This window comes from Pseudomonas sp. GCM10022186 (genome assembly GCF_042656385.1).
Classification (GTDB): domain Bacteria; phylum Pseudomonadota; class Gammaproteobacteria; order Pseudomonadales; family Pseudomonadaceae; genus Metapseudomonas.
In genome coordinates, this window is the sequence record NZ_JBHSOU010000001.1 from 110,552 (window position 1) to 164,573 (window position 54,022).

A 54,022-nucleotide genomic window follows, 5' to 3' on the forward strand; every position below is an offset into this window, starting at 1 on the left:
CGCATTGGCGGGCCTTGAGGGTGTTACAGGCTGGCGATGCGCCCGCGCTGTTCGGTCAGGTTGGCCAGGGCCTGTTCGGCTTCGGCCAGCTTGGCGTGCTCCTTGTCGATCACCTCGGCCGGGGCCTTGGCAACGAAGCCTTCGTTGGCGAGCTTGCCGCCGACGCGCTTCACCTCGCCGTCCAGGCGCTGGATTTCCTTGTCCAGACGGGCCAGTTCGGCGTCCTTGTCGATCAGGCCGGCCATGGGCACCAGCACCTGCATGTCACCCACCAGGGCGGTGGCGGACATCGGTGCTTCTTCGCCCGCGGCCAGGACGCGGATGGTTTCCAGCTTGGCCAGTTTCTTCAGCAGCGGCTCGTTGTCGGCCAGGCGGCGGCGGTCCTCGTCGCTGGCGTTGGCCAGCAGCAGGTCGATGCGCTTGGCCATGGAGATGTTCATCTCGCCGCGGATCTGCCGCACGCCGAGCATCAGCGCCTTGACCCACTCGATATCGCCTTCGGCGGCGGCATCGATGCGGGCTTCATTGGCCACCGGCCAGGGTTGCAGCATCAGGGTGTCGCCGGTCTTGCCGGCCTGGGCCTTGATGCGTTGCCAGATTTCCTCGGTGATGAACGGCATGAAGGGGTGCGCCAGGCGCAGGGCCACTTCCAGCACGCGGATCAGAGTGCGGCGGGTGCCGCGCTGGCGCTCGATCGGGGCGTTCTCGTCCCAGAGCACCGGCTTGACCAGTTCCAGGTACCAGGCGCAGTACTGGTCCCAGATGAACTCGTAGAGGGTCTGGGCGGCCAGGTCGAAGCGGAAGGCGTCGAGGTGACGGGTCACTTCGGCCTCGGTGCGCTGCAGCGCGGAGATGATCCAGCGGTCCACGGAGGACAGCTCCACCGGCTCGTCGTTGATGCCGGTATCCTGGCCATCGGTGTTCTCGATGACGAAGTTGGCAGCGTTCCACAGCTTGTTGCAGAAGTTGCGGTAGCCCTCGACGCGGCCCATGTCGAACTTCACGTCGCGGCCGGTGGAGGCCAGCGAGCAGAAGGTGAAGCGCAGGGCGTCGGTGCCGTAGCTGTTGATGCCTTCGGGGAATTCCGCCCTGGTCTGCTTGGCGATCTTCTCGGCCAGCTTGGGCTGCATCATGCCGCTGGTGCGTTTTTCCAGCAGGGTGTCCAGGTCGATGCCGTCGACGATGTCCAGCGGGTCCAGCACGTTGCCCTTGGACTTGGACATCTTGTGGCCCTGGGAGTCGCGCACCAGGCCGTGGACGTAGACGGTCTTGAACGGCACCTGCGGGGTGCCGTCCTCGTTCTTCACCAGGTGCATGGTCAGCATGATCATGCGGGCGACCCAGAAGAAGATGATGTCGAAGCCGGTGACCAGCACGTCGGTGGGGTGGAAGGTCTTGAGGAACTCGGTCTGTTCCGGCCAGCCCAGGGTGGAGAAGGTCCACAGGCCGGAGCTGAACCAGGTGTCCAGCACGTCCTCGTCCTGCTCCAGGGCGATATCGCCCAGGTTGTGCCTGGCGCGCACTTCGGCTTCATTGCGGCCGACGTAGACGTTGCCTTCTTCGTCGTACCAGGCCGGGATGCGGTGGCCCCACCAGAGCTGGCGGCTGATGCACCAGTCCTGGATGTCACGCATCCAGGAGAAGTACATGTTCTCGTACTGCTTGGGCACGAACTGGATACGGCCGTCTTCCACGGCGGCGATGGCCTGCTCGGCCAGGGGCTTGGTGGAAACGTACCACTGGTCGGTCAGCCAGGGCTCGATGACGGTGCCGGAACGATCGCCCCTGGGCACTTTCAGCGCGTGGTCCTCAATCTTCTCCAGCAGGCCCAGGGCGTCGAAGGCTTCGACAATGCGCTTGCGCGCGTCGAAACGGTCGAGGCCGGCGTATTCGGCCGGCAGGCTGGCGTCGACTTCGTGATTGACCTCGCCGTCCAGGTTGAACACGTGGGCGTGGGCCAGCACGGCGGCGTTCTTGTCGAAGATGTTGATCAGCGGCAGGTTGTGGCGCTTGCCGACTTCGTAGTCGTTGAAGTCGTGGGCCGGGGTGATCTTCACGCAGCCGGTGCCGAACTCGGGATCGCAGTACTCGTCGGCGATGATCGGGATGCGGCGGCCCACCAGGGGCAGCTCGACGAAGGTGCCGATCAGGTTCTTGTAGCGCTCGTCCTCGGGGTGCACGGCGACGGCGCTGTCACCCAGCATGGTTTCCGGGCGGGTGGTGGCGACTATCAGGTAGTCCTTGCCGTCGGCGGTCTTGTGGCCGTCGGCCAGGGGGTAGCGCAGGTTCCACAGGCTGCCCTTCTCGTCGTGGTTCTCCACTTCGAGGTCGGAGATGGCGGTGTGGAACTTGGTGTCCCAGTTGACCAGGCGCTTGCCGCGGTAGATCAGGCCATCTTCATGCAGGCGCACGAAGGCTTCCTTGACCGCTTCGGACAGGCCGTCGTCCATGGTGAAGCGCTCGCGGGTCCAGTCCACGGACGAACCCAGGCGGCGGATCTGGCGGGTGATGGTGCCGCCGGACTGCTCCTTCCACTCCCAGACCTTGTCGAGGAACTTCTCGCGGCCGAGGTCGTGGCGGCTGATGCCCTGGGCGGCCAGCTGGCGCTCCACCACCATCTGGGTGGCGATGCCGGCGTGGTCGGTGCCCGGCTGCCACAGGGTGTTGCGGCCCTGCATGCGGCGGAAGCGGATCAGCGCGTCCATGATGGCGTTGTTGAAGCCGTGGCCCATGTGCAGGCTGCCGGTCACGTTCGGCGGCGGGATCATGATGGTGTAGGGCTCGCCGGAACCTTGCGGGGCGAAGTAGTTGTTCTTCTCCCAGGTCTGGTACCAGGAAGTCTCGATGGCGTGGGGCTGGTAGGTCTTGTCCATGGTTCGGCGGGGACCCTAGAAGGCGACTGAACGGGAAAACGGGGGAGTATAACGGCAACCGGCCGGCGAAAGAATTGGCGCGCGCTACGCTGCGCCCAGCCGGCGCCGGGCGCGGTGCCTGGCACTATTGCCGGCGCGGCGGCAGCAGCCGGGTCAGGCGGGCTTCGAGGCGGCGCTTGAGTTCGGCCTCGATCTGCGGCACGAAGTCGTCGATCACGTCCTGCAGGATCAGTTGCGCGGCGGCGCGCAGTTCATTGTCCAGGTGCGCCAGATCGGGGCTCGCGCTGGAAGCCAGGCGCTGGCCGATGGCCTCGGCCATGGGTTGGCCGGGCGCCGGCGCGGGCGTGACCGGCTCGGTCAGGACCGGCGATTGCGCAGCCGGCAGCGGCTCGGCCGCGGGGGCCGCGACTATCTCCGAAAGCAGGGGGATGTCGTCAGCGTCCAGGCTGTCGGTGAGCAGCGGCGGTTCGTTGGCGCTGGGCTCGTCGTCGAGCAGGGCGCGGATGGATTCGAGGTCATCCAGCAGGTGAGCCGGCTTGGGGGGAAGCTTGGGGGTATCCATGGGGCAATACGGCTAGAGTTCGACTCGTTTCGGATCATAGCCCCGTTGCCGGTAGGTGCGGAAATTCTCCCGGCAGGCGGCAAGCAGGGCAGGCTCCTGGTTGACGATCTCGATGACCCGGCTGAAGCGGTCGACATGGGGGGAAATGCTCGAGGCGAGGTTGATCAGCAAGCCCTGTTGCATGGGCGGTGCCTCATCCAGAGCCAGCAGCACCGGTGCCTGGGCGTCATCCTCGATCAGGCTGTGGGGGATGAAGCTTTCGGCGCGGAAGCGCCATAGCAGTTGATCCAGTTCGTCGCGCTGGGCGGCGTCGCTGCAGCGCAACAGGACCGGCAGCCCGTGCCGCCAGCCCTTGGCGGCCAACTGGCAGGCCGCGCGCAGGCGGTCCGCCGGGTTGGCCGAGGAGAGCACGTAGAACTCTATCCTCACTTGGCGCGATCCAGCAGGAACTGGGTGAGCAGGGGCACCGGACGGCCGGTGGCGCCCTTGTCCTTGCCGCCGCTGACCCAGGCGGTGCCGGCGATGTCCAGGTGCGCCCAGTGGAACTTCTTGGCGAAGCGCGACAGGAAGCAGCCGGCGGTGATGGTGCCGGCCTTGGGCCCGCCGATGTTGGCGATGTCGGCGAAGGGGCTGTCCAGTTGTTCCTGGTATTCGTCGAACAGCGGCAGCTGCCAGGCACGGTCGTCGGCGTACTCGCCGGCCTTGAGGATCTGCTTCACCAGGGCCTCGTTGTTGCCCATCAGGCCCGAGGTGTTGCTGCCCAGGGCGACGATGCAGGCACCGGTGAGGGTGGCGATGTCGATCACCGCCTGGGGCTTGAAGCGTTCGGCGTAGGTCAGGGTGTCGCACAGCACCAGGCGGCCTTCGGCGTCGGTGTTGAGGATTTCCACGGTCTGGCCGCTCAGGGTGGTGACTATGTCACCCGGACGGGTGGCGCCACCGCTGGGCATGTTCTCGGCACAGGCCAGGAGGCCCACCAGGTTGATCGGCAGCTGCAGCTCCAGTACCGCGCGGAAGGTTCCCAGCACGCTGGCGGCGCCGCACATGTCGTATTTCATCTCGTCCATGCCGGCGGCCGGCTTGATGCTGATGCCACCGGTGTCGAAGGTGATGCCCTTGCCCACCAGGGCGAAGGGTTTGTCTTCCTTCTTGCCGCCCTGGTAGTTGAGCACGATCATCCGCGGGGGCTGATCGCTGCCCTGGGCCACGGCGAGGAACGCACCGGCGCCCAGTTCCTTGAGCTTCTTCTCGTCCAGCACCTCGACCTTGAGGTTCTTGTGCGCCTTGGCCAGGGCCTTGGCTTCTTCGGCGATGAAGCTGGGGTGGCAGAGGTTCGGCGGCAGGTTGCCGAGGTCGCGGGTGAAGGCCATGCCGGTGGCGATGGCCTGTGCGTGCAGGCTGCCACGCTCCACCTCGGCCAGGGTGGCCTTCTCGGTCAGCAGGGTGATCTTCTTCAGCGCGCGGGGATCGGCCTTCTCGCTCTTGAAACGGTCGAAGGCATAGGCGCCGTCGGCCAGGGTCTCCACCATCAGGCGGGCCTTGCCATAGGCGTCACGGCCCTTGACCTGCAGCTCGCCCAGGGCCAGGGTGGCGTCGCTGCCACCGAGGCCTCTCAGCACGCCGCTCACGGCGGCGATCATTTTGCGGAATTGACGGTCAGAGAGCTCGTGCGTCTTGCCGCTGCCCACCAGCAGCACGCGCTCGGCCTTGAGGTTGGGGAGGCTGTGCAGGAGCAGCGTCTGGCCCACCTTGCCGGCCAGGTCGCCGCGCTTGAGCAGGGCGCTGATGGCGCCGCCGGCGGCGGCGTCGATGGCCTTGGCGGCATCGCCGAGCTTGCGCCCTTCGCCGACTGCAACCACCAGCGTGGCGGTTTTCAGGGTTTCCAGGCGGGCGCTTTTGACGAGGAATTCCATGACATGTGTCCCCAAGACAAAGAGCCGGGATTGCAGGATAATGCCGGCTATTTTTTCAGTGGCCCGTCAGAACGGCGGGCCGGCCATAAAGCGGCTAGTTTGAGCGTAGCCGCCCGAGCCTGACAACCCTGGAGTGTCTGGTTTTGATTGTCTTCCGTTATCTCTCCCGCGAGGTCCTGATCACCCTCAGCGCGGTCAGTGCCGTGCTGCTGGTGATCATCATGAGCGGCCGATTCATCAAGTACCTGGCCCAGGCCGCGCAAGGCGCCCTGGACCCGGGCGTGCTGTTCATGATCATGGGCTTCCGGATCCCCGGCTTCCTCCAGCTGATCCTGCCCCTCGGGCTGTTCCTCGGTTTCCTGCTGGCCTATGGGCGGCTCTATCTCGAAAGCGAAATGACCGTGCTCACCGCCACCGGCATGAGCCAGCAGCGCCTGATGGCCTACAGCCTGGCTCCGGCCCTGCTGGTGGCCCTGCTGGTGGCCTGGCTGAGCCTCGGCCTGGCGCCCCAGGGCGTGGGCCAGGTGGCGCGCATCCTCAACGAGCAGGACGCCCTGACCGAGCTCGATACCCTGGTGCCCGGCCGCTTCCAGGCGCTCAAGGGCGGTGGCCGGGTGACCTACACCGAGACGCTGTCCGGTGATCGCGGGGAGCTGGGTGGCGTGTTCATCTCCGAGAAGCGGGTCTCGCGCCAGGATGGCAAGGACCGTGGCATCGGCGTGCTGGTGGCGGAGAAAGGCCGCCAGGAGATCCAGCCCGACGGCAGCCGTTACCTGATCCTGCAGAACGGCTACCGCTACGACGGCAACCCCGGCAAGGCCGACTATCGCATCATCCAGTACGAGACCTATGGCGTGTTGCTGCCCAAGCCGGAAATCGTGTCCGAAATCGGCGAGCGCGAGGCGGTGCCCACCTCCGCGCTGATCGGCAGCCCTGACCCGCGCTACCAGGCGGAGCTGCAGTGGCGCCTGTCCATCCCGCTGCTGGTGTTCGTGGTCACCCTGCTGGCGGTACCCCTGGCCAGGGTCAATCCGCGCCAGGGCCGCTTCCTCAAGCTGCTGCCGGCGATCCTGCTGTACATGGCCTACCTGGCCCTGCTGATCGCGGCCCGCGGCCAGCTGGACAAGGGACGGATTCCCATGTGGCTGGGCCTGTGGTGGGTACACGGCCTGTTCCTCGCGGTCGGCCTGCTGTTGTTGTACTGGGAGCCTCTGCGCCTGAAGTGGGCGGCTCGTCGTGATGCCCGTGAGGTGGCCCATGGTTAGGTTGGATCGTTATATCGGCACCAGTGTGTTCTTCGGCATCCTCGCGGTGCTGGGGATCATCGTCAGCCTGGCGGCGTTGTTCGCCTTCATCGATGAACTGGGCGACCTCGGCGGCGACTACGATGTTCTCGCTGCGGCCTGGTACGTCTTCCTCACCCTGCCGCGACGGGTCTACGACATGCTGCCCATGGCGGCGTTGATCGGTAGCCTGATCGGTCTCGGTACCCTGGCCAGCAGCAGCGAGTTGACGGTGATGCGCGCCGCCGGTGTTTCGGTCGGTCGCATCGTCTGGGCGGTGATGAAGCCCATGCTGGTGCTGATGGTGGTGGGCGTGCTGATTGGCGAATACGCAGCCCCCTGGAGCGAGAACCTCGCCCAGGCCAACCGTTCCCTGGCCCAGGGCGGCGGGGATGCGCAGAGTTCCAAGCGTGGCCTGTGGCACCGCCAGGGCGAGGAGTTCGTGCACATCAACTCCGTGCAACCCAATGGCGTGCTCTATGGCGTGACCCGCTACCGCTTCGATGGCGAGCGTCACATGCAGTCTTCCAGTTTCGCCAGGCGCGCACTGTACCAGGGCGATCACTGGCAGCTGGAGGACGTGGCCACCACCCACTTCCGTGGTGATCACACCGAAGTGGTGGGCAGCGCCAGCGAGCGCTGGGATGTCGAGCTCAATCCGCAGCTGCTGGGCACCGTGGTGATGGAGCCGGAGGCGCTCTCCATCACCGGTCTCTGGCGCTACACCCATTACCTGGCCGAGCAGGGCCTGAACAATGGCCGCTACTGGCTGGCGTTCTGGACCAAGGTGTTGCAGCCGCTGGTAACCGCGGCGCTGGTGCTGATGGCGATTTCCTTCATTTTCGGCCCACTGCGCTCGGTGACCCTCGGTCAGCGTGTATTCACCGGCGTGGTGATCGGCTTCGTGGTGCGCATCAGCCAGGACCTGCTCGGGCCGTCGAGCCTGGTGTTCGGCTTCTCGCCGCTGTTCGCCGTGCTGGTGCCGGCGGGCATCTGTGCCCTGGCCGGTCTCTGGTTGCTGAGGCGGGCGGGATAGGGCGGAAGAGCCGACAAGGGCGCTGAAGGCTGGAGGCTGAACGAAAAGCCCGGCGTGGCCATGGGATGGGGAGGGCGGCGTTCTGCGAGTTCGCGAAACCCATCAGCCATGGTCCGCATGGGTTTCGTACCTCAACCCATCCTACGAACTGGGCCGAGTGCGGGGCTGGACTCGTTCAGCCTTCAGCCTATTTCTTGTGCGCGCCCTTGGGCAGGTGCACTACCCGGCTCTCGGAATAGATGTCGTGCCAGGTGCGCTTCTCCTTGTCCCACAGGCACCAGAAGAAACCGAGGCCCAGGGTCAGCCAGGAGCCGACGGCGATCACGAAGCGCAGCAGCGCCTGCCACAGGCTGATGGCCGAGCCGTCCTTGTTCTGCACGCGGATGCCCCAGACCTGCATGCCGAGGGTCTGGCCGTTGTGGGTCCAGAACTTGGCGAAGAAGCCGAACAGGGCGAAGACAACAAGTGTGGCGAGCAGGGGGTCGCCAGAAAGCCCGCCAGCTTCGGCCAGTTGCCTCATCTGGGCTTCCCCGTGAATCAGGATGCGTATTGATTGGTAGGCAAAACCTACAACCAGGATCAGTGCTACGCAGAGCAGAAAGTCATAGAAGATCGCCGCGAAGCGGCGAATCAGCCCGGCGGTGGGAAAGTCGCCCTGGGGGCGCAGCTGGTGTTTCGGCATTGCGGGCTCTTGGTGTATTGAGGGCGCGCCATTCTAGCAGCCGATCAGCGGGCACAAAAAAGCCCCTGATGTCTCCATCAGGGGCTTTCGGCGAAGCTCAGGATCAGTTAACGACCTGAACCTTGTCAGCCTGCATGCCTTTCTGGCCTTGAACGGCTTCGAAGGTGACCTTCTGGCCTTCTTTCAGGCTACGGAAGCCGGAGCCTTCGATTGCGCGGAAGTGAACGAACAGATCCGGGCCGCTTTCCGGGGTGATGAAACCAAAACCTTTCTCGTCGTTGAACCATTTGACGGTGCCGGTTTGACGATTCGACATATCTTTAATCCTTGAAACTGAAGTTGATGACAGCCTGCTGTTCACTGATGCGCCAGAAGGGCTGGAACTGGTTGCAAAGAGGTAAGAGAAGTCGAGCGGGATGTAGCGGATCTGGTGATCTACCGCATCAGGTCACGATTCAACAGCGACCCATGCAAACACAGTTGGCCAACTCTACGCTAAGTCCTGCGGAAATGCCAAGCCCCGAAAGGCCAATCTTTACGAGCGGGTGAGGGGGGCGGACGGGCGGAAAATCAGGGGGTAGGCAAGCCCGGGGAAAGGCTTGTGGATATCGTGGTGCCCCGGGAGAGACTCGAACTCTCACTCTGTCGCCAGAAACGGATTTTGAATCCGCCGCGTCTACCATTCCGCCACCGAGGCACGATGGGCGCGCAGTATAGGGAGGCGCTCTGGGGCGGTCAATCCGTCTCCGTGGTCAGGATCGGGCATTTCCTGTACTATTTGCGCCCCTGCGACACGACCCCCCACCATGCGCGTAGCCGATTTTCATTTCGAGCTTCCAGAAGCTCTTATTGCCCGTCATCCCTTGGCCGAACGCCGCGCCAGCCGGCTCCTCGTGCTCGATGGTGAAAGCGGCGTCCTCAACCATCGGCACTTCGCCGACCTGCTGGAATACCTGCGTCCCGGCGACCTGATGGTGTTCAACAACACCCGGGTGATTCCTGCTCGCCTGTTCGGCCAGAAGGCATCCGGCGGCAAGCTGGAGATACTCGTCGAGCGCGTGCTGGACAGCCATCGCGTCCTGGCCCACGTGCGTTCCAGCAAATCGCCCAAGCCGGGCTCGCGGCTGCTGATCGATGGCGGTGCCGAGGCCGAGATGCTGACCCGCCACGATGCGCTTTTCGAGCTGAGGTTCGACGACGAGGTGCTGCCGCTGCTGGAGCGCGTCGGCCACATGCCGTTGCCGCCCTACATCGACCGGCCCGACGACGCGGCCGACCGCGAGCGCTACCAGACGGTCTACGCCCGCCACGCCGGCGCCGTCGCGGCGCCCACCGCGGGGTTGCACTTCGACCAGGCCCTGCTCGATGCCATCGCCGCCAAGGGCGTGGCAAGTGCTTTCGTCACCCTGCATGTGGGGGCCGGCACCTTCCAGCCGGTGCGGGTGGAGCGCATCGAGGAACACCACATGCACCGCGAATGGCTCGAAGTGGGCCAGGACGTGGTCGACGCCGTGGCCGCCTGCCGTGCCCGGGGTGGCCGGGTGATTGCCGTCGGCACCACCAGTGTGCGTTCCCTGGAGAGCGCCGCGCGGGACGGCGAGCTCAAGGCGTTCAATGGTGACACCGACATCTTCCTGTACCCGGGGCGCCCCTTCCATGTGGTCGATGCCCTGGTCACCAACTTCCATCTGCCCGAATCCACCTTGCTGATGCTGGTCTCGGCCTTCGCCGGCTACCCGGAGACCATGGCCGCCTACGCCGCGGCAGTGGAGCAGGGCTATCGCTTCTTCAGTTACGGTGATGCCATGTTCATCACCCGCAATCCCGCCCCGCGCGGGCCCGAGGACCAAGCATGACGCGCACCTGCCGGATGAACTTCGAGCTGCTGGCCACCGACGGCAAGGCCCGTCGCGGTCGGCTGACCTTTCCCCGCGGTGTCGTCGAGACACCCGCCTTCATGCCTGTAGGAACCTACGGCACGGTGAAGGGGATGCTGCCGCGTGACATCGAAGGCATCGGCGCGCAGATCATCCTCGGCAACACCTTCCACCTCTGGCTGCGTCCGGGCATGGAGGTGATCAAGCGTCACGGCGACCTGCACGACTTCATGCAGTGGCAGGGGCCGATCCTCACCGACTCCGGCGGCTTCCAGGTGTTCAGCCTGGGCGCCATGCGCAAGATCAAGGAGGAGGGGGTGACCTTCGCTTCCCCGGTGGACGGCGCCAAGGTGTTCATGGGGCCCGAGGAGTCCATGCAGGTGCAGCGCGACCTCGGTTCCGACATCGTGATGATCTTCGACGAGTGCACGCCCTACCCGGCGGACTTCGACACCGCCAAGCGCTCCATGGAACTGTCCCTGCGCTGGGCCGGGCGTTCCAAGGTCGCCCATGGCGAAAGCAGCGCGGCGCTGTTCGGCATCGTCCAGGGCGGCATGCATGAAGAGCTGCGCATGCGCTCCCTGGAGGGGCTCGGCGAGATCGGTTTCGACGGCCTGGCCATCGGTGGCCTGTCGGTGGGCGAGCCAAAGGAAGAAATGATTCGCGTGCTGGATTACCTGCCGGGCCAGATGCCGGCGGACAAGCCGCGCTACCTGATGGGTGTCGGCAAGCCGGAAGACCTGGTGGAGGGCGTGCGTCGCGGGGTGGACATGTTCGACTGCGTGATGCCGACCCGCAACGCCCGTAACGGCCACCTGTTCATCGAGACCGGGGTGCTGAAGATCCGCAACTCGGTGCACAAGCATGACGAGTCGCCGCTGGACCCGAGTTGCGACTGTTACACCTGCAAACACTTCTCCCGCGCCTATCTGCACCATCTGGACAAATGCGGCGAAATGCTCGGCAGCATGTTGAATACAATCCACAACTTGCGGCATTACCAGCGCCTGATGGCTGGTTTGCGCGAGGCAATCCAACAGGGTAAATTGGCCGCCTTTGTCGATGCCTTCTATGCCCGGCGCGGACTACCGACTCCGCCCCTGGACTGATAAAGCCGCATGTTTTCCAAGTCGAATTTTTCAAATTTCCGCAACAGGAGTGCTAAATGAGCTTTCTGATTCCCGCCGCCTATGCCGACGCCGCCGCACCGGCTGCCGCTGCAGGTCCCGCCGGCACTGGTTTCGAGTGGGTTTTCCTGATCGGCTTCCTGGTCATCTTCTACCTGATGATCTGGCGCCCCCAGGCCAAGCGCGCCAAGGAGCACAAGAACCTGCTCTCCGGCCTGCAGAAGGGGGACGAAGTGGTCACCTCCGGCGGCATCGCCGGCAAGGTCACCAAGGTCACCGATGACTTCGTGGTCATCGAAGTGTCCGACAGCGTCGAGCTGAAGTTCCAGAAAGGCGCGATCGCGGCGACCCTGCCGAAGGGCACCCTGAAAGCGATCTGACCGATCCATGGATCAACACCGACGGGGCGCCATCAGGCGCCCCGCGTCATAACGGGCGGAGTCATGCTCAACAAGTACCCACTGTGGAAATATCTGCTGATCCTGGCGGTGCTGGCGGTCGGCCTGGTCTATTCCGCACCCAATCTCTATCCGGATGATCCGGCGATCCAGATCAGCGGCGCCAGTACCGCGCTGAAGATCCAGCAGTCTGACCTGGACAAGGCCGCCGAGGCCCTGAAGCAGGCCGGCATCGAACTCAAGTCCGCCGCTGTCGGCGAGCGCGGCGGTCTGCTGCGCCTGAACCGGCTGGGTGACCAGCTGCCAGCCAAGGACGTGATCCGCAAGGCCCTCGGCGACGACTACGTGGTCGCCCTGAACCTCGCCCCGACCACCCCGGACTGGCTGCGCAAGCTCGGCGCCGCGCCCATGAAGCTCGGCCTGGACCTCTCCGGTGGTGTGCACTTCCTGCTGGAAGTGGACATGGAGAAGGCCGTCGATGCACGCCTGAAGATCTATGAAGGCGAAGTCCGCACCCTGCTGCGCAAGGAGCGTGTCCGCTACCGCAGCCTGCCGGCGGTGGATAATGGCTTCCAGCTCGGCTTCACCGACAGCGAATCCCTGGCACAGGCCCAGGCGCTGATCCGCAAGAGCTTCACCGACTTCGACGTCACCACCACCGAGCGTGGCGGTCAGCAGGTCCTGCAGCTGGCGCTGACCCAGGCCAAGCTGGCGGAGATCCGCGAATACTCCATCAAGCAGAACCTGACCACCGTTCGTAACCGTGTGAACGAGCTGGGTGTCGCCGAGCCGATCGTCCAGCGCCAGGGTGCCAACCGTATCGTGGTCGAGCTGCCGGGCGTGCAGGACACCGCCGAAGCCAAGCGTATCCTCGGCAAGACCGCCAACCTGGAATTCCGTCTGGCCGCCGAGGCGACCGCCAGCAAGGCCTCCACCGAGTCCTTCGAATTCCGCGAGCCGGGTCGTCCGCCGGTGCCGCTGGAGCGCAGCCTGATCATCACCGGCGACCAGGTCACCGACGCCCAGGCCAGCTACGACGAGAACGGTCGCCCGCAGGTGAACATCCGCCTCGATGGCCACGGTGGCGAACTGATGAGCCGCGCCACCCGCAACAACGTGGGTCGCAGCATGGCGGTGATCTTCATCGAGCAGCGCCCCGTCACCCGCTACGTGACCCAGGATGTCGACGGCGTCCAGAAGGAAGTGGCGGTTCAGAGCTTCAAGGAAGAGAAGAAGATCATCAGCCTGGCGACCATCCAGTCGCCGCTGGGCAGCCAGTTCCGCATTACCGGCCTGACCGGCCAGGGCGAGTCCTCCGAGCTGGCCCTGCTGCTGCGTGCCGGCGGCCTGGCCGCGCCGATGTACTTCGCCGAGGAGCGCACCATCGGCCCGAGCCTGGGTGCCGAGAACATCGTCAAGGGCATCGAGTCCACCGAGTGGGCGATGGTCTTCGTGTCGCTGTTCATCATGGGCATCTACCGCTTCTTCGGCTTCCTGGCCACCATTGCCCTGGCATTCAACCTGGTGCTGCTGGTGGGCCTGATGTCGGTGATCGGCGCGACCCTGACCCTGCCGGGCATTGCCGGTATCGTGCTGACCTTGGGCATGGCGGTGGACGCCAACGTGCTGATCTACTCGCGGATCCGCGAGGAGCTGAACAACGGCCTGTCGGTGCAGCGCGCGATCCACGAAGGCTTCGACCGTGCCTATACCGCGATCGTCGACAGTAACCTGACCACCCTGCTGGTGGGCGGCATCCTGTTCGCCCTCGGCACCGGTCCGATCAAGGGCTTCGCCGTGACCATGTCGCTGGGCATCATCACCTCGATGTTCACCGCCATCATGTTCACCCGCGGCATGGTCAACCTGATCTTCGGTGGCCGCAACTTCAAGAAACTGTGGATTTGAGGCCCGGCATGATCAAGTCAACCATCCGTTTCATGGCGATACGCAACCTTGCGTTCGCCATCACCGTGATCATCAGCCTGATCGGTATCGGCAGCCTGTTCGTCAAGGGCCTGAACTTCGGCCTGGACTTCACCGGCGGTACCCTGATCGAGTTGTCCTACGAGAAACCGGCCAACCTCGAGCTGATCAAGCAGGAGCTGGGTCAGGTCGGTTACGAGGATGCCGTGGTGCAAAGCTTCGGCGCTTCCACCGACGTGCTGGTGCGTCTGGCTGGCGAGGACCCGCAGCTGGGCAACAAGGTCGCCGATGCCCTGCGCAAGGTGGATGCCGAGAGCAAGTTCGAACTCAAGCGCGTCGAGTTCGTCGGCCCGCAGGTGGGCGAGGAGCTGCGTGACCAGGGCGGTCTGGCAATGCTGCTGGCGCTCGGCGGCATCCTGCTGTACCTGGCCTTCCGCTTCCAGTGGAAGTTCGGCCTGGGCGCCATAGCCTCGCTGGTCCACGACGTGATCGTCACCCTGGGTATCCTGGCGTTCTTCCAGATTCCCTTCGACCTCACCGTACTGGCTGCGGTCCTGGCGATGATCGGCTACTCGCTGAACGACACCATCATCATCTTCGACCGAATCCGCGAGAACTTCCGCGTGCTGCGTCGTGCGGACCTGATCGAGAACATCGACGTGTCCTGCACCCAGACGCTGCTGCGGACCATCGCCACCTCGGTCTCCACCGCGCTGGCGCTGATCGCCCTGCTGCTGTTCGGTGGCGACAGCCTGCACGGCTTCGCCCTGTCGCTGTTTGTGGGGGTGGTGGTGGGTACCTACTCCTCCATCTACATCAGTGCCCCGGTGCTGATCTGGCTGAAGCTGACCTCCGAGGACCTGATCCCGACGGCGAACACCGCCGAGGCGGACGATCGTCCCTGAGTCGCTGCTCCAGCGCTTCACCCAAGGCCCGGCAATTGCCGGGCCTTGTCGTTTTCGCGCGGTGAGACTGCCGTTCCACTTGTCGGAAGAATCCCGGCGATCCGGGAACTTGGCCATTTGCCTTCTATCCAAGGCAAGGAATAGGGCATGCAAGCCCGCCAAAGGAAGAGAGTCAGGAGGTTCATGTGAACAAGTCGATGCTCGTCGGTGCTGTTTTGGGTGCGGTTGGCGTGACTGCCGGCGGCGCCGTGGCCACCTACAGCCTGGTAGGCAACAAGGCCCCGGAATATGCCGAAGTGCTCGCTGTCCAGCCGATCAGTGAAACCATCAAGACCCCGCGCGAGGTTTGCAACGATGTGGCGGTGACCCGTCAGAAGCCGGTCAAGGACCAGCACCAGATCGCCGGTACCGTCATCGGCGCGGTAGCGGGCGGCCTGCTGGGCAACCAGGTCGGCGGTGGTACCGGCAAGAAGATCGCCACCGTCGCGGGTGCGGTGGGTGGCGGTTACGCTGGCAACAAGGTGCAGGAGCACATGCAGTCCAATGACACCTACACCACCACCGAAACCCGCTGCAAGACCGTCACCGACACCAGTGAGCGGGTCGTTGGTTATGACGTGAAGTACCAGCTCGATGGCAAGGTCAGCCAGGTGCGCATGGATCATGACCCGGGTCGGCAAATCCCGCTCACCAAGGACGGCCAGCTGATCCTGACTCAGCAGGCTGGTGGTCAGCCGTCGCAAGGTGGAGTCGCCGGCGTCCAGCAGTAAGCGGAAGTCCAGGGCAACAAAAAACCCGGCCTGGGCCGGGTTTTTGTGGTTGCGTGAAGCGCGATCAGCGCTTCAGCGACGGCGGCAGGTGCGGCTGGATGGCGGTCAGCACCGCCTTGAAGCACTTGGTGTTGCCCGCCACCACGTGGCCTTTTTCAAGGAAGTCGTGGCCGCCGGTGAAGTCGCTCACCAGGCCGCCGGCTTCTTGTACCAGCAGGGCGCCGGCTGCCATGTCCCACTCGGACAGGCCGAATTCCCAGAAGGCGTCGAAGCGACCGGCCGCGACGTAGGCCAGGTCCAGGCTGGCGGAGCCGGCGCGGCGGATGCCCGCGGTCTGGCCGACCAGGGTGCGGAACATGCCCAGGTAGTTGTCGAGGTTGTCCAGCTGGGAGTCGCGGAAGGGGAAGCCGGTGCCGAGCAGGGCGCCTTCCAGGCTCTTGCGCGGGCTGACGCGCAGGCGGCGACCGTTGAGGGCGGCGCCACGGCCGCGGCTGGCGGTGAATTCCTCCTGGCGGACCGGGTCCAGGACCACGGCGTGCTCCAGGCGGCCCTTGTACTTGCAGGCGATGCTGACGGCGTAGTGCGGAACGCCGCGGATGAAGTTGGTGGTGCCGTCCAGCGGATCGATGATCCACAGGTAGTCGGCGCCTTCGCCCTTGCCTTCCAGCAGTCCGCCTTCTTCGCCGAGGATGCCGTGGTTGGGGTAGGCCTTGCGCAGGGCCTGGACGATGGACAGCTCGGCGGCGCGGTCGACCTCGGTGACGTAGTCCTTGGCGTCCTTCTCGTTGATGGAGATAACGTCCAGGCGTTCGATCGAGCGGAAGATCAGTTCACCGGCGCTGCGAGCGGCGCGCAGGGCGATATTCAGCATGGGCTGCATGGGGGATTCACCTGGGTCGTTAAAGAAGAAAGCCGCACATGGTAGCAGAAAAAGCCAGGGGCAGGCAGGGGAGGTGGCGTGATTCGTGGCGTTGCGTCGGGGCCTCCGGTAATATTCCGCTCCCTTGAGGTTCCGCTGAGAGACTAGAGCCTTGCTGCAGAACATTCGCGTGGTGCTGGTCAATACCAGTCATCCCGGCAATATCGGTGGTGCCGCTCGCGCCATGAAGAACATGGGGCTGTCGAAGCTGGTGCTGGTCGATCCCGAGGATTTTCCCAGTCCGGAGGCTCGTGCCCGTGCATCCGGCGCCGATGACATCCTGGACGGCGCCCAGGTGGTCGGCACCCTGGAGGAGGCGCTGGTGGGCTGCAGCCTGGTGGTCGGCACCAGTGCGCGCGACCGTCGCATTCCCTGGCCGCTGCTGGATCCGCGAGAGTGTGGCGGGACAGCCGTGGAGCAGGTGCAGGCCGGTGGCGAGGTGGCCCTGGTGTTCGGCCGCGAGTATGCCGGTCTGACCAACGAGGAGTTGCAGCGCTGCCAGTACCATGTGCACATCCCGTCCGATCCCGAGTTCTCCTCGCTGAATCTGGCCGCCGCGGTCCAGGTGCTGGTCTACGAGGTGCGCATGGCGTGGCTGGAGCGGGAGGGGCTGCCGAGCAAGGTGGAGAAGGTGGAAACCACCGCCATGCTCAATGCCCAGCCGGTGACGGTGGATGAGCTGGAGCGCTATTACGAGCACCTGGAGAGTACCCTGGTGGAAATCGGCTTCCTCGATCCGGAGAAGCCGCGCCACCTGATGTCCCGCCTGCGCCGGCTCTACGGTCGCAGCGGTATCAGCAAGCTGGAAATGAACATCCTGCGCGGCATCCTGACGGAAACCCAGAAGGCCGCGCGGGGCGAAACAAGCAAGCGGAGTGACAAGTGATGTTCGAGCGCATTCGAGAAGACATTCAGAGCGTATTCCACCGTGATCCGGCTGCGCGCAATGCCTTCGAGGTGCTCACCTGTTACCCCGGCCTGCATGCCATCTGGTTGCATCGCGTGGCCCATGCCCTGTGGGTGGCCGGCTGGAAGTGGCTGGCGCGCCTGGTCTCCAACTTCAGCCGCTGGCTCACCGGTATCGAGATCCATCCCGGGGCGAAGATCGGCCGGCGCTTCTTCATCGACCACGGCATGGGCATCGTCGTCGGCGAGACCGCCGAGATCGGCGATGACGTCACCCTCTACCAGGGCGTGACCCTGGGTGGTACCAGCTGGAACAAGGGCAAGCGCCATCCGACCCTCGAAGATGGCGTGGTGGTGGGAGCGGGGGCCAAGGTGCTCGGGCCCTTCACCGTGGGGGCCGGCGCCAAGATCGGCTCCAACGCCGTGGTGACCAAGGCGGTGCCGGCCGGCGCGACGGCGGTGGGTATTCCGGGTCGTATCATCGTGAAGGCCGATCCGGAGCAGGACGCCCGGCGCCAGGCGATCGCCGAGCGTTTCGGCTTCGATGCCTATGGCCTTGGCCAGGACATGCCCGACCCGGTTGCGCGCGCCATCGGTCAGTTGCTCGACCATGTGCAGGCCGTGGACGAGCGTCTGGATGGCATGTGCAAGGCGTTGACCGCCCTGGGTAGCGACTACTGCGCCAAGGCGCTGCCTGAACTTCGCGACGAGGACTTCGCCGGCGTCAAGGACGAAGAGCAGAAACCGGTCGCCTGAGTCGGCCCATTCGACCTTGGTCCAGTGGTCCGTGGTCGGATTCTTAGGATGCTAACGGGATGTGCCTCTGCTATCATGCACGCCCCTGCACGTTGTAATTCCGACTGATTTGATCAGGCTTATAGTTGACTTAAATAGTCGGGAATTGCATACTCGCTGCATTCCAGCGATCCCGTGGTACTCACCATGCGACTGACCACCAAAGGCCGATACGCCGTCACCGCCATGCTCGACCTGGCGCTGCATGCGCAGCAGGGGCCGGTGTCCCTGGCGGATATCTCCGAGCGGCAGGGCATCTCCCTGTCCTACCTCGAACAGCTTTTCGCCAAGCTCCGTCGCGGCAACCTGGTCAGCAGCGTGCGCGGCCCGGGTGGTGGCTACCAGCTTTCCCGTGACATGCATGGCATTCACGTCGCCCAGGTAATAGACGCTGTCAACGAGTCGGTGGATGCCACCCGTTGCCAGGGGCTGGGGGACTGCCATTCCGGCGATACCTGCCTTACCCACCACCTCTGGTGTGACCTGAGCCTGCAGATCCATGAGTTCCTCAGCGGCATCAGCCTGGCCGACCTGGTCAACCGCCGCGAGGTCCAGGAGGTCGCTCAGCGGCAGGATCAACGCCGCTGTGGAAGCAATGGCAGGATGCCGCACCTCGATAAGATTGAAGCGTCCGCCATCGATTGAGCAGGGCGCCGGCCCGTGATTGGCCCCGATACCTGATAGGAGAGCCCAGATGAAATTGCCGATTTACCTCGACTACTCCGCCACTACGCCGGTGGACCCGCGCGTCGCTCAGAAGATGAGCGAGTGCCTGCTGGTGGACGGCAACTTCGGCAACCCGGCCTCGCGTTCCCACGTGTTCGGCTGGAAGGCTGAAGAGGCGGTGGAGAATGCCCGTCGTCAGGTGGCAGAGCTGATCAATGCGGACCCGCGTGAAATCGTCTGGACTTCCGGCGCGACCGAATCCGACAACCTCGCCATCAAGGGTGTGGCGCACTTCTACAGCGGCAAGGGCAAGCACATCATCACCTCGAAGATCGAGCACAAGGCGGTGCTGGACACCACCCGCCAGCTGGAGCGCGAAGGCTTCGAAGTGACCTACCTGGAGCCGGGCGAAGACGGCCTGATCACTCCGAACATGGTCGAGGCTGCCCTGCGTGACGACACCATCCTGGTTTCGATCATGCATGTGAACAACGAGATCGGCACCATCAACGACATCACCGCCATCGGCGAGCTGACCCGTGCCCGCGGCATTCTCTTCCATGTCGACGCCGCCCAGTCCACCGGCAAGGTGGACATCGACCTCGAGAAGATGAAGGTCGACCTGATGTCCTTCTCCGCGCACAAGACCTATGGCCCGAAAGGCATCGGTGCGCTTTACGTGCGCCGTAAACCGCGCGTGCGCCTGGAAGCCATGATGCACGGCGGTGGCCATGAGCGCGGCATGCGCTCCGGCACCCTGGCCACCCACCAGATCGTCGGCATGGGCGAAGCCTTCCATATCGCCAAGCAGGAAATGGCGACCGAGCGCGTGCGTATCAAGGCCCTGTCCGATCGCTTCTGGGCCCAGATCGACGGGATCGAGGAGCTTTACCTGAACGGTAGCGCCACCTCCCGTGTGCCCCACAACCTGAACGTCAGCTTCAACTACGTCGAGGGCGAGTCGCTGATCATGGCGCTCAAGGACCTCGCGGTATCTTCCGGTTCCGCCTGCACCTCGGCTTCCCTGGAGCCTTCCTACGTGCTGCGCGCACTGGGCCGCAACGACGAGCTGGCGCACAGCTCCATCCGCTTCACGTTCGGCCGCTTCACCACCGAGGAAGAGGTGGACTACGCCGCCAGCAAGATCCGTGATGCGGTGAACAAGCTCCGTGAACTGTCTCCGTTGTGGGATATGTATAAAGAGGGCGTCGACCTCTCCACGGTCGAATGGCAGGCGCACTGACGCCCCCCTGATGAGTGAGGAATAGGAACCATGTCGTACAGCGAAAAGGTCATCGACCACTACGAAAACCCGCGTAACGTCGGCAAGCTCGACGCGCAGGATCCCAATGTGGGCACCGGCATGGTCGGCGCCCCGGCCTGTGGCGACGTGATGCGCCTGCAGATCAAGGTCAACGAACAGGGCGTGATCGAAGATGCCAAGTTCAAGACCTACGGCTGCGGCTCCGCCATCGCCTCCAGCTCCCTCGCCACCGAGTGGATGAAGGGCAAGACGCTGGACGAGGCGGCTGCCATCAAGAACACCACCATCGCCGAAGAACTGGCCCTGCCGCCGGTGAAGATCCACTGCTCGGTGCTGGCCGAGGACGCCATCAAGGCGGCCGTCCACGACTACAAGCAGAAGAAGGGTCTGCTCTAAGCGCTCGAACGAGTAAGGAGTTGCAATGGCCATCAGCATGACCGAATCCGCCGCCCGTCACGTGCAGCGTTCCCTGGAGGGGCGCGGCAAGGGTGAAGGTATCCGTCTGGGGGTGCGTACGACTGGCTGCTCCGGTCTCGCCTACGTGCTGGAGTTCGTCGACGAGCTGACCGGGGACGATCTGGTCTTCGAGAGTCACGGCGTCAAGGTGATCATCGATCCCAAGAGTCTGACCTACCTCGATGGCACCGAGCTGGACTTCGTCCGCGAAGGGCTCAACGAAGGCTTCAAGTTCAATAACCCGAACGTACGTGGCGAATGCGGCTGCGGCGAGAGCTTCAACGTCTGAGGCGTGTGTGGGCAGTCCTTGTCATTTCGCTCTGTTCGACCTGAAGCCGGGTTATCGACTGGATCTCGACCAGCTTGCGGTGCGTTATCGCGAGTTGGCGCGTGCGGTTCATCCCGACCGTTTCGCTGATGCCTCCGAGCGCGAGCAGCGCCTGGCGCTGGAGCGCGCGGCGCAGCTCAACGATGCCTACCAGACACTGAAGAGTGCGCCGCGACGGGCCTTGTACCTGCTGGCCCTGAAGGGTCGCGAGCTGCCACTCGAGGTCACGGTGCAGGATCCGCAGTTCCTGCTGCAGCAGATGCAGTGGCGCGAAGAGTTGGAGGAGTTGCAGGATAGCGCCGACCTGGATGGCGTTGCCGCATTCAAGCGCCGGCTCAAGGGCGCCCAGGCCGAGCTGGATGGCGATTTCGCCGAGTGCTGGGACGATTCCGAGCGCCGCGAAGAGGCCGAGCGTCTGGTGCGGCGCATGCAGTTCATCGACAAGCTGACCCATGAAGTGCGCCAACTGGAAGAGCGCCTCGACGATTAACCCGCGATGCCGTCTTGGTTGCCGGTTCGCCTGATAAATAGACAAGCATGGCCTTACTGCAGATCGCTGAACCCGGGCAGAGCCCCCAGCCGCACCAGCGCCGTCTGGCGGTGGGTATCGACCTGGGTACCACCAATTCGCTGGTCGCTGCCGTGCGCAGCGGCGTCTCCGAGCCTCTGCCGGACGCAGACGGCCAGGTCATACTGCCATCCGCCGTCCGTTACCACGCCGACCGTGTCGAAGTCGGTCGCGGCGCCAAGCAGGCCGCCGCCAGCGACCCGCTGAACACCATTCTCTCGGTCAAGCGCTTCATGGGGCGCGGCCTGGAGGACGTCAAGCTGCTGGGTGAACAGTTGCCCTACCGCTTCGTCGATGGCGAATCCCACATGCCCTTCATCGAGACCGTGCAAGGCGCAAAGAGTCCGGTGGAGGTTTCCGCCGACATCCTCAAGACCCTGCGTCAGCGCGCCGAACAGACCCTGGGCGGCGAGCTGGTCGGTGCGGTGATCACCGTTCCTGCCTATTTCGACGAGGCCCAGCGCCAGGCGACCAAGGATGCGGCGCGTCTCGCCGGGCTGAACGTCCTGCGCCTGCTCAACGAGCCCACGGCCGCGGCCGTGGCCTACGGCCTGGACAAGCAGGCCGAAGGTGTGGTCGCCATCTATGACCTGGGCGGCGGCACCTTCGATATTTCCATCCTGCGCCTGACCCGCGGCGTCTTCGAGGTCATGGCTACCGGCGGCGACAGCGCCCTGGGAGGCGACGATTTCGACCACGCCATCGCTGGCTGGATGGTCCAGCGGGCCGGTCTTTCCGCCGACCTGGATCCGGGCGCCCAGCGCAGCCTCCTGCGCGCCGCCTGCGATGCCAAGGAAGCCCTGACCCATGCCGACAGTGTCGAGCTGGCCTACGGTGACTGGCGTGGCGAGTTGACCCGTGCGCAGTTCGACGCGCTGATCGAACCGATGGTGGCTCGTAGCCTCAAGGCCTGCCGCCGCGCCGTGCGCGATTCCGGCATCGACCTGGAAGAGGTCGAGGCCGTGGTCATGGTCGGTGGCTCCACCCGCGTTCCGCGTGTGCGCGAGGCCGTGGCCGAGATGTTCGGCCGCCAGCCGCTGACCGATATCGACCCCGACCAGGTGGTGGCCATCGGCGCTGCCGTGCAGGCCGATACCCTGGCCGGTAACAAGCGTGGCGAGGAACTGCTGCTGCTGGATGTGATCCCGCTGTCGCTCGGCCTGGAAACCATGGGCGGGCTGATGGAAAAGGTGATCCCGCGCAACACCACCATCCCGGTGGCGCGCGCCCAGGACTTCACCACCTACAAGGATGGCCAGACGGCCATGATGATCCACGTGCTCCAGGGCGAGCGCGAGCTGATCAAGGATTGCCGCTCCCTGGCGCGCTTCGAGCTGCGCGGCATTCCGCCCATGGTGGCGGGTGCGGCGAAGATCCGCGTGACCTTCCAGGTGGATGCCGACGGCCTGCTGGGCGTGACCGCCCGAGAGCTGGCCTCGGGCGTCGAGGCGAGCATCCAGGTCAAGCCGTCCTACGGCCTGACCGATGGCGAAATCTCGCGCATGCTGCAGGACTCCTTCCAATACGCCGGCGAGGACAAGCATGCCCGCGCCCTGCGCGAGCAGCAGGTCGAGGCCGAGCGTCTGCTGGAGGCCGTGCAGGCTGCGCTGGATGCCGATGGCGAGCGCCTGCTGGAAGAAACCGAGCGCGCCGCCATCCTGGACAGCATGCAGGCCTTGCGCGAACTGGCCGCCGGCAGCGATGTCGTCGCCATCGAAGCGCAGATCAAGCGTCTGTCCCAGGTGACCGACGCCTTTGCTGCGCGTCGTATGGATGCCGCGGTGAAAGCGGCCCTGTCCGGCCGCCGACTCAACGAAATCGAGGAATGACCCAGAAATGCCGCAGATCATTTTCCTGCCCCATGCCGAGCATTGCCCCGAGGGCGCGGTGATCGAGGCGCAGCCGGGCGAAAGCATCCTGAAGGCTGCGCTGCGCAACGGCATCGATATCGAGCATGCCTGCGAGATGTCCTGTGCCTGCACCACCTGCCACGTGGTGGTGCGCGAGGGGTTCGACTCCATGGAGTCGTCCGACGAACTGGAAGACGACATGCTCGACAAGGCCTGGGGCCTGGAGCCCCATTCCCGTCTGTCCTGCCAGGCGATAGTCGCCGAAGACGACCTGGTGGTGGAAATTCCGAAGTACACGATCAACCAGGTGTCGGAGGGGCATTGAGCATGAGCCTGAAATGGACCGATGTGCTGGAGATCGCCATCCAGCTCGCTGAAACCAGGCCGGATGTCGATCCCCGCTACGTCAACTTCGTCGACCTGCACAACTGGATCCTGGCGCTGCCGGATTTCGCCGATGACCCGCAGCGCGGCGGCGAAAAGGTTCTGGAAGCGATCCAGGCCGCCTGGATCGAAGAAGCCGACTGACCGGCTTCACACCCTGGGTCCCGGCCCTACGCATTTCCCCCTAACCCGCGTATAATTCGCGGGTTTAATTTTTCGCTTTAATCCTTGTTTCTGGAGTTTTCCATGGCTGTCGAACGTACTCTCTCCATCATCAAGCCGGACGCCGTTGCCAAGAACGTGGTTGGTGAGATCATCACCCGCTTCGAAAAGGCCGGCCTGCGCGTCGTTGCCGCCAAGATGGTGCAACTGTCCGAGCGCGAAGCCGGTGGCTTCTACGCCGAGCACAAGGAGCGCGGCTTCTTCAAGGACCTGGTGTCCTTCATGACCTCCGGTCCGGTAGTCGTTCAGGTCCTGGAAGGCGAGAACGCCATCGCCAAGAACCGTGAGCTGATGGGCGCCACCGATCCGAAGAAAGCCGACGCCGGCACCATCCGCGCCGATTTCGCCGTTTCCATCGACGAAAACGCCGTACACGGTTCGGATTCCGAGGCTTCCGCTGCTCGCGAAATCGCCTACTTCTTCGCCACCACCGAGGTGTGCGCTCGCACTCGCTGATAGCGAACGCGCGAGGGTGAAGCCATGACTGAATCGACCGGTAAAGTGAACCTGCTGGGTCTGACCCAGCCGCAACTGGAAAGCTTCTTCGAGTCCATCGGGGAGAAACGCTTCCGCGCCGGCCAGGTGATGAAGTGGATTCACCACTTCGGCGTCGAGGATTTCGACGCCATGAGCAATATCGGCAAGGCCTTGCGCGAAAAGCTCAAGGCCTCTGCCGAGATTCGCGGCCCGGAAGTGGTCAGCCAGGACATCTCCAGCGATGGCACCCGCAAGTGGGTGGTCCGCGTGGCCTCCGGCAGCTGCGTCGAAACCGTGTACATCCCGCAAGGCGGCCGTGGCACCCTCTGTGTCTCGTCCCAGGCCGGCTGCGCGCTGGACTGCAGCTTCTGTTCCACCGGCAAGCAGGGTTTCAACAGCGACCTCACCGCCGCCGAAGTGATCGGCCAGGTGTGGATCGCCAACAAGTCCTTCGGGACCATTCCCGCGAAGATCGACCGTGCCATCACCAACGTGGTGATGATGGGCATGGGCGAACCGCTGCTGAATTTCGACAACGTGGTCGCCGCCATGAACATCATGATGGACGACCTCGGCTATGGCATCTCCAAGCGCAAGGTGACCCTCTCCACCTCGGGCGTGGCGCCGATGATCGACAAGCTGGGCGAGGTGATCGACGTCTCCCTCGCGCTGTCGCTGCACGCGCCGAACGACCCGCTGCGCAACCAGCTGGTGCCGATCAACAAGAAGTATCCCCTGGCCGTGGTGCTCGACGCCTGCCGCCGCTACATCTCCCGACTGGGGGAAAAGCGTGTGCTGACCATCGAGTACACCCTGCTCAAGGACGTCAATGACCAGCCCGAACACGCCACCCAGATGATCGAGCTGCTCAAGGACTTCCCCTGCAAGATCAACCTGATTCCGTTCAATCCCTTCCCGCACTCCGGTTACGAGCGGCCGAGCAACAACGCCATCCGCCGCTTCCAGGACCTGTTGCACAAGGCCGGGCACAATGTCACCGTCCGCACCACTCGTGGCGACGACATCGATGCCGCCTGCGGCCAGCTGGTGGGCCAGGTCATGGATCGTACGCGCCGCAGCGAGCGCTATATCGCCGTGCGCCAGCTGAGTGCCGAGGCGGAGGCCTCCCGCGACGCCGCGAACCGGAACTAGAGAAGGACGCCCCATGACCCTGCGCGCTGCGCTGCTCATCGTTTCCACCGCATTGCTCGCGGCCTGCGTGTCGACCGGCCAGGTCGACCCGATGAAGACCCAGGAGGGTCGCGATGCAGCACGTGACGCCTATATCGAGCTGGGCATCGGCTACCTGAAGGAGGGTGCCACCGAGCGCGCCAAGGTTCCGTTGAAGCAGGCCCTGGAACTGGACCCGTCCAATCCCGCCGCCAACGCCGCCCTGGCCCTGGTGTTCCAGACCGAGATGGAACCGGATCTGGCCGACCAGCACTATCGCAAGGCCCTGTCCTCGGGTAACGATGCGCGAATCCTGAACAATTACGGCAGCTTCCTGTTCGAGCAAGGGCGTTACAAGGACGCCTACGCGCGTTTCCAGGAGGCCGCCGAGGACAATCTCTATCCCGAGCGCTCCCGGGTGTTCGAGAACCTGGGCCTGACCGCCCTGAAAATGAACGATCCGGCCCTGGCCAAGCAGCATTTCGACAAGGCCCTGCGCCTGAACCGCCAGCAGCCACGGGCGTTGCTGGAAATGGCCCAGCTGTCCTTCGATGAGAAACAGTACGTGCCGGCCCGGGACTTCTACCAGCGCTACTCCAGGATCGCCCCGCAGAGCGCTCGCAGCCTGTTGCTGGGAGCGCGACTGGCGACCATATTCGAAGACCGCGACCAGGCTGCCAGCCTCGGTCTGCAGTTGAAGCGACTCTATCCCGGCACGCCGGAATATCAGCAATACCTGTCGGAGCAATGATGAAAGCGTCGCATCCCGAAGCTGTAGCGGCGACCCGTGCCAACCCAGGCGAGACCCTGCGTCAGGGCCGTGTGGGCAAGGACTGGAGCCTGGGCGAGGTCGCCCGCCACCTCAACCTGACCGAGCAGGCCCTGCGTCAGCTCGAAGCAGGTGATTTCGACCAATTGCCGGGACATACCTTCGCCCGCGGCTACGTACGCGCCTACGCCAAGCTGCTGGGCATGGACCAGGCTGCCCTGGTGGCCGAGTTCGACCATTTCACCGGCACCGATGCCAAGGGCAGCAATGTGCACAGCCTGGGGCGCATCGAAGAGCCGGTGCGCCTGTCCCAGAGCGTGCTGCGCATCGTCAGCTTCATCATCCTGGTGGTCCTTGGGGCCGTGGGCTTCTTCTGGTGGCAGGAACATTCCAGCCGCAACGGCGATGAGGCCTCCAGCGTGAGCATCGAACACGTGGAAGTGGAAAGTGCCGACGGCACCACCCAGATCCATCCCCTCGATGAACCGGAAGACCAGGCTGTGGCCGAAGCCCGGGAGGGCCAGGCTCCGGCACCTGCCGAGGCCGCGCCGGAAGCGGCCGCCCAGCCCGCCCAGCCGCCGGCTGAAGGCGCCCCGGCAGCGCCGGTCGGCGAAACCGCGCCGGCGGCTCCCGCTGCGTCCGTCCAGGCCCCGGCCGTAGCGGCTGCGCCTGAGGTGCCGGCCGTCCAGCCTGCCGCGCCGGCCGCCGTGGCGCCCAGTGCGCCGGCCGCTGTCACGCCTGCCGTTCCCGCCGCCCCGGCAGCGCCTGCCGCAACCCCGGCAGCCGCCGCTCCTGCCGCGGCCCCGGTGGTCGCGGAGCAGGGGCAGGGCGTGGTGCGTATCCAGTTCACCGCCAATTGCTGGACCCAGGTCACCGATGCCAACGGCAAGGTGCTGGTCAGCGCCCTCAAGCGCACCGGAGACAGCCTGGAACTCGCCGGGAAGGCGCCGCTGGAAGTTCGCCTGGGCTTCGCCCGCGGCGCCCAGCTCAGCTACAACGGCCAGTCGGTCGATGTATCCCCTTACGTCCGTGGCGAAACCGCACGCCTGAAGTTGGGGCAATAAGCCATGCATTGCGAATCTCCGATCAAACGCCGCGCTTCGCGGAAAATCTGGGTCGGCTCGGTGCCGGTGGGCGGTGATGCGCCCATCGCCGTGCAGAGCATGACCAATACCGACACCTGCGACGTCGCCGCCACCGTTGGCCAGATCCAGCGCCTGGTGGATGCCGGCGTGGATATCGTCCGTGTGTCCGTGCCGGACATGGACGCCGCCGAGGCCTTCGGCCGCATCAAGCAGCAGGTCCAGGTACCGCTGGTGGCGGACATCCACTTCGATTACAAGATCGCCTTGCGCGTCGCCGAACTGGGCGTCGACTGCCTGCGCATCAACCCGGGCAACATCGGTCGCGAGGATCGCGTCAGGGCCGTGGTCGACGCTGCCCGTGACAAGGGCATCCCGATCCGTATCGGCGTCAACGCAGGTTCCTTGGAGAAGGACCTGCAGAAGAAGTACGGCGAGCCGACCCCCCAGGCCCTGGTGGAGTCCGCCCTGCGCCACGTCGAGCACCTCGACAAGCTGGACTTCCAGGACTTCAAGGTCAGCGTCAAGGCCTCCGACGTGTTCATGGCGGTGGAGGCCTACCGCCTGCTCGCCAAGCAGATCGTGCAACCCCTGCACCTGGGCATCACCGAAGCCGGCGGCCTGCGTTCCGGCACCGTGAAGTCCGCGGTGGGCCTGGGCATGCTGCTGGCCGAGGGCGTCGGCGACACCATCCGCATTTCCCTGGCGGCGGACCCGGTGGAAGAGGTCAAGGTCGGCTTCGACATCCTCAAGTCCCTGCACCTGCGCTCCCGTGGCATCAACTTCATCGCCTGCCCGAGCTGCTCGCGGCAGAACTTCGATGTGGTCAAGACCATGAACGAGCTGGAAGGCCGCCTCGAAGACCTGTTGGTGCCGATGGACGTGGCCGTGATCGGCTGCGTGGTCAACGGCCCGGGCGAGGCCAAGGAAGCCCATATCGGGCTGACCGGCGGCACCCCGAACAACCTGGTCTACATCGACGGCAAGCCAGCGCAGAAGCTGAACAACGACAACCTGGTGGACGAGCTGGAACGGCTCATCCGCGAAAAGGCGGCCGCCAAGGCCGAAGCTGACGCGGCACTGATCGCCCGTAGCTGAGATTAAGGAACCTTCGTGAGCAAGACCCTGCAAGCCATTCGTGGCATGAACGACATCCTGCCGGAGCAGACGCCCACCTGGCGTTACCTGGAGAACACCCTCGCCGAGCTGCTGGATGGCTATGGCTACCAGGAAATCCGCCTGCCGATCCTCGAGTTCACCGAGCTTTTCGCCCGCGGCATCGGCGAAGGCACCGACGTGGTCGACAAGGAGATGTACACCTTCCTCGACCGCAACGAAGAGTCCCTGACCCTGCGCCCCGAGGGCACCGCGAGTTGCGTGCGCGCCATGCTCGAGCATGGCCTGATCGGTGGCGGCCAGGTGCAGAAGCTCTGGTATGCCGGCCCCATGTTCCGCTACGAGAAGCCGCAGAAGGGGCGCTACCGCCAGTTCCACCAGATCGGTGTGGAAGTCTTCAACCTGCCCGGGCCGGACATCGATGCCGAGCTGATCGTGCTGACCTGGCGCCTGTGGCAGAAACTCGGCCTGGCCGACTCCGTCACCCTGCAGCTCAACAGCCTGGGTTCCAGCGAGGCCCGTGCCCGCTACCGCGACGCCCTGGTGGCCTACCTCCAGGAGCGTTACGACCTGCTCGACGAAGACAGCCAGCGGCGCCTGACCACCAACCCGCTGCGCATCCTCGACAGCAAGAACGGCGGCACCCAGGCCCTGCTGGTGGACGCGCCGACCCTGCACGACTACCTGGATGAGGAGTCCCTGGCCCACTTCGAGGGCCTCAAGGCGCGCCTGGACGCCGTGGGTATCCGTTACGAAATCAACCAGAAGCTGGTACGCGGTCTGGACTACTACGGCCGTACCGTCTTCGAGTGGGTGACCGACAAGCTCGGCGCCCAGGGCACCGTCTGTGCCGGCGGTCGTTACGACGGCCTGGTCAGCCAGTTCGGTGGCAAGCCGACTCCGGGCGTTGGCTTCGCCATGGGCGTGGAGCGCCTGGTGCTGCTGCTGGAAACCCTGGGCCTGGTGCCGGAAGAGCTGAACAGCCCGGCCGATCTCTACATCTGTGCCTTTGGCGAGCCGGCCGAACTGGCCGCGCTGTCCCTGGCCGAACGCCTGCGCGATGCGCTGCCGGGCCTGCGCCTGCTGGTCAACGCCGCGGGCGGCAGCTTCAAGAGCCAGTTCAAGAAGGCTGACAAGAGCGGTGCCCGTTACGCACTGATCCTGGGGGACGACGAACTGGCCAAGCGCGTGGTAGGTTGCAAGCCGCTGCGCGACGACAGCGAACAACAAAGCATTGCCTGGGATGCTCTGGCCGAGCATCTCGCAGCCTGCCTGAAGCGGGCTTGAGCATCCAAAGATCAGGAGTACGGGGTTAAGCATGCAGACTGAAGAAGAACAGATTGCGCAGTTCAGGGACTGGTGGCAGCGCAACGGCAAACCCATGCTCACTGGCGGCGCACTGGCGCTGGTAGTGGTCTTCGGCTGGCAGGCCTGGCAGAAGTACCAGACCAACCAGTCCCAGGGCGCGTCCATCGTCTACCAGCAACTGCTGGAGACCGCGCTGAACCCCAGCGGTACCCCCGATTCCGCCAAGGTGGCGGAGCTTGCCGGCAAGCTGAAGAGCGACTTCGGCGGCACCCATTACGCCCAGTACGGCAGCCTGTTCGTGGCCAAGGTCGCGGTCGAGTCCGGCAAGCTGGACGATGCCGCTGCGGAACTCAAGTCGGTGCTCGACAAGCCCGCCGACGCGACCCTGGGCGAGCTGGCCCGCCAGCGCCTGGCCCGTGTCCTGGCTGCCCAGGGCAAGGTCGAGGACGCCCTCAAGCTGCTGGACGGCGACGCCGACAAGGCCTTCCTCGCCAGCCGCGAAGAACTCAAGGGTGACCTGCTGGTCCAGCTGGGCCGCACCGATGACGCGCATGCCGCCTACCAGAAGGCGAAGGACGCGCTGCCCGAGGACGCCGCCGTGGGCGGCCTGCAGATGAAGCTCGACGACCTGGCAAAAGGGGACGCGTGACGTGATGCGCTGGAAGAATGCCGCAGTGCTGGCCCTGGCCATCCTGGCCGTGGGCTGCAGCAGCAACAGCAAGAAGGAACTGCCGCCGGCCGAGCTGCCCGATATCACCGAGGAAGTGAAGCTGGACAAGGGCTGGAGCCGCTCCATCGGCGATGGCCAGGGCGAGAGCTACAACCTGCTGGTGCCCGCCATCGATGGCGACACCATCTACGCTTCCGACGTCAACGGTGAGGTCATGGCGATCAATCGCTTCAATGGCGACGTGATCTGGAAGCAGGACCTCGAACTGCCGGTCTCCGGCGCGGTGGGCGTGGGCTACGGCCTGGTCATGCTGGGAACCCTGAAGGGCGAAGTCATCGCCCTGGACGCGAGCAACGGCGAGGAACGCTGGCGTGCGCGGGTCAACGGCGAAGTGCTCGCCCCGCCGGCCAACAACGGTGACGTGGTGGTGGTGCAGACCCAGAACGACACCCTGTTCGGCTTCGACGCCGCCACCGGCAACCAGCGCTGGATCTACGAGAACACCCCGGCGGTGCTGACCCTGCGTGGTACCGGCGCGCCGATCGTGACCAACAACCTGGCCGTGGCCGGCCTCTCCACCGGCAAGGTGCTCGCCCTGGACATCCAGCGCGGCATTCCGGTCTGGGAGCAGCGCGTGGCCGTGCCCCAGGGCCGTTCCGAGCTGGACCGTGTGGTGGATATCGACGGCGGCCTGCTGCTGTCCGGCGGCACCCTCTACCTGGTCACCTATCAGGGCCGCGTCGCCGCCCTGGACCTGGAAAGCGGCCGCGTGCTCTGGCAGCGCGAGGCGTCCAGCTACGCCGGCGTCGCCCAGGGCTTTGGCAACGTCTACGTGAGCCTGGCCAATGGCACCGTGGAAGGCGTGGATGAGCGTTCCGCCTCCGCCCTGTGGAGCAACGACGCCCTGGCCCGCCGCCAGTTGTCCGCTCCGGAAGTCTTCTCCAGCTACGTGGCCGTGGGTGACTTCGAAGGCTACCTGCACCTGCTGAGCCAGGTGGACGGCCATTTCGTCGGCCGTGCGAAGATCGACGGCGACGGCCTGCGTGCCCGTCCGCTGGTGGTCGGCGAATGGATGTATGCCTATGGCAATGGCGGCAAGCTGGTCGGCCTGACCATCCGCTAAGCTCAAGGCTGATGTGTGGCCGCTGTCGTCAAACGGCAGCGGCCTTTGTGTTTTCTGAAATAACCAGTGGAGAGCCTCATGGTTCCCGTAATCGCCCTGGTGGGTCGGCCCAACGTCGGCAAGTCCACCCTGTTCAACCGCCTGACCAAGACCCGCAACGCGATTGTCGCGGAATACGCCGGTCTGACCCGTGACCGCCAGTACGGCGAGGCGAAGTGGCAGGGTCGCACCTATATCGTCATCGATACCGGGGGTATCTCCGGCGACGAGGAAGGCATCGATGCCAAGATGGCCGAGCAGTCCCTGCAGGCCATCGAGGAGGCCGATGCGGTGCTGTTCATGGTCGACTCCCGCGCCGGCATGACCGCCGCCGACCAGATGATCGCCGAGCACCTGCGCAAGCGGAACAAGCGCAGCTTCCTCGTCGCCAACAAGGTCGATACCGTCGATCCGGACATCGCTCGTGCCGAGTTCAGCCCCCTGGGCCTGGGCGACGCCCTGCCGATCGCCGCCGCCCATGGCCGTGGCATCAGCCAGATGCTCCAGGCTGCACTGGGTGAATTCCCCCGTGACGACGGCGCCGATGAAGAAGAGGCCGCCGAGGCCGAGGAAGTCGCCGAAGGCGAAGAGGCCAAGCGCATCCCCGGCCCGAGCGAAAAGGACGGCATCAAGATCGCCATCATCGGCCGCCCCAACGTCGGCAAGTCCACCCTGGTCAACCGCATGCTCGGCGAGGAGCGGGTGATCGTCTATGACCAGGCCGGCACCACCCGCGACAGCATCTACATTCCCTTCGAGCGCAACGAAGAGAAGTACACCCTGATCGACACCGCCGGCGTGCGCCGTCGCGGCAAGATCTTCGAGGCGGTGGAAAAGTTCTCCGTGGTGAAAACCCTGCAGGCCATCCAGGACGCCAACGTGGTGATCTTCGTGATGGACGCCCGCGAAGGCGTGGTCGAGCATGACCTCAACCTGCTCGGCTTCGTGCTGGAAACCGGCCGTGCGCTGGTCATCGCCCTGAACAAGTGGGACGGCATGGAGCCCGGCGAGCGCGACTACGTGAAGACCGAGCTGGAGCGCCGGCTGTTCTTCGTCGATTTCGCCGACATCCACTTCATCTCCGCGCTGCATGGCACCGGCGTCGGTCACCTGTACAAGTCGGTGCAGGAGTCCTTCCGCTCGGCCATCACCCGCTGGCCCACCAGTCGCCTGACCCAGATCCTCGAGGACGCGGTGCAGGAGCACCAGCCTCCGCTGGTCAACGGCCGCCGCATCAAGCTGCGCTACGCCCACCTGGGCGGTGCCAACCCGCCGCTGATCGTGATCCACGGCAACCAGGTGGAGTCGGTGCCCAAGTCCTACTCGCGCTACCTGGAAAACACCTACCGGCGCGTGCTCAAGCTGGTCGGCACGCCGATCCGCATCGAGTACAAGGGCGGCGAGAACCCCTACGAGGGCAAGAAGAACACCCTGACCGAGCGCCAGGTGAACAAGAAGCGCCGCCTCATGTCGCACCACAAGAAGGCCGAGAAGAAGCGCCGCGACAAGAAGCGCTGATACCGGCTGGAATGGAGGAGGGCGCCCACGGGCGCCCTTTTTCGTTCCCAAGGCTTCACTTTGGGCGGAATTCATTCTTTCGTAGGAGCGAGCTCTGCTCGCGAATGGCGCAGGCACAACGTTTCGCGAGCAGAGCTCGCTCCTACAGGAGTATTCCTGTGGTCGCGAAACCCCCTCAAGGCTTAAGCTATGGGCCACCTTTCCCATTCGCCAACAGCCGGATTGCAATGATCACCAGCAAGTTGCCCAACGTCGGCACCACCATCTTCACCCGCATGTCCCAGCTCGCCGCCGAAGTCGGCGCCATCAACCTGTCCCAGGGCTTCCCGGACTTTTCCGCACCGACCGCCCTGTGCGAGGCGGTCGGCCAGCACATCGCCGCCGGACACAACCAGTACGCCCCGATGACCGGCCTGCCGGCCCTGCGCGAGCAGGTGGCGGCCAAGGTGGCCGCCTTCTACGGCCGCCAGGTCAGCGCCGACGCGGAGGTGACCATCACCCCCGGCGCCACCGAGGCCATCTTCTGCGCCATCCAGGCCGTGGTGCGTTCCGGCGACGAGGTTATCGTCCTCGACCCCTGCTACGACAGCTACGAGCCCTCGGTGGAACTGGCCGGCGGCCGTTGCGTGCATGTGCCCCTTGCGCTGCCGGGCTTCTCCATCGACTGGCAACGGATGCGGGATGCCCTCAGCCCGCGCACTCGCATGATCATCCTCAACAGCCCGCACAACCCCAGCGGCGCGCTGATTTCCCGCGCCGAGCTGGACCAGCTGGCCGAACTGATCCGCGACCGCGACATCTACCTGGTGTCGGACGAGGTCTACGAACACCTGGTGTTCGACGGTGTCGGCCACGTCAGCGTGCTGGCCCATGATGAGCTCTATGCCCGCGCCTTCGTGGTCAGCTCCTTCGGCAAGACCTACCACGTCACCGGCTGGAAGACTGGCTACGTGGTTGCGCCGCCGGCGCTGTCCGCCGAGCTGCGCAAGGTCCACCAATACGTCAACTTCTGCGGCGTCACCCCGCTGCAGTGGGCGCTGGCCGACTTCATGGCGGCCCACCCGGAACACCTTGCCGAGCTGCCGGGCTTCTACCAGGCCAAGCGCGACCTGTTCTGCGACCTGCTGGCCGACTCGCGCTTCCAGTTCACCCGCGCCGCCGGCACCTATTTCCAGCTGGTGGACTACAGCGCCATCCGTGATGACCTGGACGACGTCGCCATGTCTGAATGGTTGACCCGCGAGCACGGCGTAGCCGCCATCCCGGTCTCGGTGTTCTACCAGCAGGCGCCCAAGGACCTGCGCCTGGTGCGCTTCTGCTTCGCCAAACGGGAGGAGACGCTGCGTCAGGCAGCGGAGAAACTATGCGCGATCTGACCACGCTGCCCGACCTCAAGCTGGCCCTGGTGCAGACCACCCTGGCCTGGCACGACTGCGCCGCCAACCACGCTCATTTCGAAGCGCTGCTGGAGCAGGCCAAGGGTGCCGACCTGATCGTCCTGCCGGAGATGTTCACCACCGGTTTCTCCATGGATTCGGAGGCCCTTGCCGAGCCCGAGCAGGGCCCGACCCACGCCTGGCTGCACGGGCAGGCCCGGCGCCTGGATGCGGTGATCACCGGCAGCGTGATCATCCAGGCCGCCGACGGCAGCCACCGCAATCGCCTGCTCTGGGCGCGGCCGGACGGCGAGGTGCTGCACTACGACAAACGTCATCTGTTCCGCATGGCCGGCGAGCACAAGCACTACACCCCCGGCGAGACCCAGGCGCTGTTCGAGGTCAAGGGCTGGCGGGTGCGTCCGCTGATCTGCTACGACCTGCGCTTCCCGGTGTGGAGCCGCGACCCCCATGACACCGACCTGCTGCTCTACACCGCCAATTGGCCGGCCGCCCGCCGCCATCACTGGAATCGTCTGCTGCCGGCGCGCGCCATCGAGAACCTCTGCTACGTGGCGGCGGTGAACCGGGTGGGTGCCGACGGCAAGGGCTACGCCTACAGCGGCGACAGCCAGGTGCTGGATTTCCAGGGCGAAAGCCTGCTGGATGCCGGAGATGCCGATGGCGTGTTCTCCATCGGTCTGTCCGCTGCGCAATTGGCGGCCTACCGCGAGCGATTCCCGGCGATGCGCGATGCGGATGGCTTCGACCTGCACCTCTGAGAGCGGGGTAGGAGCATGAGCGAACACAAGCCGCTGCCGGCCGCGGGCAATCTGCTGGTGGCGGGCGAGAAGGTCTACAACACGCCGGTGGAAGTCACCCTGGCGGTGATCGGCGGCAAGTGGAAGTCGCTGCTGGTCTACCACCTGATGCCCGAAGCGCGGCGCTTTTCCGAGCTCAAGCGACTGGTGCCGGGCATCACCGAGAAGATGCTGGCCCAGCAGCTGCGCGAGCTGGAGCGCGATGGCATCGTCTCGCGCACCGTCTACGCCGAGGTGCCGCCGCGGGTGGAATACCGCCTGACCGAGCATGGCCTCAGCCTCAAGCCGGTGCTGGATTCCATGTGCGCCTGGGGCAAGTGCCACTGGCAGCAGCAGGGGTAGGAACCAGGCCGACGTGGTGGAAATCCGCCACACGGATTTCCACCCTACGTGTAGACATCCAGTGGATGTAGGGTGGATGTAGGGGGATAGCGCTTTTCTATCCACCAGCTCTTCAAAAAAGAAAACCCCGCCGAATGGCAGGGTTTTTCTTTGCGGCATCAGCCTCAGGCCGCTTCGGCCTCGGCCTGGCTCAGGGCGCGGTTGAGGGCGCTGAACAGGGCGCGGAAGCTGGCGGTGGTGAGGTTCTCGTCGATGCCGATACCGTGCAGCGCACGGCCGCCGTTTACGCGCAGCTCGATGTAGGCCGCGGCCTTGGCGTTGGTGCCGGCGCCGATGGCGTGTTCGGAGTAGTCCATGATCTCCACCTTCACCGGCAGGCTGGCCACCAGGGCTTCCAGCGGGCCCTTGCCCATGCCGCGCAGGTGTTGGGTCTCGCCCTTGACCTGGACTTCGATGTCCACGGCGCTGGTGCCGTTCTCTTCCTGCAGGCGATGGCCTTTCAGGGCGAAGGGACTGCTGGCCTGCAGGTATTCGCTGTCCAGCAACTGGTAGATCTGCTGGGCGGTCATTTCCAGGCCCAGGCGATCGGTTTCCTTCTGCACCACCTGGCTGAACTCGATCTGCATGCGGCGCGGCAGGCTGATGCCGTACTCCTGCTCCAGCAGGAAGGTGATGCCGCCCTTGCCGGACTGGCTGTTCACCCGGATTACCGCCTCGTAGCTGCGGCCGATGTCGGCCGGGTCGATCGGCAGGTAGGGCACTTCCCACAGGGCATCTTCCTGCTGCTGGGCGAAGCCCTTGCGGATGGCGTCCTGGTGGGAGCCGGAGAAGGCGGTGTGCACCAGGTCGCCCACGTAGGGGTGGCGTGGGTGGACCGGCAGCTGGTTGCACTCTTCCACCACCTTGCGCACGGCGTCGATGTCGGAGAAGTCCAGCAGCGGGTGCAGGCCCTGGGTGTACATGTTCAGCGCCACGGTCACCAGGTCGACGTTGCCGGTGCGCTCGCCGTTGCCGAACAGGCAGCCTTCCACGCGGTCGGCGCCGGCCATCAGGCCCAGCTCGGTGGCGGCGACGCCGGTGCCACGGTCATTGTGGGTGTGCAGGCTGATGATCACCGAGTCGCGGCGGCTGATGTGGCGTCCGAACCATTCGATCTGGTCGGCGTACACGTTCGGCGTGGCGCATTCCACGGTGGCCGGCAGGTTGAGGATGATCTTCTTCTCCGGGGTCGGTTGCCAGACGCCGATCACGGCGTCGCAGACCTGCACGGCGAAGTCCAGCTCGGTGGAGCTGAAGATTTCGGGGGAGTACTGGAAGGTCCAGTCGGTTTCCGGCTGCTTGGCCGCCAGTTCCTTGATCAGGGTGGCCGCCTTCACGGCGATGTCGATCACGCCGGCCTTGTCCTGGTTGAAGACGATACGGCGGAAGGACGGCGCGGTGGCATTGTAGACGTGGACGATGGCCTTCTTCGCACCCTTCAGGGATTCGAAGGTGCGGGTGATCAGGTCTTCGCGGGCCTGGGTCAGCACCTGGATGGTCACGTCATCCGGGATATGGCCGCCTTCGATCAGTTCGCGGACGAAGTTGAAATCGGTATCCGAGGCGGACGGGAAGGCTACCTCGATTTCCTTCAGGCCCACCTGCACCAGCGTCTTGAAGAAGCGCATCTTCTTCTGCGCGTCCATCGGCTCGATCAGCGACTGGTTGCCGTCGCGCAGGTCGGAGCTGCACCAGATCGGCACTTCGGTGATGGTCTTCGAAGGCCAGGTGCGGTCCGGCAGGTCGATGGCCGGGAATGCGCGGTACTTGCGGGACGGGTCTTTCAGCATGCTCATGGGGCAAATCCTTTTTACTGCGGGCCTTTGGATGGAAGGCCAGGCATTGAAATCGGCAGGTGTGGCGGAGGCGGGTTTCAGCCACGCAGTCGTGGGCTGACCAGTCGCAGGCAGGCGTGTTGACGCAGAAGGATGAGGGTGTGTGCGGTTTTCATAGGGGCTAACCCTATTCATCGTGAGTGAATATGGCAAGCATCGCGGAAAAAATGGTGAAAAAGAGCGCAATAAAGTGCGGTGAAGGAAGTTATTGCGCAACTTATGGTGTTTTCTCGATTTGATTGCGCTTTCGGTTTCGGCGACCGTGGCCGGCCCGCGAAATGCCCCGTGCCGGGCAATTCGCGGGCAGCTCGCTGGTCACTCCGCTGCTGGCAGGCGCAGTGCGCGCATGTCCGCGCCGCCGGGGTGCTGGAACACCCGCAGGCCGAACTCGGGGAGGATCGCCAGCAGGTGGTCGAAGATGTCCGACTGGATGGCCTCGTAGCGAGACCAGGCGGTGGTGGCGGTGAAGCAGTACAGCTCCAGGGGCAGGCCGTCGGCACCGGGCGCCAGCTGGCGGACCATCAGGGTCATGTCCTGACGGATGTCGGCGTTCGCTCGCAGGTAGTTTTCCACATAGGCGCGGAAGGTGCCGAGGTTGGTCAGCTGGCGGCTGTTGACTGGCAGGCGGAGGGCCTCGTCCAGCTGGCTGTTCCAGCTGAGCAGCTCGCTTTCCTTGGCCTTGAGGTAGCCGTCCAGCAGCCGGAAGCCGTGCAGGCGGGCGATGTCTTCCTGGCTGAGGAAGCGCACGCTGTTCTGGTCCAGGTAGAGGCAGCGCTTGATCCGTCGCCCGCCGGATTCCTGCATGCCGCGCCAGTTCTTGAAGGAATCGGTGATGAAGCGCTTGGTGGGGATGGTGGTGATGGTCTTGTCCCAGTTCTGCACCTTGACCGTGTGCAGGGCGATGTCGATCACGTCGCCGTCGGCGTTGAGCTGCGGCATCTCCACCCAGTCGCCGACGCGGATGATGTCGCTGGAGGTGATCTGCACGCTGGCCACCAGCGACAGCAGGGTGTCCTGGAAGATCAGCATCAGCACCGCGGCCATGGCGCCGAGACCCGAGAGCAGGATCAGCGGCGAGCGGTCGATCAGGCTGGCGATCATCAGGATGGTGGCGATGGCGAAGATGGCGATCTTCAGCACCTGCAGATAGCCCTTGATGGGCCTCAGGTGTGCGTCTTCGCGGCGCTGGTAGAGGTCGTTGGCGATGGTCAGCGTGGCGCTCAGGGCCAGGGCGACGGTCAGGATGATGAAGGCAGCGCAGACGTTGGTCACCACCGTCACCAGGGTGTCCGGCAGGTTGGGGACGACCTTTACCCCGCCGGCCAGCACCAGCGCCGGCACTATGTTGGCCAGGCGCTTGACCAGGCCATGGTCCGGAATCTGCGCGTGGCGGCCGTAGGCTATGACGCCGGCGGCATGGAACAGGCCGCGGACCAGGATGCGCTTGACTATCCAGTTGGACAGCCAGGCCACCAGGACCAGGAAAGTGGAGGCGACTATGGTGTGCAGCTCGTCATGCTGCCGCAACCAGTCGAGCCAGGAGGTGATTTCGCTATGCATGGGCTACTCCCTGTAACGGATCGGCTTGGCTGGGGCTGACCCCGGAACCGACGGACCTTAGCAAACCCCTTGCCGTGTACCCAAGGCCGCGCCCTGTGCGCGGCTGTAGGATCAGGGCTTGTAGGCGCCGATGAAAATGGCCGGGTCCACCCGCACGTCGTTGAGGCTGACGTTCCAGTGCATGTGCGGCCCGGTGGCGCGGCCGGTGGCGCCGACCCGGCCCACCACCCCGCCCCGGGGCAACTGCTGGCCGAGTTTCACATCCACCTTCGACATGTGGCAGAACATGCTGATCAGGCCCTGGCCGTGGTCGACGAATACCGTGCGGCCATTGAAGAAGTAGTCGCCGATGAGGATCACCTTGCCCGCCGCCGGGGCCTTGATCGGGGTGCCGGCACCCACCGCGAAGTCCAGGCCGGAGTGCGGATTGCGCTCTTCGCCATTGAAGAAGCGGCGCAGGCCGAAGGGGCTGGACAGCGGGCCGTCCACCGGCTTGTCGAACAACAGGTTGCTCGGCGTGCCGGGGCTGAAGCGGCGGTAGGCGGTGGTCTGCTCGGCCAGTTCGCGGTCGATGCGCTCGAGGTCTTCCGGCAGCGGGTTCACCTGGCGGGTATTGGCCAGTTTGATGCGCTGCTCGCGGTAGGTCCGCGTGCCGACGCTGAAGGCCAGGCGGCGTCCGTCGCTCACCTCGATCCGCTGTTGCCCGGCGTTGGTATCGAGGGGGATCCCGACTATGGCGATCCAGTCGCGGCCCTCTTCCTTCACCACCAGTACCGGCTTGCCCTGGAAGCGCGCGGTCGGCGCCTGGGCGCCGCTGCCCAGCTGGACCACTGCCACGCCGCCGGGCACCGGCTTGTTCAGCAGGCGGGTGATGAAGCCTTCGGCGTGGACGGGGAGGGCGAGGCAGAGGAGCAGGGCGGTGAGCAGGCGCATGGTCAGTCCAGCAGGGAAAGGTTCACGGGGGTGAGGTGATTGTCTTCGACGCGGACGTCCAGTTCGCCTTCACCCAGGCGGGCCTTGAGGCGCTGGCCGGGGCGCGTCTGGCTGGCGGCGCGGATGGCCTGGCCGCGTTCGTCGAGGAGGATGCTGTAGCCGCGCCCGAGGGTGGCCAGGGGGCTGACCACGTGCAGGGTCTGGGCCAGGGCGTCGAGGCGCTGGCGGCGATCCTTGAGGGCGTCGCGGGCAGCGCGGGGCAAGCGGGTGGCGAGGCCGTCCAGCTTCTGCCGCAGCAGGGCCAGGGTGCGCCCCGGATGCTGCGCGGCGAGGCGGGTGTCCAGGCGCGCCAGGCGCTCGTGGCGCACCTGTTGCTGACGTTCGAAGGCGCGGCGCAGGCGCATGTCCAGGTCGTCCAGGCGCTGGGCTTGCTGGCGCAGCCGCTCGCCGGGGTGGCGCAGGCGCCGGAACAGACCATCCAGGCGCAGGCGTTCGCGCATCAGGCGGTCCTGCAGGCGCAGGACCAAACGTCGGTGCAGGCTGTCGAGGCGCTGCTGCAGGTCCCCGGCATCCGGCGCCAGCAGCTCGGCGGCCGCCGAGGGCGTCGGGGCGCGTACGTCGGCGACGAAATCACTGATGGAGACATCCGTCTCATGGCCCACGGCGCTGACGATGGGTGTGCGGCAGGCAGCCACGGCACGGGCCACGGCTTCCTCGTTGAAGCACCAGAGGTCTTCCAGGGAACCACCGCCCCTGGCCAGGATCAGCGCATCGAAACCCTGGGCATCGGCCAGGGCCAGGGCTCGGACGATCTGCGCGGTGGCTTCGCGCCCCTGCACGGCGGTGGGCACCAGGGTCAGCCGGACCTGGGGGGCGCGGCGGCGGAACACACTGATGATGTCGCGGATCACCGCCCCGGTGGGCGAGCTGACGATGCCGATGCGTTGCGGGTGGGCCGGCAGCGGGCGTTTGCGTTCGGCGGAGAACAGGCCCTCGGCGGCGAGCTTCTCCTTCAGCGCCTCGAAAGCCAGGCGCAGGGCGCCGTCGCCGGCCGGCTCCACGGCGTCGGCGATCAGCTGGTAGTCGCCGCGGCCCTCGAACAGCGAGACCTTGCCGCGCACCCGCACGGCCAGGCCATCGCGCAGGGCCTGGCGCACGCGCTGGGCGTTCTGCCGGAACAGGGCGCAGCGCACCTGGGCCTGGGCGTCCTTGAGGGTGAAGTAAAGGTGGCCTGAGGCGGGGCGGGCGAGGTTGGAAATCTCGCCTTCCACCCAGACCTGCGGGAACACGTCCTCCAGCAGGTGGCGGGCGCGTTGGTTGAGCTGGCTGACGGTCAGCACCTCGCGATCGAGGCCGAGCCGCTGGAAGGGGTCATTGATCATGGGCGGGGATGATAATGGCTTTGCCGCCATGCGCCATAGTTGACGGGTGAGGGGGGGCGGTTAACCTGCGCGCCCCTTCCATCGCCGCAGGAGTCCGACATGGAATCGAGCCAGTTGATCATAGTGCCGCAGATATCCAGCGTGCCCGGGCACCAGGTCCTGGCCGGGCGCATGCTGCGCTGGCTGGCCCAGCGCGACGTGGTCGAGGCGCTGCCCAGCACCTGTGGCCTGCGCGGCAATCGCATGGCCTACGCCATCGCCGCCGGTGCGCGGCAAGTGGTGGAGCATCCGCGGCGCCTGCCCTTCGGTCAGAAGGTTAACGGCCTCGAACTGGTGGACAAGCGCTGCATCTACACGCCTACGCGCGATTTTCTCAATGAAGCGGGCTGCCCGGAATGCCGCCAGGAGGTCGGCGAGCCATTGTTCGAGAGCCTGGAAGACTGGTGGCCGGGGCACACCGATAACTTCACCTGCCCGGAATGCGGCTTCGAGGACGACATCAACGGTTTCCTCTTCCTGCAGCCCTGCGGCTTTTCCAACCTGGGTTTCATCTTCAACGGCTGGGGTGAAACGGCCTTCACCCAGGGTTTTCTCGATGCCTTTGGCGAGCGCCTGGGCTTCGCTGTGCGGCAGGTGCGGACGAACGGTTGAGCCCTGGGGAGCGTTTCAGCTGGCTTTTGGCCAACGGATTTCTGCAGGAGCCGACGGGCCTGGCACGTTTTTTTCACGGGAAAGGCTCTGCAGCCCGTCGGCTGCGTTGAGCGAAGCCCGTGGCCCCGTTATAATGGCGCGCTTCCAATTTTCCCGCCTGGGAGCCCCCGCCATGCTGCGCATCAGCCAAGAAGCCCTGACCTTCGACGACGTTCTCCTGATCCCGGGTTATTCCGAGATTCTGCCGAAGGATGTCAGCCTCAAGACCCGCCTGACCCGCGGCATCGAACTGAACATCCCGCTGGTATCCGCAGCGATGGATACCGTGACCGAAGCCCGCCTGGCCATCGCCATGGCCCAGGAAGGCGGCATCGGCATCATCCACAAGAACATGACCATCGAGCAGCAGGCTGCCGAGGTGCGCAAGGTCAAGCGCCATGAGACCGCCATCGTCCGCGATCCGGTGACCGTCACCCCCTCCACCAAGATCATCGAGCTGCTGCAGATCGCCCGCGAGTACGGCTTCTCCGGCTTCCCGGTGGTGGAAGAGGGCGAGCTGGTGGGCATCGTCACCGGCCGCGACCTGCGCTTCCGTCCGAACGTCGGCGACAGCGTCGCCGCGATCATGACGCCCAAGGACAAGCTGATCACCGCCCGCGAAGGCACCCCGCTGGAAGAGATGAAGGCCAAGCTCTACGAAAACCGCATCGAGAAGATGCTGGTGGTCGACGAGAACTTTTACCTGCGCGGCCTGGTGACCTTCCGCGATATCGAGAAGGCCAAGACCTACCCGCTGGCCTCCAAGGATGACCAGGGCCGCCTGCGCGTAGGCGCGGCGGTGGGCACCGGCGCCGACACCGGCGAGCGCGTTGCCGCACTGGTCGCCGCTGGCGTCGACGTGGTGGTGGTGGACACCGCCCACGGTCACTCCAAGGGCGTGATCGAGCGCGTACGCTGGGTCAAGGACAACTTCCCGCACGTGCAGGTGATCGGCGGCAACATCGCCACCGGCGAAGCTGCCAAGGCCCTGGCCGAAGCCGGCGCCGACGCGGTCAAGGTCGGTATCGGCCCGGGCTCCATCTGCACCACCCGTATCGTCGCCGGTGTCGGCGTACCGCAGATCTCCGCCATCGCCAACGTCGCTGCCGCCCTGGCCGGCTCGGGTATCCCGCTGATCGCCGACGGCGGCATCCGCTTCTCCGGCGACCTGTCCAAGGCCATCGTGGCCGGCGCTTCCTGCGTGATGATGGGCTCCATGTTCGCCGGTACCGAAGAGGCTCCGGGCGAGGTCGAGCTGTTCCAGGGCCGTTCCTACAAGGCCTACCGCGGCATGGGTTCGCTGGGCGCCATGTCCCAGTCCCAGGGCTCGTCCGACCGTTACTTCCAGGACTCCTCGGCCGGCGCCGAGAAGCTGGTTCCGGAAGGCATCGAAGGCCGTGTTCCCTACAAGGGCACCCTCACCGCCATCGTCCACCAGCTGATGGGCGGCCTGCGCGCCTCCATGGGCTACACCGGTTGCTCCACCGTCGAAGAAATGCGCACCAAGCCGCAGTTCGTGCGCATCACCGGCGCCGGCATGGCCGAGTCCCACGTCCACGACGTGCAGATCACGAAAGAAGCGCCCAACTACCGGGTCGGTTGATCGGCCTACATACAGGTGCTGGAAGCTGGAAGCTGGAAGCCTGAAGCGATGACTTCAGGCTTTTACTTCCAGCTTCTGGCTTTCCGCTTCAAGCACTTTCCGAAGGAAAGCTCATGGCTCACCAAGATATCCACGCCCACCGCATCCTGATCCTCGACTTCGGCTCCCAGTACACCCAGTTGATCGCCCGCCGCGTGCGCGAGATCGGCGTGTACTGCGAAATCCACCCGTTCGACATGGACAACGAGGCGATCCGCGCCTTCGCCCCGCGCGGCATCATTCTCGCCGGTGGCCCAGAGTCGGTGCACGAGGCCAACAGCCCGCGCGCGCCCCATGCCGTGTTCGAACTCAACGTGCCGTTGCTGGGCATCTGCTACGGCATGCAGACCATGGCCGAGCAACTGGGCGGCCAGGTGCAGGGTTCCGACCTGCGCGAGTTCGGCTACGCCCGCGTCGACGTGGTGGGCAAGGCGCGCCTGCTGGACGGCATCGAAGACCATGTGGACGAAGACGGCGTGCTCGGCCTCGACGTATGGATGAGCCACGGCGACAAGGTCACCGACCTGCCCGCCGGCTTCCATATCCTGGCCAGCACCCCGAGCTGCCCGATCGCCGCCATGGCCGACGATCATCGCGGCTACTACGGCGTGCAGTTCCACCCGGAAGTGACCCACACCAAGCAGGGCGGCCGCATCCTCTCGCGCTTCGTCCTCGAGATCTGCCACTGCGCGGCTCTCTGGACCCCGTCCAACATCGTCGAAGACGCCATCGCCACCGTGCGCGCCCAGGTGGGCTCGTCCAAGGTGTTGCTGGGCTTGTCCGGCGGCGTAGACTCCTCGGTGGTGGCGGCCCTGCTGCACAAGGCCATCGGCGACCAGCTGACCTGCGTCTTCGTCGACAACGGCCTGCTGCGCCTGCACGAGGGCGACCACGTGATGGCCATGTTCGCCGAGAACATGGGCGTGCGCGTGGTCCGCGCCAATGCCGAGGACAAGTTCCTCTCGCGCCTGGCAGGCGTCGCCGATCCGGAAGAGAAGCGCAAGATCATCGGCCGCACCTTCATCGAGGTCTTCGATGAGGAAGCCACCAAGCTGCAGGGCATCCGGTTCCTTGCCCAGGGCACCATCTACCCCGACGTGATCGAGTCGGCCGGCGCCAAGACCGGCAAGGCCCATGTGATCAAGTCCCACCACAATGTCGGCGGCCTGCCGGAAGACATGCAGTTCGAACTGGTGGAACCGCTGCGCGAGCTGTTCAAGGACGAAGTGCGCAAGATCGGCCTGGAACTGGGCCTGCCCTACAGCATGGTCTACCGCCATCCGTTCCCCGGCCCGGGCCTGGGCGTGCGCATCCTTGGCGAAGTGAAGAAGGAATACGCCGACCTGCTGCGTCGCGCCGACCACATCTTCATCGAAGAGCTGCACAAGGCCGAGTGGTACCACAAGACCAGCCAGGCCTTCGTGGTGTTCCAGCCGGTGAAGTCCGTCGGCGTGGTCGGTGACGGCCGTCGCTACGCCTGGGTCGTCGCCCTGCGCGCGGTGGAAACCATCGACTTCATGACCGCCCGCTGGGCGCACCTGCCCTACGAGCTGCTGGAGACCGTCTCCAACCGCATCATCAACGAGATCGAAGGCATCTCCCGCGTCACCTACGACGTATCGAGCAAGCCGCCGGCGACCATCGAGTGGGAATGATGCGCAAGCTTTCGGGCGAGCGTTGAACGACCGGCCAGGCCCTGAAAAGCCTGGCCGGTTTTGTTTTGGGTGCTCCTTGCGGAGCGGACTTTTTGCAGGGGCGAATTCATTCGCCAAGCAGGCCGAAGGCCTGCCCTGCAAGAGCAAAGGGGGCAGCTGTGCTGCCCATGGCGAATGAATTCGCCCCTGCAGACCTATGCATTCGCGTGGGTATCGACCACCAGCGTCAGCCGTGCGATGAAACCCTCGCCATCCGCCCGCATGTCGGCAATCGACTGTTCGCCGTGCTGGCGGCGATAGATGTAGTCCTGCTCCAGGGGCGTCCAGTCCTCGCCCGGATGCAGATAGGGCGGCCGGGCCATGGCGGGGCGGATGACGGCTTCGGGGAAGTACAGCTGGCCGGTGTGGATATCCCGCTCGCCCAGGTGAACCCTGAAGTGGACGTGGTTGGTGCGTCCCGGGTAGTTGCCCGGGAGGATGCTGCGAAATTCCGCGCGCCCCTCGCCGTCGGTGATCTGCACGCCGCGCAGGAAGCGGCTCGCCTGGTTGGTGCCGACGCCCGAGTAGGCGCCCTCGGCATCGCAATGCCAGACCTCCAGGGCGGCATCGTCCAGGGGCCGGCAGCCGTCCAGTTGCAACACCTGGAACTCCAGCCGAAGGGGGATGCCCGGCCGGCCATCGGTGATGTCCTGTCGCAGCAGCGCGTCCTCCAGGTAGAAAGGCCCGGCGGTCTGTTCCGGGCTGAGGCGGCAGGTGCTGGCGGCGGCCTGGCCGAATCGCGGCCAGTGCAACGCAACCAGGCTACCCACACAGAGCTGAATCATCTGGCGGCGGGTGGGATGCATGAAGGCGCTCCTCTGCTGAAAAGCCGTGAGGACTTTCCATCCTACGCCTGGCGGGGGAGGTCGGCTGCGCCCATCGGTCGCGGCCGATGCAGATGCTTTCACTTATCTTTCACAGCCCCCGGGTGTATCTTGTGCGCCCCGTAAGCCGGCCCGACAGAGGCTGGTTCGATTAGCCGATGGGACAGCCCCGTTCTTCCCCAGAGGAGCCTGACCCCATGTCCTTCACTCGCAGACAGATTCTCGGTGGCCTGGTGGGCCTCGGTGTGGTCGGCCTCGGCGCCGGCGGCGCCCGCTACTGGCTCGGCCGCCCCCTGGATGCCAAGAGCCACGACTTTGAGCTGATCGCCGCGCCGCTGGACCTCGAACTGGTCGCCGGCCACAGCACGCCCGCCTGGGCCTATGGCGGCCAGGCACCGGGGGTGGAGTTGCGTTCGCGCCAGGGCGACTGGCTGCGGGTGCGCTTCATCAACAAGCTCGACGAACCCACCACCATCCACTGGCATGGCATCCGCGTGCCGCTGGAAATGGATGGGGTGCCCTACGTCTCGCAGCTGCCGGTACTGCCCGGCGAATATTTCGACTACCGCTTCAGGACCGACGATGCCGGCAGCTTCTGGTACCACCCGCACCTGTCCAGCGCCCACCAGCTGGGACGCGGCCTGGTCGGCCCGCTGATCGTCGAGGAGCGCGAACCCACGGGGTTCCGGCATGAGAAGGTGCTCAGCCTGAAGACCTGGCACGTGGATCAGGACGGTGCCTTTACCGCCTTCAGTGTGCCCCGTGAGGCCGCCCGGGAAGGTACCCGTGGCCGCCTGACCACCATCAACGGCAAACCCCTGCCAACCCTGGAGCTGCCCGCCGGCCAGGTGGTGCGCCTGCGCCTCCTGAACCTGGACAACACCGTTACCTACCGGCTCAACCTGCCGGGGGCCGAGGTGCGCATTTATGCGCTCGACGGTCATCCCATCCAACCCCGCGAGCTGGGCAAGGAATACTGGCTCGGCCCGGGCATGCGCATCGAACTGGCGCTCAAGGTGCCGGCGGCAGGCACCGAGCTGCCGCTGCGCAACGGCCCGCTGCGCCTGGCGACCCTGAAGAGCGTGGCCAGCAGCGACGCCCCCGGCGACTGGCCGGCGCCGCTGCCGGCCAACCCGGTGCCCGAACCCGACCTGGAAAAGGCCCAGGTGCTGCGCTTCAACTTCGAATGGGCGGCCACCCTGGCCAGTGCCGCCGGGCGGCCGAGCAACTATTGGCAGATCAACGGCAAGGCCTGGGACATCAACGACAAGACCTGCGCCGACCGGCCCATCGCCAAGCTGAGGAAGGCCGGCCACTACATCTTCGAGCTGCGTAACATGGCCCAGTACCTACACCCCGTCCACCTGCACGGCATGGCCTTCAAGGTGCTGGATTCGGATCGCAAGAGCATCGTTCCCTACTTCACCGACACCTACCTGCTGGGCAAGAACGAGACCGCGCGCATTGCGCTGGTGGCGGATAACCCGGGGGTCTGGATGTTCCACTGCCACGTCATCGACCACATGGAAACCGGCCTGATGGCCGCCATCGAGGTTGCCTGAGCCGACCATGCGCCAACCCCAGATCATCGACCGCAGCCGCGACGAACACTTCATGCGCGAAGCCCTCGAACTCGCCCGCCAGGGCGCGGAGCTGGGCGAGGTGCCGGTGGGGGCGGTGCTGGTCAAGGACGGCGAAATCGTCGGACGCGGCTTCAACTGCCCCATCTCCGGCCACGATCCCAGCGCCCATGCCGAGATGGTGGCGGTGCGCGATGCCGCCAGCCGGCTGGAGAACTACCGCCTGGTGGGCAGCACCCTCTATGTGACCCTGGAGCCCTGCAGCATGTGCGCGGGGCTCATCGTCCATTCGCGGATCACCCGCGTGGTCTACGGTGCCACCGAGCCCAAGGCCGGCGTGGTGGTCAGCCGGGGACAGTTTTTCAGCCAGGAGTTCCTCAACCACCGGGTGCTGGTGGAGGGCGGGGTGCTGGCGCAGGCGTGCAGCGAACTGCTCTCCGGCTTCTTCCAGGCCCGCCGCGCGGCGCGCAAGGACGCAGATTCGTAGCGCTGATGCCGTGGTTCAACCTTCGAACTCCGCAGTCCCCGTAGGGTGGATGGCGCTCTTCCATCCACCATTCGGCGCTCCGCCTGACACCGTTGGTGGAGCGGAAAAGCGTGGTCCACCCTACGGAGGAGCCGTGCGTAGGGTGGAAATCCGCGTGGCGGATTTCCACCGAAGCTACGGAAGGCAGTGCCCGGGGGAGGGCCTCAGAGCTTCTCGTCCTGCTGCTCGGTGGGCCGGGTCTTGTTCACCCCGGGGAGGTGGGTGGCGTTCTCCGCCAACTGGCTGCCTTCCATCTGCGGCTGGGTCACCCAGGTGAGGATGTCGTAGTAGCGGCGGATGTTCTGCACGAAGTGCACGGTCTCGCCGCCACGGGCGTAGCCGTAGCGGGTCTTGCGGTACCACTGCTTCTGCGACAGGCGCGGCAGCATCTTCTTCACGTCCAGCCACTTGTTCGGGTTCAGGCCCTCGGCCTCGGCCAGCTTGCGCGCATCGCTGAGGTGGGCGATGCCGATGTTGTAGGCCGCCAGGGCGAACCAGGTGCGGTCCGGCTCCTTGAGGTCGTCGGAGAGGCCGTCCTTGATCATGGTGAAGTACTTGCCGCCGCCGTGGATGCTCTGCCTGGCGTTAAGCCGGTTGGACACCCCCATGGCCTTGGCCGTGCCCTCGGTGAGCATCATCAGCCCGCGCACGCCGGTCTTGGAGGTGGCGCTGGGTTGCCAGAGGGATTCCTGGTAGCCGATGGCCGCCAGCAGGCGCCAGTCCACCTCGTTCTTCTGCGAAGCCTGGCGGAAGTGCTGCTCGTACTTGGGCAGGCGCTGCTGCAGGTGCTTGGCGAAGGTGTAGGCGCCGACATAGCCCAGTACGTCGACGTGGCCGTAGTAGCGGTCCTTCAGGCGCTGCAGCGTGCCGTCCTTGCGCGCCTTGTCGAGGAAGGCGTTGACCTCGTCGTACAGGCTGTCGTCCTCCCCCGGCGCCATGGCCCAGGCCAGGCTGGTGGCGTCGCCCAGGTCGAAGGCCACGCGCACGTTGGGGAAGTAGACCTGGTTCATCGCCAGTTCGTTGGAGTCCACCAGGGTCAGGTCGATCTGCCCTTCGTCGACCATGCGCAGCAGGTCGACCATTTCCACTTCGTCGGATTCCTCGTACTTCAGGCCCGGCAGGGTGGCTTTCAGCGCCGCCAGCTGTTCGGCGTGGCTGCTGCCCTTGAGCACCATGATGCGCCGGCCCACCAGGTCCTCGGGACGGGTAGGGCGGCGTTCGCCGTTGCGGTAGATGACCTGGGGGGTGACGTCCAGGTAGGAATGGGAGAAACGCACCTCATCCTTGCGCGCCGGGCTCGCCACCAGGCCGGCGGCGGCCAGCACCGGGCCATTGGCCTGGCCGAGGCGGAAGAAGACGTCGTCCAGCTTGTCGGCGGTCTCGATCTTGAGTTCCACGCCCAGGTCATCGGCGAAGCGCTTGACCAGTTCGTACTCGAAGCCGGTTTCGCCGTTGCGGTCCTCGAAGTAGGTGGCCGGGCTGTTGCGGGTGATCACGCGTAGCACGCCCTCCTCCTGAACGCGCTCGAGGGTGGTGGGCTGCTTGCAGCCGACGAGCATCAGGAAGAATCCGGTAGCCAGGGCCCAGAAAGCCCGACGTGTGCCGAACACGTGTTGATTTAGCATCCACGGAGTATACGCAAAGCCTGGCGGGCGCCATATCTCGACAGTGGGCATCTTCTCTGCTAGCTGCCTGGCGACGCGAGGCGCCTTCAGAGGTGCCGGAAAGCGGCGCTTTGCGCTAGAATGCACGGCCTCCAAGCACACCCCTTCCCCAGAGGCTGTCACGAAGATGTTGATCCTGCGCGGTGCTCCCGCCCTTTCCGCCTTTCGCCACGGCAAACTGCTCGAGCAACTGACCCAGAAGGTCCCCGCCGTCAGCGGACTCTACGCCGAGTTCACCCACTTCGCCGAGGTGACTGGCGTACTCGGCGGGGAGGAAGAGCAAGTCCTGGCCCGCCTGCTCAAGTACGGCCCCAGCGTCCCGGTGCAGGAGCCCAGCGGCCGCCTGTTCCTGGTGGTGCCGCGCTTCGGCACCATCTCGCCCTGGTCGAGCAAGGCCACCGACATCGCCCGCAACTGCGGCCTGGCCAAGATCGAGCGCATCGAGCGCGGTATCGCCTACTACGTGGCCGGCGAGATCGGCGAGGCCGACGCGCAACTGATCGCCAGCGTCCTGCATGACCGCATGACCCAGCTGGTGCTGGCCGGCCAGGAAGAGGCCGCCGGCCTGTTCAGCCATGCCCAGCCCAAGCCGCTGACCGTCGTCGACATCCTCGGTGGCGGCCGCGCCGCGCTGGAGAAGGCCAACGTCGAGCTCGGCCTGGCGCTTGCCGAGGACGAGATCGATTACCTGGTGAAGAGCTTTGTCGAACTGGGCCGCAACCCCCACGACGTCGAGCTGATGATGTTCGCCCAGGCGAACTCCGAGCACTGCCGCCACAAGATCTTCAACGCCAGCTGGGACATCGACGGCCAGGCGCAGGAGAAGAGCCTGTTCGGCATGATCAAGAACACCTACGAGATGCACCGCGAGGGCGTGCTGTCCGCCTACAAGGACAACGCCTCGGTCATCGAGGGCTTCACCGCCGGCCGCTTCTTCCCGGACCCGGCGACCCGCCAGTACGGCGCGACCCAGGAGCCCGTGCACATCCTGATGAAGGTGGAAACCCACAACCACCCGACCGCCATCGCCCCCTTCCCCGGCGCCTCCACCGGTTCCGGCGGCGAGATCCGCGACGAAGGCGCCACCGGCCGCGGTGCCAAGCCCAAGGCGGGCCTGACCGGTTTCACCGTCTCCAACCTGCAGATCCCCGGTTTCGAGCAGCCCTGGGAGAAGCCCTACGGCAAGCCCGAGCGCATCGTCACCCCGCTGGACATCATGATCGAAGGCCCGCTGGGCGGCGCCGCGTTCAACAACGAGTTCGGCCGTCCGGCCCTGACCGGCTACTTCCGTACCTTCGAACAAGCCATCGACACCCCCCACGGCGAAGAAGTACGCGGCTACCACAAGCCGATCATGCTTGCCGGCGGCATGGGCAACATCCGCGCCGAGCACGTGCAGAAGGGCGAGATCTCGGTCGGCGCCAAGCTGATCGTCCTCGGCGGCCCGGCCATGCTCATCGGCCTGGGCGGCGGCGCCGCCTCCTCCATGGCCACCGGTGCCAGCTCCGCCGACCTGGATTTCGCCTCGGTACAGCGCGACAACCCGGAAATGGAGCGCCGTTGCCAGGAAGTGATCGACCGTTGCTGGCAGCTGGGTTCGGAAAACCCCATCAAATTCATCCACGACGTGGGTGCCGGCGGCATCTCCAACGCCCTGCCGGAACTGATCAACGACGGTGGCCGCGGCGGCCGCTTCGAACTGCGCGCCGTGCCCAACGACGAGCCGGGCATGAGCCCGCTGGAAATCTGGTGCAACGAGTCCCAGGAGCGCTATGTGCTCTCCGTGGACGCCGCCGACTTCGAGCGCTTCAAGGCCATCTGCGAGCGTGAGCGCTGCCCGTTCGCCGTGGTCGGCGAGGCCACCCTGGAGCGTCACCTGACGGTGAACGACAGCCACTTCGGCAACAAAGCGGTGGACATGCCGCTCGAGGTCCTGCTCGGCAAGCCGCCGCGCATGCACCGTTCGGTCGCCCGCGAGGCCGAGCTGGGCGATGACTTCGCCGCCGCCGGCCTGGACTTCGACGACGCCGTGGGCCGCGTGCTGCGCCACCCGGCCGTGGCCAGCAAGAGCTTCCTGATCACCATCGGCGACCGCACCATCACCGGCCTGGTGGCCCGCGACCAGATGGTCGGCCCCTGGCAGGTACCGGTGGCCGACTGCGCCGTCACCGCCACCAGCTTCGACGTCTATACCGGCGAAGCCATGGCCATGGGCGAGCGCACCCCGCTGGCCCTGCTGAACGCCCCGGCCTCCGGCCGCATGGCCATCGGCGAGACCATCACCAACCTGGCCGCCTCGAAGATCGAGAAGCTTTCCGATATCAAGCTCTCCGCCAACTGGATGGCCGCCGCCGGCCACCCCGGCGAGGACGCGCGCCTGTACGACACGGTCAAGGCCGTGGGCATGGAGCTGTGCCCGGCGCTGGGCATCACCATCCCGGTGGGCAAGGACTCCATGTCCATGAAGACCCGCTGGCAGGACGAGGGTGTGGACAAGTCCGTCACCTCGCCGCTGTCGCTGATCGTCACCGGCTTCGCCCCGGTGCAGGACGTGCGCCAGACCCTGACCCCGCAGCTGCGCCTGGACAAGGGCGAGACCGACCTGATCCTGGTGGACCTCGGCCGTGGCCAGAACCGCCTGGGCGGCTCCATCCTCGCCCAGGTCTACAGCAAGCTCGGCCAGCAGGTGCCGGACGTCGACGACGCCGAAGACCTCAAGGCCTTCTTCGCCGTGATCCAGGGCCTGAACGCCGACGGCCACCTGCTGGCCTACCACGACCGCTCCGACGGCGGCCTGCTGGCCACCGTGCTGGAAATGGCCTTTGCCGGCCACTGCGGCCTGGACCTCTACCTCGACGCCCTGGCCGACGACCGTGAAGAGCTGGCCGCCGTGCTGTTCAACGAAGAACTGGGCGCGGTGATCCAGGTGCGCCAGGACGCCACCCCGGAAGTGCTGGCGCAGTTCAGCGCCGCCGGCCTCGGCGACTGCGTGGCGGTGATCGGCCAGCCGGTCAACGGTGCCAACGTTGCCATCAGCTTCAACGGCGAAGCCGTGTTCGGCGGCGAACGCCGCCTGCTGCAGCGCCAGTGGGCCGAAACCAGCTACCAGATCCAGCGCCTGCGCGACAACGCCGACTGCGCCGACCAGGAATTCGACGGCCTGCTGGAGGAAGACAACCCCGGCCTGTCGACCAAGCTCGCCTTCGACGTCAACCAGGACATCGCCGCGCCCTACATCAGGAAGGGCGTGCGTCCGCAGGTGGCGATCCTCCGCGAGCAGGGCGTCAACGGCCAGGTGGAAATGGCCGCGGCCTTCGACCGCGCCGGCTTCGCCGCCATCGACGTGCACATGAGCGACATCCTCGCCGGCCGCGTCAGCCTGGAAGACTTCAAGGGCCTGGTGGCCTGCGGCGGCTTCTCCTACGGCGACGTGCTCGGTGCCGGTGAAGGCTGGGCCAAGTCCATCCTCTTCAACACCCGTGCCCGCGACGGCTTCCAGGCCTTCTTCGAGCGCAAGGACAGCTTCGCCCTCGGCGTGTGCAACGGTTGCCAGATGATGTCCAACCTGCACGAGCTGATCCCCGGCACCGAGTTCTGGCCGCACTTCGTGCGCAACCGCTCGGAACAGTTCGAGGCCCGCGTGGCCATGGTCCAGGTGCAGGAATCGTCCTCGATCTTCCTGCGTGGCATGGCCGGTTCGCGCATGCCCATCGCCATCGCCCACGGCGAAGGCCATGCCGAGTTCGAAAGCGAGGAAGCCCTGCTCGAAGCCGACCTGTCTGGCTGCGTGGCCATGCGCTTCGTCGACAACCACGGCAAGGTCACCGAGACCTACCCGGCCAACCCCAACGGCTCGCCCCGTGGCATCACCGGCCTCTCCAGCCGCGACGGTCGCGTGACCATCATGATGCCGCACCCGGAGCGCGTGTTCCGTGCCGTGCAGAACTCCTGGCGCCCGGACGAGTGGCAGGAAGACGCCGGCTGGATGCGCATGTTCCGCAACGCCCGCGTCTGGGTGGATTAAAAGCGGCCGAAGGCCATCTGATGACCCTCTCCCTCTGGGAGAGGGTGCCCGAAGGGCGGGAGAGGGTGCTCCCATCCGACTCCGACTTCCCCAGGCCGAAGGCCATCT

At 65.5% G+C, this 54,022-nt stretch carries 49 protein-coding genes and 1 tRNA gene; 36 read left to right on the forward strand and 14 right to left on the reverse strand.

Features of this window, described 5'->3' with window-relative positions:
• Positions 1-23: 23 nt before the first annotated feature.
• From ACFPU0_RS00545 to ACFPU0_RS00560, 4 genes are all read right to left on the reverse strand, one after another.
• On the reverse strand, positions 24-2,873 hold the full coding sequence (locus tag ACFPU0_RS00545; RefSeq protein WP_377690843.1) for a valine--tRNA ligase: 2,850 nt from the start codon (positions 2,871-2,873) through the stop codon (positions 24-26).
• A gap of 124 nt (positions 2,874-2,997) precedes the next feature.
• Positions 2,998-3,435 (reverse strand): DNA polymerase III subunit chi, encoded by a 438-nt coding sequence (locus ACFPU0_RS00550; protein ID WP_377690844.1) that lies wholly within the window; start codon positions 3,433-3,435, stop codon positions 2,998-3,000.
• A gap of 12 nt (positions 3,436-3,447) precedes the next feature.
• Positions 3,448-3,864, reverse strand: coding sequence for a DNA polymerase III subunit chi (locus ACFPU0_RS00555; RefSeq protein WP_377690845.1), 417 nt, complete (start codon positions 3,862-3,864; stop codon positions 3,448-3,450).
• Positions 3,861-5,348: a leucyl aminopeptidase gene (locus ACFPU0_RS00560; protein WP_377690846.1), complete on the reverse strand. Its 1,488-nt coding sequence runs from the start codon at positions 5,346-5,348 to the stop codon at positions 3,861-3,863. Before ACFPU0_RS00560 ends, ACFPU0_RS00555 begins: the two co-directional genes overlap by 4 nt.
• 143 nt (positions 5,349-5,491) lie before the next feature.
• On the opposite strand from ACFPU0_RS00560, the gene lptF reads away from it, so the two are divergent.
• Entirely contained in the window at positions 5,492-6,613 is a 1,122-nt protein-coding gene (gene lptF / locus ACFPU0_RS00565; protein WP_377690847.1) for an LPS export ABC transporter permease LptF, read from the forward strand.
• A complete protein-coding gene (gene lptG, locus ACFPU0_RS00570) occupies positions 6,606-7,667 on the forward strand; it encodes an LPS export ABC transporter permease LptG (protein WP_377690848.1) in 1,062 nt (353 codons plus the stop codon). Before lptF ends, lptG begins: the two co-directional genes overlap by 8 nt.
• A 187-nt stretch (positions 7,668-7,854) precedes the next feature.
• Here the strand turns inward: lptG and ACFPU0_RS00575 are convergent, their stop codons facing one another.
• The 3 genes from ACFPU0_RS00575 to ACFPU0_RS00585 form a co-directional block, all read right to left on the reverse strand.
• Entirely contained in the window at positions 7,855-8,349 is a 495-nt protein-coding gene (locus ACFPU0_RS00575; protein ID WP_377690849.1) for an RDD family protein, read from the reverse strand.
• A gap of 103 nt (positions 8,350-8,452) precedes the next feature.
• Entirely contained in the window at positions 8,453-8,665 is a 213-nt protein-coding gene (locus tag ACFPU0_RS00580) for a cold-shock protein (protein WP_016491057.1), read from the reverse strand.
• A 295-nt stretch (positions 8,666-8,960) separates the two neighbouring features.
• Positions 8,961-9,046 (reverse strand) — tRNA-Leu (locus ACFPU0_RS00585).
• A 109-nt stretch (positions 9,047-9,155) separates the two neighbouring features.
• On the opposite strand from ACFPU0_RS00585, the gene queA reads away from it, so the two are divergent.
• From queA to ACFPU0_RS00615, 6 genes are all read left to right on the forward strand, one after another.
• Complete coding sequence (gene queA, locus ACFPU0_RS00590; RefSeq protein WP_377690850.1) at positions 9,156-10,205, forward strand: tRNA preQ1(34) S-adenosylmethionine ribosyltransferase-isomerase QueA; 1,050 nt, start codon at positions 9,156-9,158, stop codon at positions 10,203-10,205.
• A 14-nt stretch (positions 10,206-10,219) separates the two neighbouring features.
• A complete protein-coding gene (gene tgt / locus ACFPU0_RS00595; RefSeq protein ID WP_377690893.1) occupies positions 10,220-11,335 on the forward strand; it encodes a tRNA guanosine(34) transglycosylase Tgt in 1,116 nt (371 codons plus the stop codon).
• A 56-nt stretch (positions 11,336-11,391) separates the two neighbouring features.
• Positions 11,392-11,733, forward strand: coding sequence for a preprotein translocase subunit YajC (gene yajC / locus ACFPU0_RS00600; protein WP_044871963.1), 342 nt, complete (start codon positions 11,392-11,394; stop codon positions 11,731-11,733).
• A 63-nt stretch (positions 11,734-11,796) separates the two neighbouring features.
• A complete protein-coding gene (gene secD / locus ACFPU0_RS00605; RefSeq protein WP_377690851.1) occupies positions 11,797-13,659 on the forward strand; it encodes a protein translocase subunit SecD in 1,863 nt (620 codons plus the stop codon).
• Between the two features lie 8 nt (positions 13,660-13,667).
• Positions 13,668-14,582, forward strand: coding sequence for a protein translocase subunit SecF (gene secF / locus ACFPU0_RS00610; protein WP_377690852.1), 915 nt, complete (start codon positions 13,668-13,670; stop codon positions 14,580-14,582).
• A 185-nt stretch (positions 14,583-14,767) separates the two neighbouring features.
• Complete coding sequence (locus ACFPU0_RS00615) at positions 14,768-15,352, forward strand: glycine zipper 2TM domain-containing protein (RefSeq protein ID WP_377690853.1); 585 nt, start codon at positions 14,768-14,770, stop codon at positions 15,350-15,352.
• Between the two features lie 64 nt (positions 15,353-15,416).
• Here ACFPU0_RS00615 and suhB read toward each other — a convergent pair whose 3' ends face one another.
• Positions 15,417-16,232 carry an inositol-phosphate phosphatase gene (gene suhB, locus ACFPU0_RS00620; protein WP_377690854.1) on the reverse strand — a complete coding sequence of 272 codons (816 nt, stop codon included), beginning with the start codon at positions 16,230-16,232 and terminating at the stop codon, positions 15,417-15,419.
• Positions 16,233-16,383: 151 nt separating this feature from the next.
• Between suhB and trmJ the strand changes: the two genes are divergently transcribed.
• From trmJ to ACFPU0_RS00730, 22 genes are all read left to right on the forward strand, one after another.
• Positions 16,384-17,157, forward strand: coding sequence for a tRNA (cytosine(32)/uridine(32)-2'-O)-methyltransferase TrmJ (gene trmJ / locus ACFPU0_RS00625; RefSeq protein WP_377690855.1), 774 nt, complete (start codon positions 16,384-16,386; stop codon positions 17,155-17,157).
• Positions 17,157-17,933, forward strand: coding sequence for a serine O-acetyltransferase (cysE, locus tag ACFPU0_RS00630; protein ID WP_377690856.1), 777 nt, complete (start codon positions 17,157-17,159; stop codon positions 17,931-17,933). The genes trmJ and cysE overlap by 1 nt, the downstream gene beginning before the upstream one ends.
• A 186-nt stretch (positions 17,934-18,119) precedes the next feature.
• Entirely contained in the window at positions 18,120-18,617 is a 498-nt protein-coding gene (gene iscR / locus ACFPU0_RS00635; protein ID WP_069086425.1) for a Fe-S cluster assembly transcriptional regulator IscR, read from the forward strand.
• Between the two features lie 49 nt (positions 18,618-18,666).
• Positions 18,667-19,881, forward strand: coding sequence for an IscS subfamily cysteine desulfurase (locus ACFPU0_RS00640; RefSeq protein ID WP_377690857.1), 1,215 nt, complete (start codon positions 18,667-18,669; stop codon positions 19,879-19,881).
• A 30-nt stretch (positions 19,882-19,911) separates the two neighbouring features.
• Positions 19,912-20,298: a Fe-S cluster assembly scaffold IscU gene (gene iscU / locus ACFPU0_RS00645; protein WP_044871955.1), complete on the forward strand. Its 387-nt coding sequence runs from the start codon at positions 19,912-19,914 to the stop codon at positions 20,296-20,298.
• 25 nt (positions 20,299-20,323) lie between these two features.
• Entirely contained in the window at positions 20,324-20,647 is a 324-nt protein-coding gene (iscA, locus tag ACFPU0_RS00650; RefSeq protein ID WP_377690858.1) for an iron-sulfur cluster assembly protein IscA, read from the forward strand.
• Between the two features lie 7 nt (positions 20,648-20,654).
• The gene (gene hscB, locus ACFPU0_RS00655; protein ID WP_377690859.1) at positions 20,655-21,176 is read left to right on the forward strand and encodes a co-chaperone HscB; all 522 of its coding nucleotides are present in this window, start codon (positions 20,655-20,657) and stop codon (positions 21,174-21,176) included.
• 47 nt (positions 21,177-21,223) lie between these two features.
• Positions 21,224-23,083 carry a Fe-S protein assembly chaperone HscA gene (hscA, locus tag ACFPU0_RS00660; protein WP_377690860.1) on the forward strand — a complete coding sequence of 620 codons (1,860 nt, stop codon included), beginning with the start codon at positions 21,224-21,226 and terminating at the stop codon, positions 23,081-23,083.
• A 7-nt stretch (positions 23,084-23,090) separates the two neighbouring features.
• Positions 23,091-23,429: an ISC system 2Fe-2S type ferredoxin gene (gene fdx, locus ACFPU0_RS00665; protein ID WP_377690861.1), complete on the forward strand. Its 339-nt coding sequence runs from the start codon at positions 23,091-23,093 to the stop codon at positions 23,427-23,429.
• Positions 23,430-23,431: 2 nt separating this feature from the next.
• The gene (gene iscX / locus ACFPU0_RS00670; RefSeq protein ID WP_377690862.1) at positions 23,432-23,632 is read left to right on the forward strand and encodes a Fe-S cluster assembly protein IscX; all 201 of its coding nucleotides are present in this window, start codon (positions 23,432-23,434) and stop codon (positions 23,630-23,632) included.
• A gap of 102 nt (positions 23,633-23,734) precedes the next feature.
• The gene (gene ndk, locus ACFPU0_RS00675; RefSeq protein WP_377690863.1) at positions 23,735-24,166 is read left to right on the forward strand and encodes a nucleoside-diphosphate kinase; all 432 of its coding nucleotides are present in this window, start codon (positions 23,735-23,737) and stop codon (positions 24,164-24,166) included.
• A gap of 24 nt (positions 24,167-24,190) precedes the next feature.
• Positions 24,191-25,339, forward strand: coding sequence for a 23S rRNA (adenine(2503)-C(2))-methyltransferase RlmN (gene rlmN / locus ACFPU0_RS00680; RefSeq protein WP_377690864.1), 1,149 nt, complete (start codon positions 24,191-24,193; stop codon positions 25,337-25,339).
• Positions 25,340-25,352: 13 nt separating this feature from the next.
• Entirely contained in the window at positions 25,353-26,108 is a 756-nt protein-coding gene (gene pilW, locus ACFPU0_RS00685; protein ID WP_377690865.1) for a type IV pilus biogenesis/stability protein PilW, read from the forward strand.
• Positions 26,105-27,190, forward strand: a complete 1,086-nt coding sequence (locus ACFPU0_RS00690) for a RodZ domain-containing protein (protein WP_377690866.1) — start codon at positions 26,105-26,107, stop codon at positions 27,188-27,190. Before pilW ends, ACFPU0_RS00690 begins: the two co-directional genes overlap by 4 nt.
• 3 nt (positions 27,191-27,193) lie before the next feature.
• A complete protein-coding gene (ispG, locus tag ACFPU0_RS00695; protein WP_377690867.1) occupies positions 27,194-28,306 on the forward strand; it encodes a flavodoxin-dependent (E)-4-hydroxy-3-methylbut-2-enyl-diphosphate synthase in 1,113 nt (370 codons plus the stop codon).
• Between the two features lie 15 nt (positions 28,307-28,321).
• A complete protein-coding gene (gene hisS / locus ACFPU0_RS00700; protein WP_377690868.1) occupies positions 28,322-29,611 on the forward strand; it encodes a histidine--tRNA ligase in 1,290 nt (429 codons plus the stop codon).
• Positions 29,612-29,642: 31 nt separating this feature from the next.
• Positions 29,643-30,281, forward strand: a complete 639-nt coding sequence (locus ACFPU0_RS00705) for a YfgM family protein (RefSeq protein ID WP_377690869.1) — start codon at positions 29,643-29,645, stop codon at positions 30,279-30,281.
• Position 30,282: 1 nt separating this feature from the next.
• A complete protein-coding gene (gene bamB / locus ACFPU0_RS00710; protein ID WP_377690870.1) occupies positions 30,283-31,425 on the forward strand; it encodes an outer membrane protein assembly factor BamB in 1,143 nt (380 codons plus the stop codon).
• A 78-nt stretch (positions 31,426-31,503) separates the two neighbouring features.
• The gene (gene der / locus ACFPU0_RS00715) at positions 31,504-32,982 is read left to right on the forward strand and encodes a ribosome biogenesis GTPase Der (protein WP_377690871.1); all 1,479 of its coding nucleotides are present in this window, start codon (positions 31,504-31,506) and stop codon (positions 32,980-32,982) included.
• A gap of 227 nt (positions 32,983-33,209) precedes the next feature.
• Positions 33,210-34,358 carry a pyridoxal phosphate-dependent aminotransferase gene (locus ACFPU0_RS00720; protein WP_377690872.1) on the forward strand — a complete coding sequence of 383 codons (1,149 nt, stop codon included), beginning with the start codon at positions 33,210-33,212 and terminating at the stop codon, positions 34,356-34,358.
• Positions 34,346-35,140 carry an amidohydrolase gene (locus tag ACFPU0_RS00725; protein ID WP_377690873.1) on the forward strand — a complete coding sequence of 265 codons (795 nt, stop codon included), beginning with the start codon at positions 34,346-34,348 and terminating at the stop codon, positions 35,138-35,140. The genes ACFPU0_RS00720 and ACFPU0_RS00725 overlap by 13 nt, the downstream gene beginning before the upstream one ends.
• A 15-nt stretch (positions 35,141-35,155) precedes the next feature.
• A complete protein-coding gene (locus tag ACFPU0_RS00730; RefSeq protein WP_377690874.1) occupies positions 35,156-35,521 on the forward strand; it encodes a winged helix-turn-helix transcriptional regulator in 366 nt (121 codons plus the stop codon).
• Positions 35,522-35,685: 164 nt separating this feature from the next.
• Here the strand turns inward: ACFPU0_RS00730 and leuA are convergent, their stop codons facing one another.
• The 4 genes from leuA to xseA form a co-directional block, all read right to left on the reverse strand.
• Complete coding sequence (gene leuA / locus ACFPU0_RS00735) at positions 35,686-37,356, reverse strand: 2-isopropylmalate synthase (protein WP_377690875.1); 1,671 nt, start codon at positions 37,354-37,356, stop codon at positions 35,686-35,688.
• Positions 37,357-37,710: 354 nt separating this feature from the next.
• Positions 37,711-38,955 (reverse strand): mechanosensitive ion channel family protein, encoded by a 1,245-nt coding sequence (locus ACFPU0_RS00740; protein WP_377690876.1) that lies wholly within the window; start codon positions 38,953-38,955, stop codon positions 37,711-37,713.
• A gap of 111 nt (positions 38,956-39,066) precedes the next feature.
• Positions 39,067-39,888, reverse strand: a complete 822-nt coding sequence (locus ACFPU0_RS00745; RefSeq protein WP_377690877.1) for a peptidoglycan DD-metalloendopeptidase family protein — start codon at positions 39,886-39,888, stop codon at positions 39,067-39,069.
• 2 nt (positions 39,889-39,890) lie between these two features.
• Positions 39,891-41,270, reverse strand: a complete 1,380-nt coding sequence (gene xseA / locus ACFPU0_RS00750) for an exodeoxyribonuclease VII large subunit (protein ID WP_377690878.1) — start codon at positions 41,268-41,270, stop codon at positions 39,891-39,893.
• 99 nt (positions 41,271-41,369) lie between these two features.
• Between xseA and ACFPU0_RS00755 the strand changes: the two genes are divergently transcribed.
• The 3 genes from ACFPU0_RS00755 (at position 41,370) to guaA (ending at position 45,257) form a co-directional block, all read left to right on the forward strand.
• Entirely contained in the window at positions 41,370-41,921 is a 552-nt protein-coding gene (locus ACFPU0_RS00755; RefSeq protein ID WP_377690879.1) for a sugar ABC transporter ATPase, read from the forward strand.
• Between the two features lie 172 nt (positions 41,922-42,093).
• Positions 42,094-43,563 carry an IMP dehydrogenase gene (gene guaB / locus ACFPU0_RS00760; protein ID WP_377690880.1) on the forward strand — a complete coding sequence of 490 codons (1,470 nt, stop codon included), beginning with the start codon at positions 42,094-42,096 and terminating at the stop codon, positions 43,561-43,563.
• Positions 43,564-43,676: 113 nt separating this feature from the next.
• Positions 43,677-45,257, forward strand: coding sequence for a glutamine-hydrolyzing GMP synthase (gene guaA / locus ACFPU0_RS00765; RefSeq protein ID WP_377690881.1), 1,581 nt, complete (start codon positions 43,677-43,679; stop codon positions 45,255-45,257).
• A gap of 194 nt (positions 45,258-45,451) precedes the next feature.
• On the opposite strand, the gene ACFPU0_RS00770 is transcribed toward guaA, so the two are convergent.
• Positions 45,452-46,102 (reverse strand): intradiol ring-cleavage dioxygenase, encoded by a 651-nt coding sequence (locus tag ACFPU0_RS00770; protein WP_377690882.1) that lies wholly within the window; start codon positions 46,100-46,102, stop codon positions 45,452-45,454.
• Positions 46,103-46,317: 215 nt separating this feature from the next.
• Here ACFPU0_RS00770 and ACFPU0_RS00775 point away from each other — a divergent pair, with 215 nt between their 5' ends.
• Positions 46,318-47,682, forward strand: coding sequence for a multicopper oxidase family protein (locus ACFPU0_RS00775; protein ID WP_377690883.1), 1,365 nt, complete (start codon positions 46,318-46,320; stop codon positions 47,680-47,682).
• Positions 47,683-47,689: 7 nt separating this feature from the next.
• Positions 47,690-48,187 (forward strand): tRNA adenosine(34) deaminase TadA, encoded by a 498-nt coding sequence (gene tadA, locus ACFPU0_RS00780; RefSeq protein ID WP_377690884.1) that lies wholly within the window; start codon positions 47,690-47,692, stop codon positions 48,185-48,187.
• Between the two features lie 203 nt (positions 48,188-48,390).
• Here the strand turns inward: tadA and mltF are convergent, their stop codons facing one another.
• The gene (mltF, locus tag ACFPU0_RS00785; RefSeq protein WP_377690885.1) at positions 48,391-49,851 is read right to left on the reverse strand and encodes a membrane-bound lytic murein transglycosylase MltF; all 1,461 of its coding nucleotides are present in this window, start codon (positions 49,849-49,851) and stop codon (positions 48,391-48,393) included.
• 166 nt (positions 49,852-50,017) lie between these two features.
• On the opposite strand from mltF, the gene purL reads away from it, so the two are divergent.
• Entirely contained in the window at positions 50,018-53,914 is a 3,897-nt protein-coding gene (gene purL / locus ACFPU0_RS00790; RefSeq protein WP_377690886.1) for a phosphoribosylformylglycinamidine synthase, read from the forward strand.
• Positions 53,915-54,022: the final 108 nt, after the last annotated feature.

Coding starts and splice junctions, on each gene's coding strand:
- fdx (WP_377690861.1), top strand. CDS start 23,091: ATGCCGCAGATCATTTTCCTGCCCCATGCCGAGCATTGCCCCGAGGGC.
- rlmN (WP_377690864.1), top strand. CDS start 24,191: ATGACTGAATCGACCGGTAAAGTGAACCTGCTGGGTCTGACCCAGCCG.
- mltF (WP_377690885.1), bottom strand. CDS start 49,851: ATGCTAAATCAACACGTGTTCGGCACACGTCGGGCTTTCTGGGCCCTG.
- secD (WP_377690851.1), top strand. CDS start 11,797: ATGCTCAACAAGTACCCACTGTGGAAATATCTGCTGATCCTGGCGGTG.
- ACFPU0_RS00720 (WP_377690872.1), top strand. CDS start 33,210: ATGATCACCAGCAAGTTGCCCAACGTCGGCACCACCATCTTCACCCGC.
- cysE (WP_377690856.1), top strand. CDS start 17,157: ATGTTCGAGCGCATTCGAGAAGACATTCAGAGCGTATTCCACCGTGAT.
- ACFPU0_RS00550 (WP_377690844.1), bottom strand. CDS start 3,435: ATGGATACCCCCAAGCTTCCCCCCAAGCCGGCTCACCTGCTGGATGAC.
- iscU (WP_044871955.1), top strand. CDS start 19,912: ATGTCGTACAGCGAAAAGGTCATCGACCACTACGAAAACCCGCGTAAC.
- ACFPU0_RS00580 (WP_016491057.1), bottom strand. CDS start 8,665: ATGTCGAATCGTCAAACCGGCACCGTCAAATGGTTCAACGACGAGAAA.
- ACFPU0_RS00575 (WP_377690849.1), bottom strand. CDS start 8,349: ATGCCGAAACACCAGCTGCGCCCCCAGGGCGACTTTCCCACCGCCGGG.
- iscR (WP_069086425.1), top strand. CDS start 18,120: ATGCGACTGACCACCAAAGGCCGATACGCCGTCACCGCCATGCTCGAC.
- iscA (WP_377690858.1), top strand. CDS start 20,324: ATGGCCATCAGCATGACCGAATCCGCCGCCCGTCACGTGCAGCGTTCC.
- guaA (WP_377690881.1), top strand. CDS start 43,677: ATGGCTCACCAAGATATCCACGCCCACCGCATCCTGATCCTCGACTTC.
- ACFPU0_RS00705 (WP_377690869.1), top strand. CDS start 29,643: ATGCAGACTGAAGAAGAACAGATTGCGCAGTTCAGGGACTGGTGGCAG.
- ACFPU0_RS00560 (WP_377690846.1), bottom strand. CDS start 5,348: ATGGAATTCCTCGTCAAAAGCGCCCGCCTGGAAACCCTGAAAACCGCC.
- ACFPU0_RS00740 (WP_377690876.1), bottom strand. CDS start 38,955: ATGCATAGCGAAATCACCTCCTGGCTCGACTGGTTGCGGCAGCATGAC.
- ispG (WP_377690867.1), top strand. CDS start 27,194: ATGCATTGCGAATCTCCGATCAAACGCCGCGCTTCGCGGAAAATCTGG.
- leuA (WP_377690875.1), bottom strand. CDS start 37,356: ATGAGCATGCTGAAAGACCCGTCCCGCAAGTACCGCGCATTCCCGGCC.
- hscA (WP_377690860.1), top strand. CDS start 21,224: ATGGCCTTACTGCAGATCGCTGAACCCGGGCAGAGCCCCCAGCCGCAC.
- lptG (WP_377690848.1), top strand. CDS start 6,606: ATGGTTAGGTTGGATCGTTATATCGGCACCAGTGTGTTCTTCGGCATC.
- pilW (WP_377690865.1), top strand. CDS start 25,353: ATGACCCTGCGCGCTGCGCTGCTCATCGTTTCCACCGCATTGCTCGCG.
- ACFPU0_RS00725 (WP_377690873.1), top strand. CDS start 34,346: ATGCGCGATCTGACCACGCTGCCCGACCTCAAGCTGGCCCTGGTGCAG.
- queA (WP_377690850.1), top strand. CDS start 9,156: ATGCGCGTAGCCGATTTTCATTTCGAGCTTCCAGAAGCTCTTATTGCC.
- ndk (WP_377690863.1), top strand. CDS start 23,735: ATGGCTGTCGAACGTACTCTCTCCATCATCAAGCCGGACGCCGTTGCC.
- ACFPU0_RS00755 (WP_377690879.1), top strand. CDS start 41,370: ATGGAATCGAGCCAGTTGATCATAGTGCCGCAGATATCCAGCGTGCCC.
- purL (WP_377690886.1), top strand. CDS start 50,018: ATGTTGATCCTGCGCGGTGCTCCCGCCCTTTCCGCCTTTCGCCACGGC.
- ACFPU0_RS00745 (WP_377690877.1), bottom strand. CDS start 39,888: ATGCGCCTGCTCACCGCCCTGCTCCTCTGCCTCGCCCTCCCCGTCCAC.
- tadA (WP_377690884.1), top strand. CDS start 47,690: ATGCGCCAACCCCAGATCATCGACCGCAGCCGCGACGAACACTTCATG.
- ACFPU0_RS00770 (WP_377690882.1), bottom strand. CDS start 46,102: ATGCATCCCACCCGCCGCCAGATGATTCAGCTCTGTGTGGGTAGCCTG.
- guaB (WP_377690880.1), top strand. CDS start 42,094: ATGCTGCGCATCAGCCAAGAAGCCCTGACCTTCGACGACGTTCTCCTG.
- der (WP_377690871.1), top strand. CDS start 31,504: ATGGTTCCCGTAATCGCCCTGGTGGGTCGGCCCAACGTCGGCAAGTCC.
- secF (WP_377690852.1), top strand. CDS start 13,668: ATGATCAAGTCAACCATCCGTTTCATGGCGATACGCAACCTTGCGTTC.
- ACFPU0_RS00730 (WP_377690874.1), top strand. CDS start 35,156: ATGAGCGAACACAAGCCGCTGCCGGCCGCGGGCAATCTGCTGGTGGCG.
- iscX (WP_377690862.1), top strand. CDS start 23,432: ATGAGCCTGAAATGGACCGATGTGCTGGAGATCGCCATCCAGCTCGCT.
- suhB (WP_377690854.1), bottom strand. CDS start 16,232: ATGCAGCCCATGCTGAATATCGCCCTGCGCGCCGCTCGCAGCGCCGGT.
- ACFPU0_RS00690 (WP_377690866.1), top strand. CDS start 26,105: ATGATGAAAGCGTCGCATCCCGAAGCTGTAGCGGCGACCCGTGCCAAC.
- yajC (WP_044871963.1), top strand. CDS start 11,392: ATGAGCTTTCTGATTCCCGCCGCCTATGCCGACGCCGCCGCACCGGCT.
- ACFPU0_RS00545 (WP_377690843.1), bottom strand. CDS start 2,873: ATGGACAAGACCTACCAGCCCCACGCCATCGAGACTTCCTGGTACCAG.
- xseA (WP_377690878.1), bottom strand. CDS start 41,270: ATGATCAATGACCCCTTCCAGCGGCTCGGCCTCGATCGCGAGGTGCTG.
- ACFPU0_RS00775 (WP_377690883.1), top strand. CDS start 46,318: ATGTCCTTCACTCGCAGACAGATTCTCGGTGGCCTGGTGGGCCTCGGT.
- tgt (WP_377690893.1), top strand. CDS start 10,220: ATGAACTTCGAGCTGCTGGCCACCGACGGCAAGGCCCGTCGCGGTCGG.
- ACFPU0_RS00640 (WP_377690857.1), top strand. CDS start 18,667: ATGAAATTGCCGATTTACCTCGACTACTCCGCCACTACGCCGGTGGAC.